The sequence below is a fragment of the Deltaproteobacteria bacterium genome, from assembly GCA_021737785.1.
Taxonomy (GTDB): domain Bacteria; phylum Desulfobacterota; class DSM-4660; order Desulfatiglandales; family Desulfatiglandaceae; genus AUK324.
The window spans coordinates 1-57,671 of record JAIPDI010000013.1 but is presented as its reverse complement, the minus strand read 5'-3'; the positions used below and the strand labels follow the sequence as shown (position 1 = coordinate 57,671).

The 57,671-nt window shown below is 53.6% G+C and carries 51 protein-coding genes (1 of these 51 running past the window's edge); 24 read left to right on the top strand and 27 right to left on the bottom strand.

Features of this window, described 5'->3' with window-relative positions:
• From K9N21_08495 to K9N21_08475, 5 genes are all read right to left on the bottom strand, one after another.
• Positions 1-164 carry the start of a 2-hydroxyacyl-CoA dehydratase family protein gene (locus tag K9N21_08495; GenBank protein ID MCF8143942.1) on the bottom strand. It extends 1,057 nt beyond the left edge of the window, so only the first 164 of its 1,221 coding nucleotides appear in the window; its start codon is at positions 162-164; its stop codon lies beyond the left edge, outside the window.
• A complete protein-coding gene (locus tag K9N21_08490) occupies positions 157-1,959 on the bottom strand; it encodes a thiamine pyrophosphate-binding protein (protein MCF8143941.1) in 1,803 nt (600 codons plus the stop codon). Before K9N21_08490 ends, K9N21_08495 begins: the two co-directional genes overlap by 8 nt.
• A gap of 315 nt (positions 1,960-2,274) precedes the next feature.
• Positions 2,275-3,696, bottom strand: coding sequence for an AMP-binding protein (locus K9N21_08485; protein ID MCF8143940.1), 1,422 nt, complete (start codon positions 3,694-3,696; stop codon positions 2,275-2,277).
• Positions 3,697-3,733: 37 nt separating this feature from the next.
• A complete protein-coding gene (locus tag K9N21_08480; GenBank protein MCF8143939.1) occupies positions 3,734-4,123 on the bottom strand; it encodes a cobalamin B12-binding domain-containing protein in 390 nt (129 codons plus the stop codon).
• A 64-nt stretch (positions 4,124-4,187) separates the two neighbouring features.
• A complete protein-coding gene (locus K9N21_08475) occupies positions 4,188-5,948 on the bottom strand; it encodes an acyl-CoA mutase large subunit family protein (protein MCF8143938.1) in 1,761 nt (586 codons plus the stop codon).
• Between the two features lie 626 nt (positions 5,949-6,574).
• On the opposite strand from K9N21_08475, the gene K9N21_08470 reads away from it, so the two are divergent.
• On the top strand, positions 6,575-7,285 hold the full coding sequence (locus K9N21_08470) for a FadR family transcriptional regulator (protein MCF8143937.1): 711 nt from the start codon (positions 6,575-6,577) through the stop codon (positions 7,283-7,285).
• A 146-nt stretch (positions 7,286-7,431) separates the two neighbouring features.
• Here the strand turns inward: K9N21_08470 and K9N21_08465 are convergent, their stop codons facing one another.
• A complete protein-coding gene (locus K9N21_08465) occupies positions 7,432-8,265 on the bottom strand; it encodes a phosphodiester glycosidase family protein (GenBank protein ID MCF8143936.1) in 834 nt (277 codons plus the stop codon).
• Between the two features lie 307 nt (positions 8,266-8,572).
• Here K9N21_08465 and K9N21_08460 point away from each other — a divergent pair, with 307 nt between their 5' ends.
• From K9N21_08460 to K9N21_08445, 4 genes are all read left to right on the top strand, one after another.
• Positions 8,573-8,812 carry a hypothetical protein gene (locus tag K9N21_08460; protein ID MCF8143935.1) on the top strand — a complete coding sequence of 80 codons (240 nt, stop codon included), beginning with the start codon at positions 8,573-8,575 and terminating at the stop codon, positions 8,810-8,812.
• 75 nt (positions 8,813-8,887) lie between these two features.
• The gene (locus K9N21_08455) at positions 8,888-9,331 is read left to right on the top strand and encodes a hypothetical protein (GenBank protein ID MCF8143934.1); all 444 of its coding nucleotides are present in this window, start codon (positions 8,888-8,890) and stop codon (positions 9,329-9,331) included.
• Positions 9,332-9,533: 202 nt separating this feature from the next.
• Positions 9,534-9,998: a universal stress protein gene (locus K9N21_08450; protein ID MCF8143933.1), complete on the top strand. Its 465-nt coding sequence runs from the start codon at positions 9,534-9,536 to the stop codon at positions 9,996-9,998.
• Positions 9,999-10,111: 113 nt separating this feature from the next.
• On the top strand, positions 10,112-10,672 hold the full coding sequence (locus tag K9N21_08445) for a GAF domain-containing protein (protein MCF8143932.1): 561 nt from the start codon (positions 10,112-10,114) through the stop codon (positions 10,670-10,672).
• Positions 10,673-11,109: 437 nt separating this feature from the next.
• Here K9N21_08445 and K9N21_08440 read toward each other — a convergent pair whose 3' ends face one another.
• Positions 11,110-11,484 (bottom strand): VOC family protein, encoded by a 375-nt coding sequence (locus K9N21_08440; GenBank protein MCF8143931.1) that lies wholly within the window; start codon positions 11,482-11,484, stop codon positions 11,110-11,112.
• A gap of 427 nt (positions 11,485-11,911) precedes the next feature.
• Between K9N21_08440 and asnB (K9N21_08435) the strand changes: the two genes are divergently transcribed.
• Positions 11,912-13,531, top strand: a complete 1,620-nt coding sequence (asnB, locus tag K9N21_08435; GenBank protein ID MCF8143930.1) for an asparagine synthase B — start codon at positions 11,912-11,914, stop codon at positions 13,529-13,531.
• 69 nt (positions 13,532-13,600) lie between these two features.
• On the opposite strand, the gene K9N21_08430 is transcribed toward asnB (K9N21_08435), so the two are convergent.
• The 4 genes from K9N21_08430 to K9N21_08415 all read right to left on the bottom strand — a co-directional run bounded on the left by K9N21_08430 (position 13,601) and on the right by K9N21_08415 (position 19,543).
• The gene (locus K9N21_08430) at positions 13,601-14,899 is read right to left on the bottom strand and encodes a helix-turn-helix domain-containing protein (protein ID MCF8143929.1); all 1,299 of its coding nucleotides are present in this window, start codon (positions 14,897-14,899) and stop codon (positions 13,601-13,603) included.
• Between the two features lie 27 nt (positions 14,900-14,926).
• Positions 14,927-16,948 (bottom strand): PAS domain-containing sensor histidine kinase, encoded by a 2,022-nt coding sequence (locus K9N21_08425; protein ID MCF8143928.1) that lies wholly within the window; start codon positions 16,946-16,948, stop codon positions 14,927-14,929.
• Positions 16,949-17,147: 199 nt separating this feature from the next.
• Positions 17,148-18,785: an ABC transporter permease subunit gene (locus K9N21_08420; GenBank protein MCF8143927.1), complete on the bottom strand. Its 1,638-nt coding sequence runs from the start codon at positions 18,783-18,785 to the stop codon at positions 17,148-17,150.
• The gene (locus K9N21_08415) at positions 18,785-19,543 is read right to left on the bottom strand and encodes an ATP-binding cassette domain-containing protein (protein ID MCF8143926.1); all 759 of its coding nucleotides are present in this window, start codon (positions 19,541-19,543) and stop codon (positions 18,785-18,787) included. The genes K9N21_08420 and K9N21_08415 overlap by 1 nt, the downstream gene beginning before the upstream one ends.
• A 305-nt stretch (positions 19,544-19,848) precedes the next feature.
• Here K9N21_08415 and K9N21_08410 point away from each other — a divergent pair, with 305 nt between their 5' ends.
• Positions 19,849-20,340 carry a MarR family transcriptional regulator gene (locus tag K9N21_08410; protein MCF8143925.1) on the top strand — a complete coding sequence of 164 codons (492 nt, stop codon included), beginning with the start codon at positions 19,849-19,851 and terminating at the stop codon, positions 20,338-20,340.
• Positions 20,341-20,537: 197 nt separating this feature from the next.
• Here the strand turns inward: K9N21_08410 and K9N21_08405 are convergent, their stop codons facing one another.
• Complete coding sequence (locus K9N21_08405; protein ID MCF8143924.1) at positions 20,538-20,747, bottom strand: hypothetical protein; 210 nt, start codon at positions 20,745-20,747, stop codon at positions 20,538-20,540.
• 283 nt (positions 20,748-21,030) lie between these two features.
• Here K9N21_08405 and K9N21_08400 point away from each other — a divergent pair, with 283 nt between their 5' ends.
• The 12 genes from K9N21_08400 to K9N21_08345 all read left to right on the top strand — a co-directional run bounded on the left by K9N21_08400 (position 21,031) and on the right by K9N21_08345 (position 35,466).
• Entirely contained in the window at positions 21,031-22,245 is a 1,215-nt protein-coding gene (locus K9N21_08400; GenBank protein MCF8143923.1) for a trimethylamine methyltransferase family protein, read from the top strand.
• A 102-nt stretch (positions 22,246-22,347) separates the two neighbouring features.
• Positions 22,348-23,832, top strand: a complete 1,485-nt coding sequence (locus K9N21_08395) for a hypothetical protein (protein ID MCF8143922.1) — start codon at positions 22,348-22,350, stop codon at positions 23,830-23,832.
• Between the two features lie 127 nt (positions 23,833-23,959).
• Positions 23,960-25,291 (top strand): FAD-binding oxidoreductase, encoded by a 1,332-nt coding sequence (locus K9N21_08390; GenBank protein MCF8143921.1) that lies wholly within the window; start codon positions 23,960-23,962, stop codon positions 25,289-25,291.
• Between the two features lie 338 nt (positions 25,292-25,629).
• Positions 25,630-26,478 (top strand): hypothetical protein, encoded by an 849-nt coding sequence (locus tag K9N21_08385; GenBank protein ID MCF8143920.1) that lies wholly within the window; start codon positions 25,630-25,632, stop codon positions 26,476-26,478.
• 19 nt (positions 26,479-26,497) lie between these two features.
• A complete protein-coding gene (locus K9N21_08380) occupies positions 26,498-27,676 on the top strand; it encodes a trimethylamine methyltransferase family protein (protein MCF8143919.1) in 1,179 nt (392 codons plus the stop codon).
• 19 nt (positions 27,677-27,695) lie between these two features.
• The gene (locus K9N21_08375) at positions 27,696-28,634 is read left to right on the top strand and encodes a nitrilase (protein MCF8143918.1); all 939 of its coding nucleotides are present in this window, start codon (positions 27,696-27,698) and stop codon (positions 28,632-28,634) included.
• 271 nt (positions 28,635-28,905) lie between these two features.
• On the top strand, positions 28,906-29,250 hold the full coding sequence (locus tag K9N21_08370; protein ID MCF8143917.1) for a hypothetical protein: 345 nt from the start codon (positions 28,906-28,908) through the stop codon (positions 29,248-29,250).
• A gap of 48 nt (positions 29,251-29,298) precedes the next feature.
• Positions 29,299-29,550 carry a hypothetical protein gene (locus K9N21_08365; GenBank protein MCF8143916.1) on the top strand — a complete coding sequence of 84 codons (252 nt, stop codon included), beginning with the start codon at positions 29,299-29,301 and terminating at the stop codon, positions 29,548-29,550.
• 212 nt (positions 29,551-29,762) lie between these two features.
• Entirely contained in the window at positions 29,763-29,984 is a 222-nt protein-coding gene (locus tag K9N21_08360) for a cold shock domain-containing protein (GenBank protein MCF8143915.1), read from the top strand.
• Positions 29,985-30,100: 116 nt separating this feature from the next.
• Positions 30,101-32,167: a LysM peptidoglycan-binding domain-containing protein gene (locus K9N21_08355; GenBank protein MCF8143914.1), complete on the top strand. Its 2,067-nt coding sequence runs from the start codon at positions 30,101-30,103 to the stop codon at positions 32,165-32,167.
• A 644-nt stretch (positions 32,168-32,811) separates the two neighbouring features.
• Positions 32,812-34,482: an asparagine synthase (glutamine-hydrolyzing) gene (gene asnB / locus K9N21_08350; GenBank protein ID MCF8143913.1), complete on the top strand. Its 1,671-nt coding sequence runs from the start codon at positions 32,812-32,814 to the stop codon at positions 34,480-34,482.
• A 150-nt stretch (positions 34,483-34,632) separates the two neighbouring features.
• Positions 34,633-35,466, top strand: a complete 834-nt coding sequence (locus tag K9N21_08345) for a carbon-nitrogen hydrolase family protein (protein MCF8143912.1) — start codon at positions 34,633-34,635, stop codon at positions 35,464-35,466.
• Between the two features lie 65 nt (positions 35,467-35,531).
• Here the strand turns inward: K9N21_08345 and K9N21_08340 are convergent, their stop codons facing one another.
• Positions 35,532-36,989, bottom strand: a complete 1,458-nt coding sequence (locus K9N21_08340; protein MCF8143911.1) for a hypothetical protein — start codon at positions 36,987-36,989, stop codon at positions 35,532-35,534.
• Between the two features lie 197 nt (positions 36,990-37,186).
• Between K9N21_08340 and K9N21_08335 the strand changes: the two genes are divergently transcribed.
• On the top strand, positions 37,187-37,378 hold the full coding sequence (locus K9N21_08335) for an FG-GAP repeat protein (GenBank protein MCF8143910.1): 192 nt from the start codon (positions 37,187-37,189) through the stop codon (positions 37,376-37,378).
• Here the strand turns inward: K9N21_08335 and K9N21_08330 are convergent.
• Entirely contained in the window at positions 37,330-37,743 is a 414-nt protein-coding gene (locus K9N21_08330; GenBank protein MCF8143909.1) for a hypothetical protein, read from the bottom strand. The genes K9N21_08335 and K9N21_08330 overlap by 49 nt on opposite strands.
• A 307-nt stretch (positions 37,744-38,050) precedes the next feature.
• Entirely contained in the window at positions 38,051-38,308 is a 258-nt protein-coding gene (locus K9N21_08325) for a hypothetical protein (protein MCF8143908.1), read from the bottom strand.
• A gap of 655 nt (positions 38,309-38,963) precedes the next feature.
• On the opposite strand from K9N21_08325, the gene K9N21_08320 reads away from it, so the two are divergent.
• The 4 genes from K9N21_08320 (at position 38,964) to K9N21_08305 (ending at position 43,858) form a co-directional block, all read left to right on the top strand.
• The gene (locus K9N21_08320) at positions 38,964-40,490 is read left to right on the top strand and encodes a Fic family protein (protein MCF8143907.1); all 1,527 of its coding nucleotides are present in this window, start codon (positions 38,964-38,966) and stop codon (positions 40,488-40,490) included.
• Positions 40,491-41,003: 513 nt separating this feature from the next.
• Complete coding sequence (locus K9N21_08315) at positions 41,004-43,220, top strand: carbohydrate-binding family V/XII (GenBank protein ID MCF8143906.1); 2,217 nt, start codon at positions 41,004-41,006, stop codon at positions 43,218-43,220.
• A 135-nt stretch (positions 43,221-43,355) separates the two neighbouring features.
• Positions 43,356-43,607 (top strand): type II toxin-antitoxin system prevent-host-death family antitoxin, encoded by a 252-nt coding sequence (locus K9N21_08310; protein ID MCF8143905.1) that lies wholly within the window; start codon positions 43,356-43,358, stop codon positions 43,605-43,607.
• Positions 43,604-43,858 (top strand): Txe/YoeB family addiction module toxin, encoded by a 255-nt coding sequence (locus K9N21_08305; protein ID MCF8143904.1) that lies wholly within the window; start codon positions 43,604-43,606, stop codon positions 43,856-43,858. The genes K9N21_08310 and K9N21_08305 overlap by 4 nt, the downstream gene beginning before the upstream one ends.
• A 96-nt stretch (positions 43,859-43,954) precedes the next feature.
• On the opposite strand, the gene K9N21_08300 is transcribed toward K9N21_08305, so the two are convergent.
• From K9N21_08300 to K9N21_08245, 12 genes are all read right to left on the bottom strand, one after another.
• The gene (locus K9N21_08300) at positions 43,955-45,127 is read right to left on the bottom strand and encodes a Xaa-Pro peptidase family protein (GenBank protein ID MCF8143903.1); all 1,173 of its coding nucleotides are present in this window, start codon (positions 45,125-45,127) and stop codon (positions 43,955-43,957) included.
• Between the two features lie 151 nt (positions 45,128-45,278).
• Positions 45,279-46,088: a hypothetical protein gene (locus tag K9N21_08295; protein ID MCF8143902.1), complete on the bottom strand. Its 810-nt coding sequence runs from the start codon at positions 46,086-46,088 to the stop codon at positions 45,279-45,281.
• Positions 46,089-46,104: 16 nt separating this feature from the next.
• The gene (locus K9N21_08290) at positions 46,105-47,229 is read right to left on the bottom strand and encodes an MBL fold metallo-hydrolase (GenBank protein ID MCF8143901.1); all 1,125 of its coding nucleotides are present in this window, start codon (positions 47,227-47,229) and stop codon (positions 46,105-46,107) included.
• 369 nt (positions 47,230-47,598) lie between these two features.
• Complete coding sequence (locus K9N21_08285; GenBank protein ID MCF8143900.1) at positions 47,599-48,096, bottom strand: tryptophan-rich sensory protein; 498 nt, start codon at positions 48,094-48,096, stop codon at positions 47,599-47,601.
• A gap of 323 nt (positions 48,097-48,419) precedes the next feature.
• Entirely contained in the window at positions 48,420-50,174 is a 1,755-nt protein-coding gene (locus K9N21_08280; GenBank protein MCF8143899.1) for a beta-lactamase family protein, read from the bottom strand.
• Positions 50,175-50,439: 265 nt separating this feature from the next.
• Positions 50,440-50,628, bottom strand: a complete 189-nt coding sequence (locus tag K9N21_08275; GenBank protein MCF8143898.1) for a hypothetical protein — start codon at positions 50,626-50,628, stop codon at positions 50,440-50,442.
• A gap of 78 nt (positions 50,629-50,706) precedes the next feature.
• On the bottom strand, positions 50,707-52,500 hold the full coding sequence (locus tag K9N21_08270; GenBank protein MCF8143897.1) for an ATP-dependent helicase: 1,794 nt from the start codon (positions 52,498-52,500) through the stop codon (positions 50,707-50,709).
• A gap of 5 nt (positions 52,501-52,505) precedes the next feature.
• Positions 52,506-54,614 carry an AAA family ATPase gene (locus K9N21_08265; GenBank protein ID MCF8143896.1) on the bottom strand — a complete coding sequence of 703 codons (2,109 nt, stop codon included), beginning with the start codon at positions 54,612-54,614 and terminating at the stop codon, positions 52,506-52,508.
• A 284-nt stretch (positions 54,615-54,898) separates the two neighbouring features.
• Positions 54,899-55,243 carry a hypothetical protein gene (locus tag K9N21_08260; protein MCF8143895.1) on the bottom strand — a complete coding sequence of 115 codons (345 nt, stop codon included), beginning with the start codon at positions 55,241-55,243 and terminating at the stop codon, positions 54,899-54,901.
• A 636-nt stretch (positions 55,244-55,879) separates the two neighbouring features.
• The gene (locus tag K9N21_08255; GenBank protein ID MCF8143894.1) at positions 55,880-56,938 is read right to left on the bottom strand and encodes an alpha/beta fold hydrolase; all 1,059 of its coding nucleotides are present in this window, start codon (positions 56,936-56,938) and stop codon (positions 55,880-55,882) included.
• A gap of 148 nt (positions 56,939-57,086) precedes the next feature.
• Positions 57,087-57,269, bottom strand: a complete 183-nt coding sequence (locus K9N21_08250; GenBank protein ID MCF8143893.1) for a type II toxin-antitoxin system HicA family toxin — start codon at positions 57,267-57,269, stop codon at positions 57,087-57,089.
• A 15-nt stretch (positions 57,270-57,284) separates the two neighbouring features.
• Positions 57,285-57,476 (bottom strand): type II toxin-antitoxin system HicB family antitoxin, encoded by a 192-nt coding sequence (locus K9N21_08245; protein ID MCF8143892.1) that lies wholly within the window; start codon positions 57,474-57,476, stop codon positions 57,285-57,287.
• Between the last annotated feature and the right edge of the window lie 195 nt (positions 57,477-57,671).

Below are 57,671 nucleotides of genomic sequence, written 5' to 3'. Positions count from 1 at the left end.
TTCTCAGGCATGCAGACCTCGACGCCCATGGCATAGAGGAGCTCGGTAGGCCCCAGAGCGGTGGTGTAGGCCACGGGACGGCCTTCGGCCTTGGCCTTTCGAATCCGTTCATAATAGCCCCTTGTATAGGCCTTCCGGACCTGTGCTATCTCTCGATTATTCATTCGGCAATCGCCCGTTCTCCGTAGCAGTGATCAGATTCCGGTTCGAGGACCTCTCTTCCTCATACCTCACGCCTTGCGCCTTGCGCCTCACGCCTTGCGCCTTGCGCCTCCCTTCCCATTCATCCCAGGTCGAGAGGGCCTGTCGATCCGGAATGCCAGGGAGCCCGGCCAGGGCGTCGGGCGAAACCGCATCCCGGGTGACCATGACGTCCAAAAGCGCCGGGGCCTCATCAAATGACCGCTTCAGCGCATCCGGCAGGTCTTCGGGCCGCTCGATCCGTTCCCCGTAAACGCCCATGGATCGCGCCAGCATGGCATAATCGCACCCCTCCAGTTCCGTGCCCACGATCCTCCCCCCATAGGCCTCTTTCTGATCGTTTCGCTCGATGTTCCATCCGCCGTTGTTGGCCACGATAAAGACGACCCGCGCCTTGTGGCGCCGGCAGGTATCCAGCTCGATGGCATTGAAGCCGAATGACCCGTCCCCGGACACCACCACCACCTGACGATTTGGAAATGCCAGGGCCGAGGCAATGCCGAAGGGCACGCCCACGCCCAGGCACCCGAAGGCCCCGCAATCCAGGTAGGCGGCCCCTGATAGGGCAACGCGGGCAAAGGAGAGAAAGTCCCCGCCGTCGGCCACCACAATGGCGTCCTCCTTCAGGGAGTCCCGCACGTGCCCCAGCAGCCGGTAGGGGTGCATGGCGCCGTCATTTCCCGGAGGGGCGTCTGCCAGTTTCTGCACAAGCCCTTGACGACGCCCCCGGTCTGCGCTCTGCATCTCCTCGATCCAGGACCGATCCGTCGCCGGCCGCGCTCCCTTTGCGGCCTTCATCAGGGCCTCCAGGGTTTCTTGGGCCGAACCGAACAATTCCACATGGGCACGCCGGTTCCCTCGAAGCTCTGACGCACTGATACCGATGCGGACAAAACTGGCATGGGGAAAAACGGCCTCGGATCCGTATCCCAACTGGAAGTCGAGGGTGCGACCCACGGTGAGCACCGCGTCCGCCTCCTGCATGGCGCGCGCCCGCATGGCAGGCATGTAGGCGGGATGATCTTCCGGTACCAGACCGCGGCTTTCGGCCGTGTCCATATAGACGCATCCCAGGCCGTCCAGGATTTTCAGGAGTTCCGGTTCCGCGCCTCGCGCCCCCCGCCCGGAGATCACCAGGGGCCGCTGGGCCTGCCAGAGGATCTTAACCGCCGCGCCAAGGGTCCCGGCCGACGGAATGATGCGGACCGGTTCCCTGGCCCGGAATCTGGAAGGATCGACAAAGGCCTCGGGGATCTCCTCCCGAAGCAGATCGGTGGGAAAGTCGATAAAGGCAGGACCGGGTTCATTGCAATGCCCTTCGGCACAAGAGACGGCCTCGTCCAGTTCTCTCAATACATGTTCGGCCCTCGACACCGTGCGCGCGTAACGGGTGATGGGGCGGACCATCTCCGCCTGGGGCACGGCCTGAAGCGCGCCCATGTTTTCCTGCGGCCTGGGCGGGACCCCGGAGATCACCAGAATGGGGACGCGGGATACATGGGCATTGGCAATGCCCGTGACCGCGTTGGTCAGGCCCGGGCCCGCGGTGACCAGGGCCACGCCGAGACGCCCTGTCAATTCCCGGTGGGCATGGGCCATATGAACCGCGGCCCGCTCGTCGCGCACATCCACAATAGGGATCCCCATGCAATGAACCGGGTCCCATATGGGGAGAATATGTCCCCCGCAAAGGCTGAACACGCGGTCCACCGACCGTTCTTTCAGAAATCGTGCAATCAGGTGCGCAACATCGCCCATGAACCTCTCCTTTTAGTGCCTTATCGCCAGATTTTCTGCCACAAAAAACAAGAAGATGATTGTGAGAGGGTGACGTCTTTAATTTGGAATAATGGAAGTATGGAATGATGGAATAATGGGTTTAAGAAAAAAACCTTTCCTGGGTGATCCAGGTTCCTTTCCCAACCTTCCATTATTCCAGTATTCCACCATTCCAGATGTCTGGCAACATCGAACTCCCTTGATATTAGGCAGCCACTCGATAACGACTTTGGTTGCGGGTATCCGCGTTAGTATCTCCTGCCGGACATACGTGCTCGTGGCCGGAGGGTTAGCTTAGGTCTCCTTGATGATGTGATCGTAGAGGTCCCGCTTGTCGATAATCCGCCTGGCCTTGAACTGGGTCCTCTCGATGGCGTTGGGCGCCTCCATCTGCACAATGGCCCTGAGCCCCCGCGCCTTCAACACCCTCTCCAGTTCGGCCTTTAACCGGGGGACGTCCTCCGGCAGGGCATCAGGGGCATATTCCGCCTGCACAATGAGTTCATCCATGGTCTTTTCCCGGGTGATGACAATCCGGAACTCGTCGCCGAACCCCTTGATCCCCCGGATGGAGTCCTCTATGGCGCTGGGGTAGACATTCTCCCCCCGTATGGTGAACATGTCGTCGGCGCGGCCGTACACCCCCCTGGGCAGCCTCGGATAGGTTCGGCCGCAGGGACAGGGGTCATCCACCCACAGGGAAATATCCCCGGCCCAGAACCGGATCATCGGCTGCGACGTGCGCTCCAGATGGGTGTATACGGTTGCCCCCTCTTTGCCATAGGGGAGCCTTTTTCGGGTATTCACATCCACCAGCTCTGCATACACGATGTCTTGATACAGGTGCATGCCCTGACGGTGATTGCATTCGCAGTTGGTCATCCACGGGGTCATCTCGGCGGTTGAACCCGAGTCAATACATATTCCGCCGTAGGCCTCCTCGATGCGCTTCTTTGTGGAAGGGACCCCGGCCCCCGGCTCGCCTGAAAAGAAGAGGATCTTGAAGTTGAAATCCTTGAGGGGATCGAAGCCCCTTGCCACGGCCTTCTCGGCCAGGTAGAGGCTGTAGGAGGGCGTACCGTAAAAGGCGGTGGGTCTCACCTCTTTCATCCATTCCAGGGCCCGGTCAGACTGGCCCGGGACCCCTGCGCCAAAGGGAAAGGCCGTTGCGCCGAGCCGTTCCGCCCCCAGGAGGGCGCCCCAGCTCCCCATGTAGAGGCTGAAAAACGAACCGATGAACACCGTATCCTTGGGACGAAGCCCGAAATTCCACATGACCCTGGCATGGGCCTCGGCGATCCGCTTAAGATCCCCCTTGCTGATGGCAAAGGCCGTGGGCTTTCCGGTGGTGCCGGAGGTGCCGTGCACCCTCCCGATCTCCACCTCCGGGACACATTGATTGCTGCCGAAGGGAGGATTTTCCATCTGATCCTGCCGGATCTCATCCTTTGTCACAAAGGGGATCTGTTCAAAATCCTCCAGCGAGCGGATATCTTCGGGCCTGACCCCTGCCTTGTCCCACTTCTTTCTGTAAAAAGGGGAGCGTTCATAGGCATATTTCAGTTGCCCCTGAAGCTTTGGAAGGATGACCTCTTCTTCCCGCCGGACCGGGTCCATGGTCTCCAGCTCCCTGTTCCAGTAGGGCGAGTCCTCCGGAGGGACCGACGAACGATCGTATTTGGGAGGCCATTCCGTTATATTTGTCTTGGTTGCCATAACATCTCCTTTTTGCATAGTTGAATGGTTGATCCTTTCACACCAGACCCCTGATGCCGGACACGATCTGCTCGCTGGTGGACCCCGGTAAAAAGACACGGTCAAATCCGATCTCCCTCAGACGTTGGCCGTCGGACGGCCCGAACACGCCCCCCATCAGAAAGGCCACCCTGTCCTTCAATCCCTTGTCTTCCGCCTCCTTCAGGAGGAGCGATCCAAGGCTGAGATGGGCGCCCCCCAGGGAACTGACCCCCACCACATCCACGTCCTCCTGAATGGCAACGCTGACGATCTCCTCGGGAAGCGCATTCCCCAGATAGACCACCTCCATGCCCGCGTTGCTCAACATCTTTGCCACGGTAATAATCCCTCTGTTATGGACATCCAGTCCCAGCTTCGACAACAGCACCTTTATCTTCTTTGTCATTTCTTTCGTATCCCTTCTCTCCCCTTCTTCAACGGGGTGACCCTTGTGAATCATTTGGACGGCATCAAAAGAGCGCGGGCGGCTTCCACAGTCCGAAGGCATCCTTGAACACCTTGAACAGCTCCCCTTCGGTACATCGTACCCGGGCACACGCCACACTGTAGGGAAGGATATTTTCCCCTTTCAGACACGCATCCTTGAGGGCGCTCAGGCTGCTTTGCACCTTGTCACTGTCCCGGTTCAGTCTCAGTTTCTGCAATCGGGCCTTCTGCTCCGCCTCCACGCCCTCCGGGTACCTGAAGACGTTGATGGGCGGGCCCTCCACCTCCGATTTATACACGTTCTGTCCCACCAGGGCGATCTCCCCGTTTTCAATCAGGCGCTGCTGCTCGGCAAAGTAGGACGCCACTTTGCTGTAGATCTGGCCCCCTTCGATGGCCTTCACATAGCCGCCGAGTCTCTCGATTTCTTCCATCTCATCCAGGATTCGGCCTTCAATGTCATGGGTCAGGGCCTCCAGGAAAAACGATCCGCCCAGAGGATCCACCACGTCGGTGACCCCGGTCTCCTTCTGGAGGATCTGCTGGGTCCTGAGGGATAAGAGGGCCGCCTCCTCGGTGGGCACGGAATAGGCCTCGTCATAGGAGTCCACATGGAGGGACTGGGCGCCCCCCAATACGGCCGCCAGGGCATGATAGGCCGCCCGGATAATGTTGTTGCGGGGCTCCTCCTGAATCAGACACACGCCCGAGGTCTGGACATGACACCGCATGAGCATGGCGCGGGGGTTTGCGGCGTTGAACCGGTACTTCACAATCTTATACCAGAGCCTTCGGACCGCCCGGATGCGGGCGATCTCTTCAAAAAAATCGTTGGCTGTGGACCAGAAAAAGGCCAGCCGGTCGGCCGTGGAATCCACATCGTAGCCCCTCCTGACCAGTTCGTCCAGGATCTCAATGCCGTTTGAAAGCGCAACCGCCATCTCGGTAATGGCGGAGGTCCCGAACTCCCGCAGGTTGTATCCGTTGATGGTGATAAAGTTCCACTTGGGTACGTTTTTTCTGATAAATTCAATGTTGTCGCACTGGATTCGAAAGCAATCCCTGGGAGGTATATATTCCGAGCCGCTTCGAATCAATTCCTCCAGGGTGATGTCATTCTGCACGCTTCCCCGGAGGTTTTCCCACGGTATGCCCCGTTCCTCTGCAAGGGCAAGGAACATGGGAAATAAAATGGCCGTATTGGAAGGGTAGTGCGTTACGATGGAAATGGTGACCTCGTCGAGAGGCACGTCTTTGAAGAGGCGTGCCATGTCCTCCACCGAGTCCACGCAAACGCCCGACATGCCCACCTGGGCCACGGCAAAGGGATCGTCCGAATCGTACATCTGGATGGTGGGAAGATCAAAGAGGATGTTGAGGCCGGTGGCCCCGTGATCCAGCATGAACCGGAGGCGCTCATTGGTCTGTTCCGGGGACCCGAACCCGGTCAGCTGGCGCATGGTAAATTCCCTGCCCCGATACATGTTGGCGTGTATGCCGCGGGTAAAGGGCGCCTGACCGGAGTTCCCCAGGTCCTGCTCATAATCCAGATCCGGATGGGACAGGGGGGTATAGAGGAGTTCTCTCGGCGTCTCAGACCCCAACACCGTATGGGGGGTCTTGTGCCAGTGGTTTCGGTCTGTTTCACGAACCGTGGAATTCATCCACTGGCCGACGGTCCGACGGATGGCCTCGAGGGCCTGGGGGCTGTATAGAGGTGACCGCGGTTGCCCTGACAGCTTTTCATGAAGGATCTCTTTTGTCGTTTTCATCTGTTTTTCCATGGGGGTCTACTCCTGCAGGCCGTGTCTTTGATTTCCATACGCGTGCATTGTCGGGCCAACGGCTTGATAAGGCATTTTAGTGCCTTATCGCCAGATTTTCTGTCACAAAAAACAAGAAGATGATTGTGAGAGGGTGACGTCTTTAATTTGGAATAATGGAAGTATGGAATGATGGAATAATGGGTTTAAGGAAAAAAACCTTTCCGGGTGATCCAGGTTCCTTTCCCAACCTTCCATTATTCCAGTATTCCACCATTCCAGACGTCTGGCGAAACAACGAACTCCCTTGATAATAGGCAGTCACTCGATAACGACTTTGGTTGCGGGTATCCGCGTTAGATAACTGATATTATCAGTATATCAGAGAATAAACGTTGTCAAGATTTTTTTGCTCATTATCCATCCCAAAGGAGTCCTGAAATAACCATTTAATAAAATACCATGATATCAATATATTGAATTGGTTGTCCATCAGGAGAGCGTGGCGCAACGACACGTCGAGGACCGATATCCGGCCGGAGAAACAGATGACTATTGGATCAATTGAATTGATATGATCAATTATATTGACAATCTTTGACAGCTGGAATACTATCCTATGTCAAATTCCTCACCGGGGGCGGAACATGCTGAAACGGCTTCAACATAAGAGATTGTCGGATGAAATCGCCGACCAATTCATAGAACTCATCAAGAACGGTACGCTCAAACCGGGCGACGCACTCCCCCCTGAACGGGAGATGGCCGGCAGTCTGGGCGTGAGCGCCCCGCCGTTACGGGAAGGACTCAAGATCCTTGAGACCCTCGGTTTTGTCGACATCCAGCCCCGCAGCAAGATCGTTGTCAAATCGGTTGCCGCCTCGGCCCTTCATGACCCGATCGCAAAGACCATAGAGGGCGACCTGGGGATGGTGATTCAGCTCCTGGAAGTCCGTAAGATACTGGAATCGTGGGCCGTGGCCAAGGCAAGCGAAATGGCCACGGACAGCGATATTGCGTCTTTGGAAAGGGCCTGCCAGGAAATGGAAGCGGACTTTGAAAACAATCGGTTGGGGGTCAATGCGGACGCAAGCTTCCATTTAGGGATATTTCATGCGGCCCAGAACACCATATTGTCCCACATCGGGTTCACCCTGTTCGACCTCCTGTGGCGATCCCAGAAACTCATCAGGGAAACCATGTTTATGGAGGAGGAAAACAAGCGCCGCCTGCTGCAGCAGCATTCCCAAATCCTGCACGCAATCAAGGCGCGGGACCCGCAAAAGGCCCGCGATGCCATTGTGGCCCACCTGGATTTTGCCCAAAAAAAGATCATAGAGCTGACCGCTTCAACGTAAGCCGATACTTCCGATTTAGAACCCCTTTGTGGCTTCGTGGCTTTGTGTGAGTCCCGCCTGGCGGGATTGGGTGCGGCCATTCCGCTCCGCATGAGTTCACCGCGTCCGGTAGGGTCGCTCGGATATCAGGTTATGTATGGTCTCCCCTATTTGCGCTTCACTATGCCGATCACGTTCGGAATCTCAGGACCGCCCCGGCTTGGGGTGTGTTCGGTCACATCGATTTCATAACTCCCCACCCAAGCGCGGGCTTTCCCATCCATGTTCACATAAAGGGCCGCTTCCTTCCCTCCTTCCACATACATGGCATTCTTGATATGGATAGGGAGTCCAAGGAGGATCCGGTTCAGGTCATGGACGGAAAAGGAGGCGCGGGAATGAATAAAGAGGACGTGTCCCTCCTGGTCCATCCCCACGCAGGCGGCGCTGTACATCTCATTGGATGGGTCCCAGACATTGTCTCCCTTGAGGCTGATCATCCGGTAATTCTGAATCACCGTATCATACTGTTGGATGATGTCCTTCCACCCCTGATGGTAGCGATCAATAATTTGCACCGGGGGGATTCCGGGACTACGGGGATGAAAGACCAGGAAGGCGCCGAATTTGGAATTTATCTGCCCGTTATTGATATGGCCGAAATTTTTCATGTACCCGGTACTGGTCTTATGGTCCTCCTGATACATGCTTGCGTTGATCACAGCCGACAGGCCAAAGTCCTCGGCCCACTGCCGGGCTGTCCGGGGCTTGCCGCCCTGTTCCGACGTCGAAAGGAGTTTCAATTCATATTTTTCCGGATCGATTCTCAGGACCACAATGGAATCGCCGGGGACCGGAGATTTTTCTGCGGGGTCAAACTCTCCTATCAAAAGACCCGGTGCCAGGACTTCCCAGGCATGGGGGGTTAACGGGGTAAACAGGAAAACAGCTCCTGTCAGCCAACCAACGGATATATATAAGATCCTTTTGGATTTTCGCATGATGTCGACCTCGCAAAAAAGGCCCCGGGCGCACTTTGAATGTGTACTCGGCACGGAAACAGTCCCTCTCGGGAGCCGTTAACCCCGGTTCTTCGGACCTGAATGGGTGCCAATATACCATGTTGCGTCATTCATGGCCACCCCAATAGACCCATCCCTCACCCCTGAACCCCACAAGGGAACACAAGAAACATTACTCGATTGTAATGTTCGTGAAGGGTTGCCGTAAGGTTCGGCAGGTATCATCGCACCCGTGAGATGAGATATGTGAATGAAAGGATACTGTTAGCCCAAACAGGAGGAGTAAATGCCGACACCGCATCCATCAGAGAGCAGAACCGCCTTGGACCTGGAGCTTATCCGCTGTGCCCGGCAACCGGGGAACCTTCGCCTCACCAGACATGCCTGCGCCCTTCGCTATCTTCGTTCCAGAAAGATGGAACCGGCGGGTCCGAGAACCGGGTTTGACATGACGCGCCAAATGGGTCTTGAGAAATGCCGTTCCTGTCCGATGGGGCGTCTTTATGCGAAAGGTCACGCAGGTTGAAAGCGGGTGCGGAACAAGAAATAATTACAGAGAAATCCCCGGGGTATTCGAGACAACACATTCGGGAGGGATGCCATGAGTTCAGTACTGAAAAAGGACTTTAAGAGACTCATCCTGGATACGGTTAAAGTCCAAAAGTATGTGGAGGACCTCGGGCAGGAGAGGGAGGCCGACGCCGGGGGCCGGCCGAAACAAGATCTGACGCCGCTGGCATCATGGATAGTGCAACTCGATTTTGACCTCAGGACCATGCTTCTGGATTGCGCCATCCTGGGGCGTCAGTACTGGAAGACACACAACTTGCCTTTGATCAAGAGCCTCCATTGCTCCCTCGACATCATGCATCATCTGCTCAACGATCTCAACAGCATCAGGCCGGGCCTGGAAACGGCAAGCCTTGGGCCGCCGAATCTTCGACGTTTCCTCAAGGATTGGATCCGATTCAAAAAATCGGTCATCAACCTGCAGATCTCTTTGCAGCATCTCGGTATGAGAAGAAAAATGATGTGCAACAGCTGATGGCCGAAACGCTTGTCCCCGCCATGAGATAGTTTCATTGCAAAGGCTCGGAGAACGCAAAGGACCTCAGGGTTGACTCATGGCGGTTGGCTGACCTCTGCTTCTTTAGCCGGGAAAGGGTTCTTGCCAAAGTATTCTCTTTGTGATAAGAACGGAGAGTGAAAAAGATCCGTTGAAAACCTTTAGGAGAAGGGAGCGAGAAATGGCCGGTAAATGGATCCTCGTGCCTTATAATTTCACGGACTATGATGAAAGGGCTCTCCACTATGTCATCCGCACATTCGCGGACCAAAAGGCCGTTCACGTCTCCTTGTTTCACGCCTACACCCCTCTTCCTGAATTGGACAGCTATTCCCATCACGGCCTGGGACGCTTAAAGGCTACCATGGCATCCATGTGGACCGAGGTTAGGGAGAAGGAACGGGAACTGAAACGGGTCCGGGAGGATCTGATTTACAACGGCTTTCAGGAAAATCAGGTCGATTGCATGTTTAAACCCAGGGGCAAGAATATCGGCTCGGAACTGGTGGAAATAGCCAGAAAGGGTCCATACAACACGGTGGTGATCTCCCAGAAGCCGAGGAAAGCCACCCGTGCATTTACCAGACGGATCCATGATGTTCTGATCACGGAATTGCGTAATACGGAAATCGTCATCATCACCTGAGACCACGCCATTCTTTTCATCCCGGGCGGTTCCACTTGCTGTGTGTTACGAGCTGAGAAATCGGTGTGAGAACGCAAGGGAGGACCATATTTCTGGATTCAGGAGGAGGAACCATGGTCAGAGAGGATAAAATCACAATCGATATTTTCAAGGTGGTGGCCAAAGCCGTTGCAGAATCCGACAATCTCCCCATCATGCTCAACCATCTGGCGCAACTGCTTGTGGCGGCATTAGAAATCAAAGGGTGTTCCATCTTCGTCCTGGACCTGGAAAAGGAGGAACTGGAGCCTCTTGTGTCTTTCGGCCTCAGCCCTGCCTACCAGCGCAAAGGAATCCTCCGCGCCGATAAGAGTGTGGGCTGCACCCTGCGGGGAGAGCCCGTCATTATTCGGGATGTCCGTGGATCCGACAGTCTCCAGTACCCGGATGCCGCCAGGGAAGAAGGGATCGCCGCCATTGTGTCCATGCCCATCTTTTTTCTTCAAGAGGTAATCGGGGTGCTTCGGCTGTATCACCATGAGGTCTGGGATATCTCCGAGCAGGATGTGGATTCCCTTCTCATCCTGGGCGAGAACATCGGGATGGCCATGATGTTCACCCGTCTTCTGAACAGTCTTCAAGGGATCAAGAGATCTGTGGAAGACCTTCCTCCGGAATTGAATCGCTGGATGTAGGTTCACCGCCTCGTCATTCAGGGGAACGATCTTTATACGTTATTTTTTTGAAGATTCTGAACGCGCGTTACGATCAGCCCACCGCATACCTGACGCCCTTCTTTTGATGTGCGGTTATCTTGATTTCCAAGATTTAAGACTTATATTGTTTTTGATTGAGTAGGAGAGTGAGCACTATTTTAAGCCCCTGGTTTCGCATCAGTTTCCAGGGGTTTATTTTTTTTCATGTCAGGAACTGAGAAAGACTGCCCGCCTGTCTCCCCTGACTCGCCGCGGCGATCCCCTCTCCACATCATAGCGAATGCCCCGGTTCCATATCTTATGGCCGGGATGGGAGATGCGCCGGCCACGTGGCTCGAGGCGGAATCATGCCGAATCAGCAGAGCGAAAAATGCGGCCGGGGCAGGGGTTCAATCAGCGTCTTTTCATTGATCCCGCTATTTGATCTCAAACAGGTTTCCGTCAAAGTCCCGTACAAAGCAGAGTTGCCATTCTCCCCTGGGAATCAGATTGACAGTCGCCCCGGCCGACCGGCACGTTTTTATGAACGCCTCGCGGTCTTCCACCTGCAGGCAGGTGTGGGCGAAAGGCGAGCGGCTCACGGGAATCCGTTCCGTTACAAAGATCTCTATGGCGAACGCCTCATTCCCGTAAAGGATCAGCGGACACTCCACCTCCAATCCGAATATCTTCCTTGCGAGATCGCTGGTCAGCATGGACGTCTTGATCTTGGTCAGTTGCAGTATCCCCTCGTAGAACCGGTCTGCATTTTCCTGTGAACGGGCGACCATTGCCACGTGGTTCAGTTTCATGATCCCTCCTCTCGGTTGATATCCATTCCTGTGCTGAACTGCCGCATCTTTGTTTTGATCCCCATGACATCACGAGCATGCCTGGCTCGACACCACACCATACCACGAAAAATGCGACCTGCAAGACAAAAGACCGCAGGTCGCTTTCAACGGAATCCCCAGCGTCTGTGACGCCGGTCAGGGCCGGGACTGCGCCTCACCCCCACCATGGTCCTGAAAATGCCCAAACAGAAAATTTACAAAAATCCCTTGACAAGAGCCAAAGACTAAAGTAAATTCGATTGAAATGATTTCAGTTGAAATAAATTCAGCACAACTGATAATTGCCAGTGATTTTTAGTACTGCTAAAAATCAGAGCTTGTTCTTTAAGGGACCAAGAAATGGTTCCATCACCTTTAATGGATCAATACTGGAAAGGAGTTTATTATGTGCGGCATTGCCGGTTGTATCGGCGCAAGGGACACAAAAACCATCAATCGCATGTTGGATGCGCTTCCCCATCGAGGGCCCGACGATCGGGGCATACACGAACACGACGGCGGTGTGTTCGGCCATACCCGACTCTCCATTGTGGACGTGGCCATGGGACATCAACCGATTCTGGCCAACGGCGGCAGTCAGGGGATTATCTGTAACGGCGAGATCTATAATTTCCGTAAACTTCGAACGCAGCTGTCTCCTCAGCACCGCTTCAAGACCAAGTCGGATTCAGAGGTGATCCTGCATCTCTACCAGGAGAAGGGCCCGGAATGCGTCAAGGAACTGGACGGCATGTTTGCCTTTGCCATTTTTGACGGCGGCAGTTTAATGATGGCGAGAGACCCGATCGGGATCAAGCCCCTGTACTACGGACATAAAGGCGGAAAACTCTATTTTTCGTCGGAACTGGGGGCCATGAGCCTGGCCGGCCTGGACATGGTGCATGAATTTCCTGCAGGTCACTACTATACGCCTGAGAAAGGATTTGTTCAGTACTACCGGATCCCGGAGATCGAGGACCATCTGCTGACGGATATCGATGAAACCTCTGAAATCATTCGGGAGACCTTTATCAAGGCCGTCAAGAAAAGACTGCTGGCCGATCCCGAGGTGCCGGTGGGATCATTTTGCAGCGGAGGCCTGGACAGCAGTCTGGTGGCGGCTATCGCCGCCGATGAGATTCCGAACCTTCATACCTTTGTGGTGGGAATGGAGGATGATTTCGGCGATGTGAGCGATGATGTGAAGGCGGCCCGAATTGCGGCCAAGCATATCGGATCCACGCACCACGAACTCCTTTTTACTGAAGCGGAGTACTACGAAGCACTCCCCATCGTTATCAAGGAACTCGAGAGTTACGATCCGTCGCTGGTGCGGTGTGCCGTGCCCTGCTATTTCACCTGCAAACTGGCCGCGGATTACGTCACCGTTGTCCTGACCGGCGAGGGCGCGGACGAGATATTTGCGGGTTACCATTACATGAAGCATTTCCCTTTTGACAAACTCAACCTGGAGGGCAGACGGTGCATCGGAAACCTGCACAACATCAACCTTCAGAGGGCCGACCGGATGGGCATGTATTTCAGCCTCGAATTGCGGGTGCCGTTTCTGGATGAAGCCATGGTGGATCTCTCCATGAAGATCCCGCCTGAATTGAAGATACGGGAACACGACGGGGCCAAGATCGAGAAGTGGATTCTGCGCAAGGCCTTTGAAGACACGAATTACCTTCCTGATGACATCCTTTGGCGATATAAGGTGCAGTACACCCAGGGGGCCGGATGCGAGAGCCTTGGGGAACAATTGGCCCACAAGGAGATGAGCCAGGAGGAATTCGAACGCATTAAGGCGGAGAATCCCAAGGCCACCATCAACAGCAGGGAGGCGGCCTATTATTTTAAGATCTTCCGCCGGTTTCATCCTCAGGACTCCATCCTGAGTTCCATCGGAATCTGGACGGGGTTTGATTTTGCCGAAGAAAGAGAACATGTGACGGGCACAATCGACGGTGACCTCAAACACGACCATGCGGAAGAGGAAAAGAGCAAAGAGAGTCGCGCCGCCTAAGGGGAAGGCTGAAAGGTTCGGCAGATCCCCTTTGGAAGAAATCCTTCCAGAGGGGGTCTTGAATGAAGATCACTTGATCTTTACCCAGAACATCTTGGCAACATGGGGGCCTGGATTTTTCCACTGGGACGGCGTGTCCGTGGTGAGAGAGATCACGTCACCGGCACGGGCAGTGTAAACACCCGTGGCCAGTTTCATCTGAAGCTTCCCTGCAAGCACATACCCCAGCTCTTCGCCTTTATGGAGAAAAAAATGGGAGAGGCTTTTTTGGGGGGGAATCTCAACCAGGTACGGCTCGGCCCGGACTTCAAAATCTTCCGGGGTCAGAAGTTTGGCGGTGATACTCCCCGCGGGCAGGTTTGGAAAGTTTACCTCAGTGGCATCGCCGGCCTGGAAGACGGTCCGTTTGGTGACTTCTCTTGATTTCTGGAAGAATGAACTCACGTCCACGGAAAGCACTTCCGCCATTTTCAACAGGGCAGACAAAGATGGGTAGATCAGGTTGCTCTCCACCTGGGATATGGTGCTGGATGTGACGCCCACCAGCTTGGCCAGATCAGTCTGGGAGAGGCCTCTCTTTTTTCGAAGCGTTTTTAAGCGAATTCCGAGATCGATTCGGCCGGTGGTCCGTTTGTCTGTTTCAAACTGCACGTTGAGGTCCTTACTCCAGTAATAGTGCGGCTCGTTGAGGTGATCCGTGTGTCGTTCTTCCGCCTTTAAGATGGTCAGCGATGTGGTCCCCCGCTTTACGGAAAGCGCAATGGCGACCTGGGCGATCTGGTTGATTTTTGCCCTTAGCCGGCGCGAATGGGCCTGCTTTTCCATTACCCAGTAGGCAATGGTGTTCAATTCATACAACCTGGGGCACGAGTGGGAATAGAAGCCCGCAATATGCGCTTCCCCTCCCCACAATTCCTGCATACCGGTGAGGCTCTCAAACACGATACGAATATCGTTTTCCAAGGTGTCAAACAGCCCGTAAAAGGTCTCCCTGAATTTTGCCATATCCTGCGGTTCTTCCATCTGTACAATCCGGCATGGCGGCGCAGGCTCTTTTTCATCATAGAATTTGAGAAAAACATCCGAACCCGCCCCTTTTCCGTAAGTAAAACAATCCAGTATCGTCAGGTTCTTATTGTCCGCCAATGTCCCCAGTTTTTCCAAAAGATTCCTTGGAGACCGGTCGAAACTCACGTAGATGACCGGTTTTTCCTGTGCCTGAGAGGTCTGGATAAAATTGAGGCAAAACAGCGACGCAAGGCTTCCCGCATCGTCATACCACACCACATTGTCTCCGATAAACAGCCCCCCCAGAAGCCGGTCCAACTGGCTCACCCCTGAAGATACCCGGTGCCTTTTTATTTCCATATATGATCTTTGCCCCTGGAATGGTTTTCAGCGTGAATTCGCGCAGTGATTTTCGCCCGATCCCTGCGGGGAAGAACGGACCGGTGGTTTACGGACTTGGGGAGTATCAGGCCGGCCTTGTCCGGTTTCCCCTTTGTCATCTCGATCAGGCGGACACTGCCCATGGCCCGGAGAGAGGTCCTTGGAGATGGAGACATAAAAGGTGCTCCCCCCTTTTGCGCCCGGCTCCACCCAGGCCCGGCCCCCGTGCTGTTCGGCCATTTCCTTTACGATGGCAAGACCCAACCCGGTCCCCTGGACGCCTTTGGAATCCTTTCTGCGCATGAAAACCCCGAAGATCTTTTGTGCGTCGTCTCCTTTTATTCCGGGGCCGTTGTCCTCTACAAAAAGGAGGTGACGGTCTTCCTCTTCGCAATACCCGATGTAAATGTGACTCAGGGCTGTTCCACCGTATTTGAGCGCATTATCCACCAGATTTCGGAGTATTCTGGAGAGGGCAAGTCGGTCCGCGTTAAGGGGAGGTATTCGGTCCGGTTCCTGCCAGTCTATTTGACGGACCTGGAGCTGCGGCGAAAAATCCTCCCGAACCCTGTCGAGGATCTCCTTGACATCTATGGTCTCGATGTTAAGCGGGAGTTCTTTTGATGCGATAAAAAGGTTGATCTGGTCCACCAGCGCCCCGATCTGCTCCGAGGCGGCCGCGATCTGATCGCAATAAAGCCTGCCGGTTTCATCCAGGGAATCCCGGTATCGTTCGGATAACCGTTTTGCAAATCCATAGGCCCCGATGGCCGGACCTTTGAGATCGTGTGAAACAGAGTAGGCAAAGAACTTCAGCCTTTCCGTGCTCTCCTGCAGGTCCTGCTCCATCTTCTTTCGGTCGGTGATATCGAGGATCAGGGCCTGCTTGGACATGGTCCCGTCCGCATGAAAAATAGGCGTATTCACGACATACAGCCACCGGTTGTCCTTGGGACTGAGGACCTCCCACCGGACGGTCTCCCCTTTGAAAATCCGTTCATTAACGCACCATGGGCACACCGTATCCAGGTTGTGAATGGCCTTGTAGCAGAGCTCCCCTGTAGCGTCATAGCCTGTACGATCGATGAACCGCTGGTTCATGAACTCCACCCGGTAATCCCTGGAACAGATATAGATCAGGCCGTCAAATGCCTCGACCATGGCCCTGTAATGGGCCTCCCTGTCCTGCAGGGCCTTTTCCGCCTTCTTCTGTTCGGTCACATCCCGGATGATTCCCTGGTACCCCTGCATGGTCCCATCTTCTGAGCGCCGGACCGAAGAGGTCAGAAGGCAATCGATCTCTGTGCCGTCCTTTCGGCGAAAGGTAACCGGATAGTTCCGGAGAAAGCCCCTTTCTTCGATCTGTTCCTGAAAGGCGTCCCGGCCTCTTGGGTCGCAGTACAGCTGCCGGACATTGAAACCGCCGAGCAGTTCCTCTCTGGTGTACCCAAAAAGGTCCAGCAGGGCAGGGTTGGCATCCAGAAAGGTTCCTTCCCTGCTGGTTATATAAACCGCATCCACGGATTGCTCAAAGAGGGTTCGATATTTTTGTTCGCTCTCCCTCAGTGCCTGTTTTGCCTGCTTTGATAAGGTGATGTTTTTGGCCACACCCTGGATGGCGTAGGGTCTCCCCTCCCGGTAGATGAGAGAAACATCCACCTCGACCCATAGGGTATTTCCATCTTTCGTCCTGAGACTGTATTCCCTTGTCTCCTTTGCCGCCCCTTGGTTCAGGATCTCCGAGATCCTTGAATAGGCGTCCCTGGCCTGGGTCGCACCCAGCACCGACTGCAAATTCAGGGATAGAAATTCCTCTTTTGTGTACCCGAGGAGCCGAAGGGCCGCCTCATTGGCATCCAGGAAATTTCCCTCCGGATCATGGAGATAAATACCGTAAAGGGAGCGTTCGAAGAGCGCCCGGTACCGGGCCTCCATCTCCTGAAACCGTTCCTTCATGGCCGCATGCGCTTGTTGCAGTCTCTCCGTCTGGGATGCCGTAAAGCGAAGATCTTCTTGCTCGCGGATCATTTCGGCTACCTCCTTTCCCTGCGGAAGGGGCTTAGGGTCTCACCGGTCTCAGGAGCGGACCGCCCGGGTCCTATGAAACGATGAAAGGTGAGGTGAATGGGCGTGGTGTGGGGGAATTATAGAAGATACGGACGTTTCGGGCAAGGGAAATGCATGGGTCGTGGGGGATTACGGCGAGGCGCAATGGCCTGACGCCGCTTCAGGGATCCGAATTTGCGCGGGACCGAGGTTGCTCCGGGTCTCCTGTTTTCAACCCGGTCTTCAGAAATTTTTTGGCGACATCCGCCGGTCGCATCTTTTTTCCATCCACCTCGAAGTTAAGACGCTGCATGGCGGCGTTGTCAAGACTGCCTCCAAGGAGGGACAACGCCTCCTCCACTTCAGGATAGGCGGTGAGACATTGCGCCCTTACCACCGGGGCCGCCTGATAAGGAGGAAAAAAGCCCCGGTCGTCCTCCAGCGGCGTCAGGTAATAGGCGGCAATCCGCCCGTCCGTGGCAAAGGCGCAGATCACATCCACCTCCCGGTTGGCCATGGCCTGATACATAATGGCGGGGTCCAGATCCTTTACCTCCAGGAATTGGAGGTCATAGGCCCTCCTCAGGCCGGGATAGCCGTCCGGTCTCTCCATGAATTCGGCAGTGAATCCGGCGCGGAGCTGAGGGGCTGCATTCTCAAGATCAGAAACCGAGCCCCACTTATGGTGAATGGCGTCCTCCTTGCGGACGGTGACGGCATAGGTGTTGTTGAACCCGAAGGGCTGAAGCCAATGGGCATTAAAGCGGTTGCGGTATGCCTTCCGCACATGGGTTAAGGCATCCTCCGGGTCGGATATGCCGGGCGAGTTGAGGATGGCGGCCAGTCCTGTCCCGGTATACTCGGCATACAGGTCGATTTCGCCGTTGACCAGGGCCCCGTGGCAGATCATGGTGCCGCCGAGGTTGAACCGCCGTTCCACTGTCAATCCGGTTTCGGCTTCGATGATCTGGGCCATCAGCTCGCCCAATATCAGCTGTTCCGTAAAATTCTTTGTTCCGATGACGATCTTCCCGGTCTCGGACCGGGAAGATGAGGATGTCAGCCATGTGTGCGCATAGGGCCCTGTGAGATAGACGAATATGCCTGCAAGCACCAGCAGGATGGGAATAATTTTCGCCGTCAATCGGATCACGGCGTAAACTGGTCCTCTGTTGCCGCGTCTTCTTTCAGGCCGCAGCCCCCATTCGAATGCGCCGATGGCAAAGTCTATCAGAAGGGCGAGGAGGGCGGCGGGGATGGCGCCCAAAAGGATGAGACGGGTGTTGGAGAGGGCGAGGCCGCGGTTGATGAACTGACCCAGCCCCCCGGCCCCGATAAATGCGGAAAGGGTGGCGATCCCCACCCCGACAACGGCTGCGGTTCGGATCCCGGCGACGATCACCGGCGCAGCCAGGGGGATACGGACCATGCTCATTTGCTGCCCGTGGGTCATCCCGATCCCTTTGGCTGCCTCCATTACCTGAGGGGATACGCCTTCCAGGCCGGTGAGGGTGTTGCGGACAATGGGAAGGAGGGCATAAAGGGTCAGGGCGATGATGGCGGGGAGGGCTCCGATCCTGTGGAGCAGGGCCAGGAGAAAGGCGAGCATGGCCAGGCTGGGGATGGTCTGAAGGATGCCGATGACTGCCATGGCAGGGTTCCGCAGCCAGGACTTTCGGAATACGAGCATTCCGAGAGGTATTCCGATCAGCATTGCCGCACCGGAAGAACACCCGGTGAGCATGAGATGTTCACCCGTTCGCAGCCAGAGTTCGGGGAGGCGTTCGGAGATGAGCGCGCTCAGGGTCGCCGTATCCATCAGGTCATCCCTTCAAAGTCCGCCAATTGTCTGGCGGGTTTGGCAAAAAGGTCCCGAACAAAGGGGGTGGCCGGCGCAGACAGGATCTCCTGTTTGGTCCCGATCTGTTCCAGTCTCCCCTGATGGAGGATCAATATCCGGTCACCCAACAGGAGGGCCTCGAAGATGTCATGGGTCACAAAGACAATGGTCTTTTTGAGCTCCTTCTTAAGCGTGAGCAATTCCTGCTGCAGTGATTCACGGCTCAGGGCATCGAGGGCCCCGAAGGGCTCATCCATGAGGAGATAGGCAGGGTCGGCGGCCAGGGCCCGGGCCACGCCCACCCGCTGCTGCTGTCCCCCGGAGAGTTCGTCCGGGAACCGGGCGGCGAATTCCGGTGAAGGGAGTCCCACAAGGTGCAGTAGCTGGTCGGCACGCGCTTTCCGCTTTTGGACCGACCAGCCCAAGAGTCGGGGAACGACTTCCACATTCTGGCCCACGGTCATGTGGGGGAAGAGGCCGATCCCTTGAAACACATACCCGATCCGCCGGCGCAATGTGACCGGGTCCTGGGTCATGATATCCTCCCCCCCCACCTCGATGGTTCCTGCGGTCGGTTCGATGAGCCGGTTGATCATCTTGAGGGTGGTGGTCTTTCCGCACCCGGACGATCCCAGAAGGACCAGGGTTTCCCCCGGTTCCACTCTCAGGGAGAGATCCTTTACCGCAAGGGAACGGCCGTTATCAAATGATTTGGAAACGTGCATCAATCGGATCATCGGCGTTTCATCCCGTGCTTCTCTCAATTATTGTGAAGTTCTAAAGCGGATAACCGCAACCAAAAGGCTGTGTGCTGTCCCGTCATTCCGGCATGCCCTTAGCCGGAATCCAGCCCCCCGTATTTCTGGATTCCGGCTGGAATCGTGCCGGAATGACGGAAGGCTAAGCGTGCAGTGGAAGGATGGCCATATTTTTTTTGTTTTTCATGACGGAAGACCAGGGCATAAGGTGCTATTATTCTATTGCCCGGGAATCTCCTTTATGATAACAGACAGAAAAATCTTGTTTTCACAGGTGAACCATCATGTCTCAAAAAAATAATAGTGTTCCCCCTGATCATCCTGAAGATATCCATACCATACGAACCAAGGAGATCATCTATGCGATCCGCAGATTGATGCAGGCAGGGGAGCATTATACAAAGGAACTGAACAAGATATACAATGTGAGCGCGGCTCAGATCAACTGTCTGATCGCCCTTCACGAAAACGGCCCCCTTTCCCCGTCCCAGATTGCGAGACATGTGATGGTCAATTCCAGCACGGTTACGGGTATTATCGATCGGCTGGAGAAAAAGGGGCTTGTTGAACGATCACGGATCTCACATGACCGCCGGGTGATTACGGTGGAGTTGACCCGAAGCGGAAAAATACTCGCTGAAAATGCCCCGCCCCCCATACAGCACAAGATTATTGACGGACTTAACAAGCTTTCTCCCAGCGATATCGACGACATTGCACTGACCCTGAAACGGCTCACCGACATGCTGGATGTGCAGGATCTGGACGTCACGTAGCATGGAGCAGGGAGCATGGGGCATGGAGCATAGGGCTTCCCCGCTGTTTCCCGTCCTCCCTGCCCCGTGAAACAACTCCGAAGGAGTTCCCGAAGGGGTTTCACCGGGGTGTCCTCTCTTCCCGATAACTGATAACCCCTCTCCCCTTTCCCCTTTCCCCTTTCCCCTTTCCCCTTTCACCTTTGAGCTTTCAGCTTTCAAGCTTTCAGCTTCCATTTACCGATAACTGATAACCCCTCTCCCCTTTCCCCTTTCCCCTTTCCCCTTTCCCCTCTCCCCTTTCCCCTCTCCCCTTTCCCCTTTCCCCTTTGAGCTTTGAGCTTTGAGCTTTCAGCTTCCACCTTACTACTTATCCCCAATAATTTAAATACATTAAAACAAAATCCAAGATTTCCTTGACACGCCATATTGTTTGCTGTATGATTATTTCAACTCAAATAACATGATATGATATCATATGTTGTCGCATGGTATCAAATCAAATCAGGAAAAACCCTAAAAATAGTTGTGTTTTTGTAACCCTGTAGGCCTCTGAAAAAATTGGCAAAAGGCCGGCCCCAACATCCGATGACCGCTTTATCTTCGAGCTAAAGTGATACGGATTTTTCTATGTGCCATCCGGCGGCGGGCGGGTTGAGCGGATGTCCCGGCTCAAGATCGGATTCTGATAACCTTTAAGAGGAGAGAATAATGAATACGAAACAGGTGGAAGCATCAAAGGCGGTCTTAGGTAACGACGCCGTCGAAATGCTGCTCAAGTCGCATCAGGATGCGTTGTGGATATTGGAGAATCTGGGCGTCGGCTGCACGCAGCCGGAGATGCAAGAGGTGTTTGAGCCCTTTACGGCCGAGGGTGAGGCCGTGGTCTATGATAATCGGATATATGTGACATCCGGGCTGGTTGAGAGATGCCTTGAAACGGTCCCAGGGGTATCCGACTTTTTTGTCCCCCGCAACAGCTTTTTCATCGGGGGAACGGCCCCCTATGTGTATGACGACGAAAAAGGGACCGGAGGTATATTTCCCACTCCTGAACATGCCAAACGTATTGCACAGATCGCCGATGCCCGTGAGCCTGTAGCCGGGATGGGGAGGGGCATTAAACTGAAAGACGAGGTCATGCAGATGAATATCATGGCCGAGAATTGCAGCAAACCGCTGTATTTTGCGGTGACCTCGGATAAATCGCTGGAGCGGGCCAAGGAGATCTACGCCGAACGAAAGGATATCATGGTCGTCTTCTGCCTCACGCGGCCCCCGCTGGAGGTGAATGAAAACTTTTCCGACCATTTTGTAAAGGTAGTCAAAGCGGGCCTTCCGGTCTTTATCTCGGCGATGCCGATGGCCGGCATCAGTGCACCTTATTGTTATAACGGGGTGCTTTCCATGACCCATGCCGAGGTCCTCTTCGGCATCTGCGCGGCCCAGTTGCTCAACCCCGGCACGACCTGCGTCCATGCAGGCTATCCGACCATTGCGGATCCCAGTATTGAATACAACCCGAATTACGGACTGGTCAGCCATAATCTCTTGAACATCCTTATGGCCCACCTGAACCTTATGCTGGATATCCCGACCTTTCAGAGCGCCGGAACCACCCATGAAGAAGACCCCACGGAAAAGGCCTATGCCGATGCGCGGATGGGCCAGGCACTCTGCAAGAAATATGGGGTCCATATGATCCGCCATCCGTTTGCCTTTCTAAGATACCTGATCGATTTCTCCTTTGAGAAGCTGGAAAAATCCATCCAGATCGCCCGGGAGGTCACCCCTGAGGATGCACCGGAAATAGAGATACCGGTGTACGACGATCGCGGTATGGATTCCATCAGAAATATCGGTCTGGGAATGTATATGGAAGATCCCCTGACCACAGCCAACCTGGGCAGGATTTTCGTCACATAATAGAATAGGTCATTTTAACTGTCTCGTGATTTCCGGCGAATCCACTGGAGTTCTCGAATTCATCGCCTGTTACGGGACCATCATATATGGAGGTTTTTTCAAATGGCAAGTATTTGCGGAATCGTATCGCAGCATGGAAAAATTGAAGAGGACAGCACCAAGCCGCTGGGAAAGATGATCAAGCTGACGCGGCACCGTGGGCCGGATAATGTCCACGTCAGAACGCTGCCTGACAATCGCGGGGCCGTCGGGGCATGCGAGATCAACCTGGGCCCCAGGACCACCCACTGCACGTCGATCAATAACGATCCCCCCTATATCCTGTTTGACGGGGAACTCTTCAATGATCGGCCGGAGGGTCAAAGCGATCTGGATTTGTTCATAGAATACTGGGAAAAGTATGAACGGAATTGCTTTTCACGTTTGGATGGGAGTTTTGTCTGCGCAGTGGTGGAAAAGGACGAAGAGGTCATCCTTGCACGGGACCCGGTGGGTGCCAGACCTCTCTTCTTTGGGGACCACGACAACGTATTTTATTTCTGTTCTGAAATGAAAGGGCTCATCGATCATATTCAGTTCGACGTTCAGGAGCTTGCCCCCGGGCAGATATACAGCACCAAGAAAGGGTTGAAGGAGTATGACCCCTTTGTTCCTGAAACGCCCCAACTCGGCCACCTGCATGAGGCCATAAAGACAGTGAGGGAACTCATGATACAGGCCGTTCGGAAGCGGATGGAAGGGGTGGAGGCCGTATCTTTGAGCGGAGGACTGGACAGTTCTATTATTGCTGCCATTGCAAAGGAGTACAACCCCGACCTGAAGCTTTTTACCGTGGCGGTTCAGAGCGCGCCCGGACCGGACCTGGAAAACGCTAAACTCATGGCGGATTTCTTGGGGCTGAAACACTACATCTATGAAATCACGGAATCCGATATCGTGGATTTCGTCTCCGATTCCATATGGTATCTGGAAAGCTTTGATGAGGACTGCATATCGGGAATCCTTTCAAACTACTATGCCTCCAAGATTGTAAAGTCTCACAGCAATGCCGTGTTGGTGGGGGAAGGCGCCGATGAGTTGTTCGGCGGCTATCGGATGGTCCTGAAAAACCCCAAGGTCAAGAGTTCGGAACAACGGGAGCGTCTGGCCCAGAAACTGCTGGATATTTCCTATAACACGGCCCTGAGAAGACTGGATCGGGGGTGGATGGCCAATTCAGTGGCCTATAAAGCCCCTTTTCTGGATTCAAGCGTGGTGGCCTTCAGCAAGAAGATCCCCATGGACTGGAAGATCTACGGCGAAAATCAGGTGGAAAAATATATCCTGCGGGAGGCCTGCAGGGATATGCTTCCCGAGAAGATCGCCAATCGGGAAAAACTGCGGTTTGCCATGGGGTCGGGCATGGATGATGTGATGGATGAGCTGGTTTCGCGGAAGATCGATCCGGGCGAGATCAAACAGAGACCCAAAGCCGCTTACGGCCTGCCGTTTGCCACATTCAAGGAGTTATACTATTACGACGAGTTCTTGAAGCTTTTTCCGCCTTCATACGAGAAGCAGACCATTCGCTGGGACCCATTCAAGTAAGATGCCCATGTAACGCTTTACATGGATTCAGGAATTGGGGAATTGAGGGATTGAGAAGTTCCAGCGTTCCATTATCCCGATATCCCCATTGGGGCAAACCCCTAAAATTATAGATAAGGAGTTAGTAATGGCATTTCCTACACAATATAAGTACATTATCATCGGCGCCGGGATCCACGGCCTGAGCACGGCCTGGCACCTGGCAAAGGAATTGAAACAGAGAAAGCGGGGATCGGGCAAGGATGTCCTGGTCATTGACAAGGGATCCATCGGCGCCGGGGCATCCGGCATCGCCTGCGGCGTCATCCGCAACAACTATTTTCAGCCCGCCATGCGCGAGCTGATGGCCCACAGCGTTGCCCTGTGGGAGGAGGACGGGGAGGCCTACGGCTATCATCCGGTGGGCTACATGCAGATATCTCCCGAATCCATGCACGCCGATGTCGCCGAGATCTATGCGCAGCAGAAGGATATCGGCTACCAATCCCTATTCATCGAAGGCGAAAAGGACTGCCTCAACTATATGCGGAAAAATGTCTTTGACGACTGGCAGGCCCGGGAGATCACCTCTGTCCTCCACGAGAAGATGGGTGGTTATGCCAATCAGATGCGGTCCCTCTACCGGTTGGCGGACAAGGCCGAGGCCGAAGGGGTCCGCATCCTCACCGGGGTGACGGTCACCGGGTTCAAGACCGATAAAGACTCGGTGACGGCTGTCGAGACCTCTGACGGGGATATTCAATGCGACTGGGTGGTCGTGGGACCCGGTCCCTGGGCCAAGGGCTTTTGGGACATGCTGGACCTTCCCAATGAGATCGATATCAAGGGTCCGGACGGGGTTATCCATTCCGGAAATCAGATGTGGACCTACTGGTGCCTGGTTGAAGGCACCCTCGGCGTGGATCCCGGATATGCCATGAACAACCAGGGAAAGATGCCCCCGGTCATCCACCTGGATTCGGAGGCCCCGCTTCATTCGAGTGAGGACGGGTCTCTGATAACGGATCAGATGTGGGGCATCTATTACAAACCCGACTTCAGCTTCGGAGGCGTTCAGGGGGGAGCGGCGCCCTACATTGTGGAGGGAGAGGTGAATGTGGATCCGTACGGGATCGATTCTCCTGATTTTACGGTGACGCCCGAGTTCGTTCACATGTGGACGTCGGCCCTGGCCCATGCCCAGAAACGGTATGAGAACACCCATCAGAAATACAAGGATGAGCCCTCCGGGGGCGTGGGCTGTTTTACGCCCGACTGCTTCCCCATTTTTGATGCCATGAAGCAGAACTGCTATATGATCCTGGATTCCAATCATGGATACAAGATGATCGGCGTGGGCAAGCTGGTGGCCAAAGAGGTGATGGGGGAAAGGCAGCGCCTTCTCGAGCCGTTTCACTTTGATCGCTACGAAAAAGGGCGGTTGCATCCGGTCTCTCACAGCCCCTTTCCATGGAGCTGATGGAAGATCAGAGATCGGGCTTTTGATTCTTACAAGTTCACGCTGAGAACGCATCTCCCACAATCGCCTGACCCGAAGCGACACCAGAAGAAGGTAAGAAGGTGGTAAGGTGAGAGGGTATCAACTGTCTCGAAATAGTACCGACATCTTCGTCATGCCGGACTCGATCCCCGCAAGTACGGGAACTGGATTCCGGCCTCCGCCGGAATGACCGGTTAAAGACAAACATGAGACGGTTAATGAGCCCATAACCGCAGCGGGCTGCCGGAAACGCGTGGTTTTCATCGGATGGGGATTGAGGGATTTGGGAGCTTGACGGTTCCTGATTGAGTTTTGTGATGGACGTAACCATTCTCGGTTCAGGGGGATGCATGGTGATCCCCAAACCCCTCTGCCAATGCCGGGTGTGCAAAGAGGCGAGGTCGAGGGGCAGGCCCTACGAGAGGACAGGCCCTTCCGCCTTTCTGCACGACGCCCATCTTCTTATTGACACCCCGGCAGAGATCGCCCTTCAGTTGAACAGGGCCGGAATCGATCGCATCGATTATCTCATGTTTACCCATCTCGATCCGGATCATGTGGAGGGGTTCCGGGTGGTGGAACAGATCACCCTCGATTTTCGCACCTGGAAGGCCTATAACGGCAAGAAAATCCGGCTTATCCTGCCCCGGACCTTGATGGACAGAATCAGGGATATCCGTTCCATATACGGCCCTCTCATCGATTTTTACGTGGCGCAGGGGTTTGTGGAATGCAGGGTTTTTGATCGGACCACGCAAATCGGAGACATCCGGGTGACGGCCATTCCGGTGGATCGCGGTTCCCAGACATCATTTATCTATGTCTTTGAAAAACAGGACACAAGGATGATTTACGCACCGTGCGACATCAAACCGTTTCCCGAGGGTCGAAGAGAGGTTGCGGGGGCCGATCTACTGGTAATCCAACCCGGTATGTTTGAAGACCGCCTCAAACACGGCTTCGCATATCCGTGGGATCATATTTCGAGAAAGACCCTTTACACCTTTGAAGAGACAACGGCACTGGCCCGGAGAATCCGGGCGAAAAAGGTCATCTTTGTCCACATGGAGGAATACTGGAACAGGGGCCATGACGACTACCGGGCCCTGGAGAAGGAGTTGGACAACATGGCGTTTGCCTATGACGGCATGCGTGTGAGGGTCTGACGGAAAGGATAGAAAATTCATGAATTTTAATATGAACGGCATTCTTGAAAAAATACATACCGACGCCCTCAGGGTCCTGGAGGAGGTGGGGGTCAAGTGCGTTTCCAAAGAAGTGCGGCAGATCTTTGAGGATACCGGACTTGCGGCATTTGATGAAGACGCGGGGCATATCCATGTCCTGACCCCTTTGATTGAGCAGGCCCTTTCCACGGCGCCCAAGAGAGATCAGTACTGGATCCCGGAGGATTCCTTTGGGGTAGGCGGGACGGCCCCATTCCTGTATGACGATGAGACCGGGGAGCTGGTGGAACCCACCTTCGATCACCTGGCCCGCATCGCGGCCATCGTGGAAGCGGCGGACGTGATCCGGTTCATGGCAAGGGGGGTCTTGATCAAAAAAGAGGAAGTCAAGGTCATGGATACGATTGTGGAGAACTGCACCAAGCCGATCTACGTGGCCGCGGTGACCGATGAAGGGATCGACCGGGCACTGAAGATCCATGAGGGCCGTGGAAACATCACGGTCCAGTTCTCCATTATCAACAGTCCCCTCAATGTCATCGAGAGCATGATCGACCCGTTTCTGTCATGCATCAGGAAAGGGATCCCCATCTATGTCTCCACCATGCCGATGGCGGGGCTGTCCGGCCCCTATTCCATGTCGGGACTCGTGACCCTGACCCATGCCGAGGCCCTGTTCGGCATCACCCTGGCCCAGCTGGTCAATCCCGGGATTGTGGTGGTTCACGCGGGTCTTCCTTCCATCGCCAATATTCAGAAGAATTATGCCGTGGATCTGGGCCTCAAGTCTCATAATATCGCCAACCTGCTTCAGGAAAAGGTGAACCAGCAGCTGGATATCCCTTCGATTCAGACCGCCTGCACCACCAGCCAGGATCGACCGAATGAGGAGGCCGAAAAAGAGGCGGCCTACGGCTTCGGCCTGATGAAAAAATACGGTTTTCACCAGATGCGGCATTCCTTCGGGTTTTTGAGGGAGCTGATCTCATTTTCCATTGCCAAGCTGGAAAGGCATGTGGAACTCTGCCGGGAAACCGGCCCTGAGGATGTCCCGGATCTTGAAGATGTGCCCTATGATCCTGAAGGTTTCGAGGCCATTATGCGCAACGGGAGCCAGGCGAATTACATGAGAGACGATCATACTCTCAAGAATACCGGAAAATACTTTCTGTCATGAGACTGCGGGGGACGGACCAATGAAGGCGGTGATCTATCAGACCTATCCGATTCTGTTCGATCTGAAGGCCAATCTGGATGATGTGATCGGGAAAATCCATCAGGGAAAGGACCAGGGCGCCCAGTTGATTGTTTTTCCCGAACTTGCCCTGACCGGCTATTTCGTGGGACAGCGATATCATGAACTGGCCCTGAAACTGGATTCCACAGAGATTCAGAAAGTGGTGTCGGCCACAAAGGGGACTGCCGCCATAGTGGGCTTTATTGAAGAATCCCCGTCCATGAATTTCTATAACTCCGCCCTGGTGGCGGTGGACGGTGAGATTTCCTATGCCTATCGGAAGCTCAACCTTCCCAATTACGGCGTGTTTGAGGAACGCAAATTCTTTTCTCATGGAAAACAGGTTCCCGTGTTCAAACTCCATGGGTTCACTGTTGCCGTCTTTATCTGCAATGACCTCTGGCACCCGTCCCTCCCCTATCTGGGGGTGGTGCAGAAGGCGGATATTTTTGTCACCATTTTTAATTCTTCACAGGGTTCCATGGGAACCGAATTTTCCAATATCGAGAGCTGGGGCGTGATCAACAAGTTCTATTCCCGTATTTTCGGAATCTATAACATCTGCGCCAATCGTGTAGGCCAAGAGGCGTGGAGGGAAAACGTGTCCATGCTGGCGGTCGAGACGGCCAGCCTCAGCGCCGCTGAGAGGGCCGCCAGGCAACCGCAAAAGGAAACCTTCAGCTTCTGGGGGGGGAGCGAGATGGTCAACCCCTTTGGTCAGCAGATCGCCAAGGCCGCCCTATACGAGCAGGATATGATTTCCGGGGAGATCTCGAGAGACCTCCTGCGACAGAAGCGGATCTTGCTCCCGTATCTGCGGGGGGATGACCCCTACTTTACCCATCGGGAATTGCAGCGAATTCTTTATGGCAAGGGGAACGACGGTCCTGTTTTTTGACATTGAACTTCAGGTCTTCTTTTTGTGATGGGTTGACCTCGGAGACAGTTAATATTATCATAAAACATGCAAAAGGCATTCACCGCCTTTTGAGTGGGAATGGGACAACGATGTGCATACTCATAAATCATAAATCAGGGAGGCGTTGATCGTAAGAGCAGTTTTGATGTTGCCGGCATTCACCTACACACACCTGAAATATGTTCAAGATGGTTTCCTGTTTTTTATCGCACTTGCCACCATAGCCCTGTTTATTTTAACGCATTTTTCCATGGCAGAGGCCGGGACAATGGACGTTGCTTTTGGAAAGGATGATCTTTCTGCAACCATTGAGCAATCGTCTCTCAAGGCGGTCATCGAAAAAATTGCAGAGAAAGAAGACATATGGGTAAAGGGCGCTGAAAACCTGTCAGATGAGCTATATTCTGTTGAATTTGAGGATGTGAGTATCCGCGATGCGATTGAAAGGATGCTTGAACCATTCAATTGTTGTTTTTTCATCGACAGGGAAGGGGGGCTAGTGGGCGTAATTATAGTGAGCAAAAAGGACAAAAGGGGGGTGACCCGGCTGCGGCGTCCTCCCGGAAATGGTTTAAAGGGAAGACGCAGAAGGTAGTTGGCTGATGCGCAATAATGAATCGGCCTGAATGTAAGGAGGTTTTAGTTGAAAATGAGGCTCTCCATATTGGCGATGGCATCGTGTTTTCTGATGCTGATCCCGATGGCGGTGGAAGCAAAAGTGTGGGAGCGTGAGCTTCAGAATATGAAGGCCGCGTTTATGACCGGATATTTTCGAGCGCTTCATCTTGACATGGAAACCATCTCAAGATTAAAAGAAGACGAAGACGCCATGAAAAAATACATTCGGGCAAAGGCCAGGGAATATATGGATGAAATACGAAAGTTGAACCGTTAAGTGGTGTCCCGGTAACGGACACCCTGCCGGGACCGAAGGCCGGTCCGGGATATTCATTCCAAATCCCAAGGCGGCCTGACGGCCGCAACCAGAAAGGTACGGGTGCGAATCCCGGCAGTTTTTGAGCGCTGACTGATAAGGCACCAACTTCTCCGCATGGTGCAGAGAAGTTGCAAACCAAAGATTCCAGATAACAGGAGGTTTATTAACAGATGGAAGGGACTGTAAACAGCTATAGTGAACAGAAAGGTTTTGGATTTATCACTCGAGACGATGGGGAAGAGGTGTCTTTTTATCGATCTTCCATTATGATGGAGGGATACAGGAGACTGAACGGCGGAGATCGGGTGCTTTTTGATATTGCTGAGACCCCCCGGGGCCCTGAGGCCAAAAATATCAGAAAAGTCGGCCATGATAAGTCGACGCTTCACTGATTGAAGAGGTTTTGCAAAAGACCCCCTGCCGGGTCTTTTGCGATGTTTTTGGTGGCCTGGAGTGTTTGCCCTCCTAGGAGTTTAAATCGCTCAATCGGTGGAAAAGGACTGGTTGCATGGGAGTCAATAGAGGGTGTTGTCACACACGGCAAGGGTCTTTCAGACTCTCCGGCCGCCGGTCCTGCCTGCCGGTTTTGGCGCGCCCGCCCCGGGTCTTTTTTCTTTATGCACTGGTGGCGCTGTTTCTATGCGGGTGCCTCACCACCGTCAGCCGCGCAGAGGGAAACGGGGCTGCGGTCACCCATGTTGTAAAGCGGGGGGAGACCCTGAGCGGGATCGCCCTCGCCCATAAGGTGTCGGTCGAGCAATTGCGGGGATGGAACGCGCTTCGTGGGGACAAGATCTTCGTCGGGCAGCGTCTTCAAGTAGGCCCACCTGCACCGCCTGCGTCCTATGTGGTCAGAAGCGGCGATACGCTTTCTGAAATCGCCGCGCAATGCCGGATTCCCCTGTCTACCCTTCGCCTGTTGAACCGGATCAATAACGACCGGATTTATCCGGGGCAGGAACTCAAGCTGATCGCTTCCCCGGAAAAGGGCGCAGCGCCGGAGGAGGCGTTTGAGTATGTGGTCAAAAGGGGAGACAGTTTGTCCGCCATCGCCCGGCGATTCGATATGGGCGTGGGGCTGTTGCGACAGCTCAACCGTCTGACGGGGGATCGTATTTTTCCCGGGCAGCGGTTACAGCTGCGGCCCTCGTCCCTGGATGAGGCCGTTCACATCGTTCGTTCGGGGGATACGCTATCGTCCATTGCACTCAAGTACAAGACGACCGTGTCCGAGCTGGCCACTCTCAATGGTATTGAGGGGAGCCGGATCTTTGTCGGTCAGGAATTACGGCTCAAGAAGACCCCGGCCCGCATTCACATCGTGGAGCGCGGCGATGCGTTGTGGGAGATTGCCGAAGCCTATGGGATGTCGGTTGGGGAACTCAAGAAACTGAACGGGCTCTCCTCGGATCGGATTTATCCCGGACAGGAACTGCAGCTGAGCGCCACACAGGCGGTGCCCTACGCTGTATACACGGTCAAGTCGGGGGATTATCTGGGCAGGATTGCACGCCTGCACCAGATGAGCATTTCCGAATTGAAGAGCCTGAACAACATCCAGGGGTATGTGATCCATCCCGGAGAGAAGCTGAAGGTGAACCCGATCCTGCGCAGTGAAAGAGATGGGCGCATGCTTCGGGAAATCAATTGGGATAATCTGGTTCAGGTCTCCAGTAAATTCAGAAGAATTCCGGATGGGAATGGACCCTATTACGGCCAGTGCCCCAGGGCAAAGCAACAGTTGCATGCGGGTTACTATGAAGGACCCTGCCTCTCCCTCTGGCAAACGTATCTTCAGGCCCGGAGCCTCTTGCGTGCATTCGACCACGAAATCGATCGGCTCGGACGCCTGGGCAGCAGCCTGAAGGGCTGGCATATTGTACTGGATCCGGGTCACGGGGGGCTCGATCCGGGGGCCGTGGTGGTTAACCTGGACGGCAACGGCGAAAAGGTCTATGTGGTAGAGCACGAGTATGTCTACGATGTCGCCCTCCGGGTCTATGTATTGCTGCGGCTTCACGGTGCAACGGTTACCTTGACCGTGCTGAGCCCCAATCACCTGATCCGTCGTTCGGACCCGCCGACCCGGACATTCGTCAATGAGAAAAATGAGGTCTACAACAGCGAAGCATACAACCGGCAGAACCGGACGGCAAACTGGCCAAGGGGAGGCCGCAACGGAAACCTCTCATACCGCGTAAATATTGCGGCCAGGGCCTTCAAAAATGTGCCCAAACATCGCCGCATGTTTCTATCCTTTCATGCGGATATCGATCACCGATCCCCTGAAGCGCCTCTGGTCTTATATTACAGGAGCGGAACCGGCCGGTACGAAGACACTCCTTCCAGGAAATTTGCGCAATCTATTCTTCCATCCTTAGGCGCCGGGGCCTATGCCAGGGGTCAGAATCTCGGGGTGCTCCGGAAAAACCCGGCATATGTCAAAGTGATGTTGGAACTCCGCAATCTTGCCTATACCGACCACGCCTGGGCCCTTCGTTTTGAGGAGTTGCGACAGCGCGATGCGGAAAAGGTCGTCAAAGGCGTACTGAATTATGTCCGCAGGCAGAAGTGAGCAGCATACCGCGCCGGAGGCACATCGACTGAATGCAACGGATCAAACGCGCATCTCATTTCATGATATCTCTTCAGTACCTTATTTCCACTAACCCTGTAACAAAAAACAAGAGAATCTCTTTGTAATTCGGTATGCCCATTTCATTGATTCACACCCCGGTGAAACAAGAGCAAAAAATGGTTTCACAGGGCAGGCGGAGACACCCCGAGTGAAACGACACAGAAAAGGTTTCACCCCGGTTAAATAAAGAAAACAAAAGATTTAACTGGGCAGGCGGGGCAGGCAAAGAACACAGAGAAAAACAAAGATAATTCATTTTAAGGCCCTAAAATAAAAGCCCTTTGTGGCTTCGTGACTTTGTGTGAGTCGCGCCTTTTGGCAGCGCTTGTTCAGAAACAGGGACGGTCGTCGAGCGTCATGGCCCCTTATGGGTGCATTTCTTTTGATGCGCCTCTACCGGGCCTCTTTGCCGGATTTTGAGAAGTAAAATATCGCCTTCTACGGAAGGATACCGGATGCACCCTATTTACTTTCGGTACAATTTTCAGTGTAGTCTTATGGATAGCGGTGTAAGCATATTTTCAGGCGCGTTCAGACTGCCGATTCAACAATAACCCCAAAAAAAAGGAGAACATATTTCTATGTGCACCATATGCGGTCATTTTGTTAAAGACGGCAATATAAAGACAACGGATATCTATGACATGCTGATAAAGATGAGTCATCGGGGACCTGATTCTCACGGTGTTTATTTGGATCAAAGGTTAAGCAGGGCAGAGAATGTTGAGGACCTGAAGGAAGCACTTTTATATAAAAGCCATATCGCTCTGGGGCATTCAAGATTGACGATCGTGGGGCAGGAAAAGGCGACCCAGCCATATACGTCCTGCGATGGGAAGTTGAACTTGATTCACAATGGAGAGATTTACAATTATGAGAAGCTGAAAAGTCTTTTGCTCAGGCAGCACACGTTTAAGACGAGCAGCGATAGCGAGGTGATTGTACACCTTTTGGAGGAGACTTATCAGGGAGATCTCCTGGATGCCATGAAAAAGGTGGTGAACATTCTGGATGGGATGTATGCCCTTGCCGTAACCGACGGCGATTCGGTTGTCCTGGCCAGAGACCCCATCGGCAAAAAGCCCCTTTATCACATTGAAAACGAGGGCGTCACCTATTTTGCTTCAGAAAAAAAGGCCCTGTGGAATGGCAAAGATAGACCCGCGAGATTGAACCCCGGCAATATCCTGCATATCAAAAGCAGTGGTGTAAAAGAGCACGAGGGCTTTGCGCTTCAACTCCCCCAGATTGACATCGTGGATTTTCGGGAGGCCGTAGAGGCTTATAAAGAAGTACTGATCGGGGCCGTCAAAAAGAGGCTTACGGGGCTCAGGGAATCACGGATCGGCGTAATATTCTCAGGCGGTATCGATTCAGTGCTCATCGCGAAACTGCTCCAGCGCGAGGGAAAAAATATTACCTGCTACTGTACCGGTACCGGGGACTCGGGAGATATGGTGGCCGCGCGTGCGGTAGCCGAGGATATGGGACTCGACCTCAAGACGACCATCATTGAAGAAGGGATGGTGGAGGAAATCCTTCCGGAAATTATTCGGTCCGTTGAAGAAAGCGGCCTCCTTCAGGTCGAGGTCGCGATTCCGATGTATCTGGCGGCCCGGTTGGCAGCCGAAGATTCGATCCGGGTGATGTTCACCGGGCAGGCGGCGGATGAACTCTTTGCCGGGTACCCATGGTATAATGACGTGGTCCGCCAGTCAGGGTATCTCCGCCTCCATGAAAAACTCTGGGAGGACCTGACGTTTCTGTATACGGATACCCTCGAAAGGGAGGACAAGCTTACCATGGCGCATTCCATTGAACTGAGGGCGCCCTATCTGGATAGAGATGTCATTCAAACCGCCATGAAGATCTCTCCAAGGTTGAAAATCGAAGGGGAGCACGATACCCTGAGAAAACGGGTCCACAGACAGGCCTCGGTGGAACTGGGCGTCCCGCCCTATCTCGGGTTTCGGGCAAAAGATCCTGCACAATCCGGCTCCGGAATCCACGGGATCATTGAAAAGATCGCCAATAGGCAGGTTCACAGGATCGATGCCGATCTTGTGAACGAAAATCTCAGAAGGGATAAGGGGAGCCTGTATCGGTACGGCGACGATATCTATGGTGAAGATGGACCGCGATCCTATCTGCAGACCATAGAAGCAGAGATCCAGAAAAAATATATCCCCCCATTTCTGGCCAATCAGCATCGGCCGGAATCTGATGGACACCCGGTGTGCGATGCTGCTTAGATGATGCCTCGTGATTCCCATACAGGGGCCAGGTTTCAGGTTTCGAGTGCCCTCTGAGCTGCGAACCCGCGCTTCGAATTCCGCTTTTGGGACGGCATACCCCTGGACCCTCTGAACCCCTTACATCTTATGCAAGGATAGCAATAGAAGATGACCCAGCAAACAACGGCAAAGGTATGTATCGCACAAATAAACTATAATTCGCAACACATTGAGAAACATGTGGAACGGATTAAAAATATTATCAGAGAGTACCAATCATACGATCTGATCGTTTTTCCGGAGCTGATCCTGCATGGTCATCCGTCTTTTGAAAGACCGGAAGGGTTTCTGTACAGAAAAATGAAGATCATGTACAGCGCCATATCCAGGGATTTACATCAGTTTGTGAGGGACCTGGATGCCAGGGTGATTATAGGGGAGCTGAAGAGATGGGGTGAACGATATTTTAATATGGCCACCTACATCGACAAAGACGGGGTGCAGAACTATACGAAAACCCACGTGCACTGGACCGAGCATTTTGTTCCCGGAAACCAATTGAAGGTTTTTGATTCCCCATTTGGAAAGATCGGCATTACCATCTGTTTTGATGCGGCCTTTTCAGAGGTGTGGCGGGTCCTTTCACTCAAAGGCGCTGATCTGATCGTCAATATTTCGGCGGTTCCAGTGACCTTCCCGGTTGATTATATGTGGCGTCGATTTGCCGGAGCAGCCATTAATAATCAGGTCTTTATTGTCTACGCCAACCGACCGGGCACCGCCTTTTCAGGGCACAGCGCCGTATTTAGCCCAAAAGGAGACGTATTAACAAGCGCCGGCCCCGAAGAGGCCGTTATTGAGGCGGAGATCGATCTTATTGAGATGCGGCAGTGGCGGATGGAAGAGGCGATCTATCAAAACAGACGCCCTCTGCTCTATCGTGAGATTGTAAACCGCCATAAGCCCGCGCCTGAGATAAAAACAGCATACGAATCCTGGTGACGTCACATCTTTCCTGCCAGGCTATATTGGTGTGTCCCCCTCATTCCGCGCTTCCTTCATCCCTGTCAATCCTGCCCCTGGATTGAACGGATGAAGCAGGAGGCGTCGTCGGACGAACCGCCCCCCGGGGCCGGGATCCAGATAAAGCCGTCGCCCCCGGTCTCCCATCCGTGACCCCACGAGGATGTATCGGGCGAACCGATGTCCGGGCTGCCCGCTCCGCCGGGCACATGCTCGCCGGTCCCCCATTCGCCCCCCCCGGACCAGCCGGAATCGGATTTAAAGGGCGGCCCCCCGCCGCCTTCCGGCATCCACAGGGTCCATCCGCCCTGGCCCAGCGCGCTTTCTCCCAGGACCCGCCAGTATCCCAGTTTGATCACATATTCGTTCCCCGGCACCAGCCACAAGTCCTGGTCTGACGGATCATCGGCCTCGAGGAACAGGGATCGACTTCCTGCGTCGATCCGCCACCTCCACCTGCTCAGTGAGTCCGGAAGGGTCACGGTGTAATGGGACGCCGTAAGATCGCTAAGCCCGGTGATCTCAACCTGTGCGCACCCATATTTCGTCGCCGGATAGGTGTCGCCCTCGATGGGGATGCTCCTGCCGTTGGGGATCAGGAGATATTCGATGGTGGATCTGTCATCCAGAAGCCGGCTGGTCATGATGCCGCTGCTGCGTCCGTGGGCAATGCAAAAGACCGCCAGCATACTGTCGGGCCCAAGGGATACGGCCGCAGATTTGAGGGCATTCAGGAGGTTTTCCTTTGACCCTGCGCCTGAAAGCGTCCACGAAATGGAACGTTCGGGAGGGACCTTGCCGTCGGAAAAAAGGGTGGTGATGGCGCTGCTCTCCCAGCCGTAGTCGTTAATGAGGAGGTCGCGGCCCCCGGCAATGGTGTAGTCCCAGCTGGTGATATAATACTCGTTTCCGGCCCACATGCCGCTGAAGAGGATGGCCCGATCCCCGGGGCGATAGCTCAAGGTGCTGGTTGCAGCCGTGCCGCTGGCCCCGAACTGGGGAAATTCCACCCCGCCCCAGTACCATATGTACCCATCGGTGGTCCGGATGGTATCCTTTGCCGAGAGGTAGGCCTCGTGAAAGTTTGGAGGCGCGCTGCCGACGTCCCGCCGAAAGGCGTACATATACTCGTCATGGAATCCCCAGGTGTCGGTCTGGCCCGGCAGAAAGTCGTACATGGAAAGGCCGAGGGCGTGCCAGTTATTGGCGGTCACCACTGCGGCATTCGGAAGCTTTGTGAGATCGTCTACAAATCCGCCCGAGAAACAGCTCCCTGTGGAAAACATCAGCGTGCCCCTGAATCCCGAAAGGGCCTCCAGGACCTCGCTGTCCCAGATCATGACCTGCTGATAGTCCCGAAAGGCGCTGGGCTTGCCAGTGCTGTAATCGTAGTATTCCGCGCGGACGGTTAACCCGGACAAAAAGAACAAACCCGCTGTTACGGCCACACAGACAAAAAGGAGTCGTTGTCCGATTTCTTTTGAGCCGTCAAAAAAGCACATATCCGATGCCCTCCTTGATGACGTTTATCCATTTGTAAAACCATACCTTAGACCCGCAGGTTTATCAACCGGTTTGTGCCCCTGTTCCGCTCCCTGTTTCTTATCGGGGTGAAAAGGAAACGCGCTGTAATTTCACCTTGATTTGACCTGGCAAGGAGGGGCGGACAGATTCTTGTTAACCCCCAAGGCCGTTTCACCTGAACTCCATCCCCAAAAAGCGAGTTCACCCAAGGCTCACCGCCTCTGACACCGCTTCAGGCGACGCATGTGGTTGGTCGGTCGCAGTCAGCTGCACTGTGGTCATGGATGGTGCGCCGGGTCACGACATGACAGGGGCGGCCTATATTGAGCGGATCGAGGGAGAGGGTAACAGCCTGAATATACCTTGACAGCAATCATCGCCGGCTGCGAGGGATTTTTGAATTGTGAACTCCAATCTATCCCTCTCCACTCCCAGAAGTGCACAAAAAATTTGCCGGTCCATTTCCATCAGGGCCTCGCAAACGGCTCTGTAGGTATTTTCAATGCCAAAAGGACAGCGATATCCTGTCCAGTAAGCGATGCCATCTCTCATTTCTATACTGGACGGAAGGCCTGCTTTGTTGGTCATATCAACAAATGCCTCCCCGGCCGCAATAAGGTCGGCTGGTTTCCATTTTTTCTTGAGGCCTGTGCCGACCTCAAATCCGTACTTACCATAAATTTCCTTTATCACAGGCAACACCGCATCTCCCAGGTTTTCATAAATGGCCACGCACAACTTTCCATGGAGGGTTTGCATGTTTGTTCGCTCCTTGTTAATCCCCATTTCTCCATTCCCCCCTCAAGGCACAGATGATAGAAAATCGTTTCCGCGCCAAGTTTATCCGATTCGTTGTTTACCGTATCGGCATAATGAAATCCTTTTGCGTTAACATAAAATGTTACGCACAACCTTCAGCATATCAATTAGGAGTCAAAAGGGGCCTGCCCTTGACTCCGAGTACGCCTGGCCAGCCCCTTATTGATGTTTCACAAATATCAACTTGCTCGTGTCAAAACCAAGACATGCGCCATATCCATCATGGCTTTTCACCGCCGTCCTTCTTATTCTCCTCCAAAACGTTATTGAACCTTTCCGCCTGCTGATCACCGATCTTTCCGATATCCCTTTTCAGTTTATGGTACTGCTTGACGGCCTCGTTGCCGATAGCGTGATCCATTGTATTTTCTCCGCTGTCGCACCCGGCAAGCATGAAAATGCCCACCATCATCAGGCAGATGCGCATGAAAATACTATTTCTGTTCAGCCGTTGCATCTTTTGGGCATGTTTGGTCATGACGAATGCCTTGCCTTGTTCCGTGAAAGCCCTCGGGAGCTTACGCGTTTCACCCCAACTTGATGTCCCAAAATGGAACTTCAAGTCCGTATACGCTTCGTTTGTCACACTGCCTACCGTATTTGAATGACTACCTTTCTCTCTCCATCACCCTCATGTCAAAAGGGGGTCTGACTTTTTCTCTTAATGAGTCTGGAATATAGCATATCTATCACGCTTCTTAAACATGAACGTTTCATGATCTTTCGATCCGAAAAAATATCCTCAAACCGCATGCCCTGGTTTATTACATGATACCCTGCATCTGCGTATTGGACCCCAGGAGGTCGGGAAATCTTTTTTCCTTGTAGGATCAGTCAGGCAAGAGTCAACGGCAGACTTGCCCCCGTACAGGCGTAGTAAACTCTTTCAACTGCGGGGTTTACGCACCGTTCACCGATATTCCGAAAACAATGACGATAACTATTTTCTTAGCAAGATGGTGGGTTTTATCCATTTTTCAACACCGAAACACGTTTTTTGAGAACAGCCCCTTTGTCGACCGGGCTCCAGCCAGTCAAACAATTCTCTTGAAAATAATCGCGAATATAACTATATTTTTAGGCAACCAGACCATGGTAATCGTTTTTTTGAGGGTATAACGATTTTTTGAGGCGTGAGGACCTTGGATTCGACACAGAGCCGGTTGGCGGGATATGCGTTTCTGATTGAGCAGCACGGGCTAATTGTTTTGCCGAACTGGCATACGTCCTCGGTCAGCCCAACAGGAACACTGCGCTCTACCATTCAGGACGGGCAGGTCGAAGCCGTCTATCCCCAGTCCTATTGGCCCGGAGGCAGGACGGGGGACCATCTGGAGTTCGCACTCAAGTACGACGGCGTCAACCTGGGTATCCTTTCGGCCCTTTTCGACGCCGTGGCGGCGGACGAGATTGTGGCCTGCATCACCTCGAAACCCACCGGAAAATATGCCCGCAGAGTGTGGTTCCTGTATGAATTCCTGACAGGACGCAAGCTCCCGTTGCCGGATCTCAACAAGGGGAACTACGTCGAGGTTCTGGAGCCGGATCGATACTATACCATAGCTCCCGGCCGTCGCGTGCAGCGTCAGCGGGTCGTCGACAATCTGCTTGGCAAGAGATCATTCTGTCCTATCATCCGGCGTATCGACGAACTCGCCGCCATGGAGGAATTCGACCTTCTGAAACGGTGCGAAGAGGTCATGACCTCTTACCCTCCGGAACTTCTCCGGCGAGCACTTAGCTATCTCTACAACAAGGAAACCAAATCCTCATTCGAGATCGAACACATCAAGCCAAGCGCCTCCCGGACAGAGAAATTTATTGGGCTGCTGGAAATGGCAGAGCACAAGGACTTTTGCGAGAAGCCTCTCCTGTTAGACGTGCAGAATCGCATCGTCGATCCTCGCTTTCGGGAGGCGGACTACCGGCCAAATCAGAATTACGTCGGGCAGACTATTTCCCGCCAGAAACAGCTTGTTCATTATGTCTGCCCGAAACCCGACGATCTTCCCGAACTGATGGAAGGGCTGCTTGCCGCCCACCAGCGCATGAAAGAAGGCGGGGTATCCGCCGTCATTCATGCGGCCGCCATCTCTTATGGCTTTGTCTTCATGCACCCTTTTGAGGATGGCAACGGCCGTATTCATCGCTTTCTCATCCACAACATCCTGTCCCTGCGCGGCGCGATCCCGAAAGGTCTCATGTTTCCGGTCTCCGCCGCTATGCTGAAAAACCCGGCGCTTTACGATCATTCCCTGGAGGCGTTCTCAAATCCACTGATGCGTCTGGTCGAATACGACCTGGACGATCTCGGCCAGATGACCGTGGCGGGCGAGACCGGCCGCCTGTACCGTTATATCGATATGACGGCCCAGGCCGTGGCGTTGTATGATTTCGTCAAACTCACCGTCGAACAGGAGTTGGTAGAAGAACTCAATTTTCTTGAGAATTACGATAAGACCAAACAAGCCATCCAGGAGATCGCGGACATGCCAGACCGCCTGGTCGATCTCTTTATCCGGCTCTGCCTACAAAATAACGGTCGTCTTTCGGCGGGAAAGAGAAAAGCACATTTCGGGTTCCTGACGGATAAGGAACTGGCCGGCATGGAAAATGCTGTCCAGGACGGGTACGCGAGGGACCGATCGTCATGCACCTGAAGGTGTCATTGCGGGATTAGGCCCGATCAGGGTATAATCGGTCGGGAAGGGGAATGCCGATTTTCTCACCTTAACACGGAACCGTTCCATGATCTCCATATCCATCCGGGCAGCAGGCATGAGATTGCCCCTGCTGTTCCACCCATCTGCCTCGGAAAAGTATGGAAGCGATATCGCCGACAGGGGGTGGAATTTGGCCGTTTTATAGGGTGAGGAGATTGGCATGACACGCAGATATGCCAACGCAGCCCTTTGGGGCCTGATTTTTCTTGTTCTTATGGGGGGTACGGGGTGCGGCGCAACCCGGGGCACTCCCATTTTCCTTGACACCCAAGGGGGTTTCCCCTATACGCCACTGCAGAAAAGAAGCGTTTCTGCTATTGCCGACGCTACCCTTCCTTCATCCGGAGGCTTCTTGAGAACATAACCGCACCTGTCCTCTGTTTTGGTAGAAGCGGGATGAAGGGACCTTTTGATCCGCCTGCCTTACCCTAACGAAAAAGGAGAATGTCGATGACTCTGATCAACACAAGCTGGAAGCGAATCATTGCCGCCGCCCTTGCACCCTTGTTTATGTTTATCCTGGCGACCCCGGCCGCCTTTGCCGACACCCCTTCAGGCGCGGGCGGTCTCTCGTGGCCCCGCCAGATCGCCAGCGGCAAAGAGACCCTCATCATGTACTCTCCCCAGATAGAGAAGTGGGATGGCGTTCGGATGGAGGCCCGGGCCGCGGTGGCGGTGGCGCATCAGGCCTCGCCCCAGGAGGATTTCGGGGTCATCTGGCTCACGGCGAAAACGGCTGTGGACCGGGAAAACCGGATTGTTGCACTCAAGGAGATTCAGATCGCCAAGGTCAGCTTCCCCGGTGCACCCGGAAAGGCGGATCTTTACACCCGGATTCTGAAGGGCAGGCTCCCTTCAGAAGGGATGACCGTTTCTCTGGACAGATTTCAGACGAACCTGGCGGTCACCGAGGCCCAGAGCAAGCCCCAGACCCCTCAGGAGGTCAAAAACGATCCTCCCCGCGTCTTCTTCAGCACCAGACCGGCCATGCTCGTGCGGGTGGACGGTACGCCGGTCCTGCGCAAGGTCGAAGGAAGCGATCTTCTAAGGGTAATCAATACTTGGGCGCTCATCCTGTTTGACACGGCCGGAGGGAAGTATTATCTCCGGATACTTGGACACTGGATGGAAGCCGGCGCCATAGAGGGCTCCTGGACGCTCTCGGTTGCACCGCCGGCCTCGCTGGAACCGGTGCGGCAATCCCTGGTTCAAAACCAGCAGGTCAACATGCTCGATGACCCTGGGCAGGCACTCAAGGCTGCTGCGGCCAAGGGGCGGTTCCCGGAGCTGTACGTGAGCACCATGCCGGCTGAATTGATCCAGACCCAAGGAGAGCCGTCCCTTGCCCCGATCGACGGGACAGGACTCCTGGACATCTCAAATACCGACGCAAACGTGGTTCTGGACCCGACACAGGGGGTGTACTATGCCCTCCTTTCCGGCCGATGGTTCCACACCAAGAACCTGGAGAAGGGACCCTGGGAATACATTCCCCACGACCAGTTGCCTCCGGATTTTGCCAAAATTCCCGAGAACCACCCAAAGGGAGCGGTCCTTGCCTCGGTGGCAGGAACGCCTCAGGCCAAGGAGGCGATCATTGACAACAGCATCCCCCAGACCGCCCAGGTGGATCGTAGGACAACGGCTCTGACGGTTAACTATGACGGCCAACCCCAGCTCAAGGGCATTGAGGGAACGCCGCTGAAATACGTGGTGAATGCCCCGTTTCCCGTCATCCGGGTGGACAATACCGCCTGGTATTCCCTGAAGGACGGCGTGTGGTTCGTCTCACAGCCCCCGACCGGACCCTGGGCCGTGGCAGGTGCGGTCCCTGCAGTGATCTACACCATTCCCATCGAGTCCCCGCTCCACTATGTGACCTATGTGTATGTCTATGGCGCTACCGCTGAAACCGTTGTGGTGGGCTACACCCCCGGCTACTATGGAACGGTGGTCGCCCCGGCCGGCGTGGTGGTCTATGGCACGGGGTATGTCTATCCCCCATATGTCGGGGCCGTCTGGTACCCCTATCCGGTGACCTATGGATTCGGGGCCGGCTTTGCCTGGGGGGCTGCCACAGGATTCGCCTTCGGCTTTGCCGCGGGCGCCATCTGGGGAGGGGCCTGGGGTCATTGCAGCTGGGGAGGGGGTGATATCAATATCAACAGGACCATCAACATCAATCACAACAATGCCTATAACCACTGGAACCGCAACCAGGTTGCTTCCAATGCCCACGACCGATGGAATGCCATGTCGCCCCAGGAGCGGCAACAGGCAAGGGAGGGTGTGGCCCAACGACGGCCCGGAGACCAGGGCGCGGGCAAGTTCGCCGCGGATCGGGACTCCCGCGCAGGGGGGAGGGCGCAAGGCCTTTCAAGCAGGGATGAGGCGCTTCCGAAGGGTCAAGGGGAGAAACGGCCCGACGATGTCTTTGCAGGAAAGGATGGAAATGCCTACCGCCGGGGAGGAGATGGCGGCTGGGACAGGAGCGGGAGCCGGGGCTGGAGCAGGGGCGACCTTGGCAACAACGACGTTGCCCGCGATCTCGGACAACACCGGAACGCACGCAGCATGGCCGAGGGCCGTGAGACATCCTTGGGTCGTCAGGGCGGCCTGGGGGGTCGATTTGGAGGGGGCGGATTCCATGGCGGCGGCAGGCGGTGAAGAAGCTGCTGCGGTACGCCGCTCTACACGGGTGTGCTATTTTTCCATGGGAATGAATGCCATCGGGGGTTAATTTCTCCTTGACATCATCATATGGATATGTACAATAACCAGTACATGTACAGGAGGTTTACCATGAAAGCTATTACATACACGGCGGCTCGGCAAAATCTTGCTAAGACCATTGAAAATGTATGCAATGATCATGCACCGGTTATTGTCACGCGAAAAACGACCGATTCCGTGGTCATCATGTCACTTGAGGACTATGAAGCCCTTGAGGAAACAGCTTATCTTTTACGTTCTCCAAAAAATGCAAAAAAACTTATTGAGTCCATTGCCCAACTTGAAAATGGAAAAGGAACAGAAAGAAAGCTTATGGAATGAAGCTCATATTTTCTGACAATGCATGGGAGGATTATCTATATTGGCAGAATACTGATGGGAAAATTCTCCAAAGAATCAATCGCCTCATTAAAGACATTAAACGCAATCCAGTTGAAGGCATTGGAAAGCCGGAAGCACTCAAACACGCCTTATCAGGTTACGGGTCCCGAAGAATCAATGATGAGCATAGAGTAGTCTATAAAGCCTCTTCAGATGCCATCCTAATTGCCCAACTTCATTATCATTATTAATGTCAAACCAACGCGGGCATCACCTGGAGGCGAGCGCCTTTTCTCGCCGATCAGGTGCATGCATTTTGGTTAGGCTATCTTCAATGCGTATTTTGTCTATAGCTCGAAAAGGTTCCTTGGACTTATTGTCAAGATGTCATTTCCTTTATCAGTGACCAGGATCAAGTCTTCCAATTTAACCACACCAACATTCTTATCCATCATGTGCATATCCAACGCAACTACATAACCATCAGAAACCTCAGAATCATCGTACATAGATAGAATGGGCGGCTCATTCAATTCTAATCCAACGCCATGCCCGATCATACGGCTCTTTTGCCCTTTCCCAAAATTTAGGAAAGCATCGGTAACCTTGAGCTCTTTAGATTTTTCTATCGCCATTTGATAGATTTCACGACATTTCAATCCTGGCTTAATAGTTTGAATGAGGTAATCAGCGATCTCTTTTAAATGGCTATACAAGGTTCTAATTTTGTCATCGGCCTTCCCTAAAACATAGCTTCTCGTTTGGTCTGCATGGTATCCGTCTACCAATGTCGGGATGTCAACGATGACTATATCTCCCGTTGAAATTGGTCGCTTAGAAGGTCCGGCCGGGACTGATGGACTCAAACCCACCCCGGTTATCGTATAAACGACTCCGCTAATCTTGAAAAGATTGGGGCCGGAGGAAATAGGACCTCTGCTCATAAAAAAATCAGGTTGTCTAATGAAAAATATTCCTTCATGTCCGGCCAGTCGGTGAGCGTTTTCAACAGCAGCAGCGAGCTCGAGCTCTGTGATTCCTTCCTTCAAGCTTTCCAAAACGGCAAGGTGCCCCATATGAATCGCCTGGCAAGCCTTTTTGATTATCGATATTTCTGAAGCTTCCTTCCTTTTTCTTTGTTCAAATACTACAGGTGATATATTGACAAATTCATAGCCGGGGAAAGCCTGCTTGTATTTGGAAAATTGATCGACTGTCAGGATATCTAATTCGGTTCCTATCCTCTGTTTCGTCCCTGAATTTTGAAATACACTTTTGTAAACATTTCCTAGTTTTCGTTCTTCACTTATTTTGTCCCTTGGAATAAATGCATCGTTTAGCGCGAATTCAAAACCGCTTCTAACAAAAAGGAAGAAGTCTTCCGGCAAAACCACAAGATATGCTGGCTGTGCCGTGCCAGTATAATAAAGTATGTCGCGAGAATAGAACAGGAGAGCTCCGGACAGTTCCTCATTCTGTAGTTCTTTTTGTAAGCAATTGATTCTACTATCGTATCCCATGGTAACTCCTTCGAACATTTAGGCTCCGCATAACCGGATGGCAATGGAGCGTAGCGGAATTACCAGTCCGTGTTGATGCGGTTGTTGCAATATTTTTATGATTTTATGGAGTGTCTCTTTTGCTCTCAGTCAACAGCCAACGACTGACCATCTATTTACTCGAACCGGTTGGAATCGGCATATCTTTTATGGCAGCATTGATAATGACTGGCAGCCCACTTTCGGCCAGCTGTTGTTCTGCGTTGACTTCGACGAAGGTCAACGGGTAGTTAACGGAGTACATCTTCTCCAGGAGTTTCTTGATGCTCCGGCGGACAGGTTGTGGTGTTTGAAACCCTGTCCGCTTGGGGCTATCGCTGAGAACAACCTGCCAATATGAAGCGGGGGCTACGACGGCAAGCGGCAGATCAACAAGGTTATCGATCTTGCCAACGACGCTGGCCCACTGCGAACACAGTGGACATCCATCGACCCCACTCCATGCCTTTCGGATTGCGACTCCGTATGCCAGGACTTCTACGATCGCCCGCAGAAGGTATTCGCTTGGTTTGATCTTCAGCTCGATTGCAACCGGGATTTTCTCTGCCGTGGCACCCAAAAGATCGAGTTCACCCCAGCCACTATTCTCATTCGTATCACGCAACATCACCTGGTAGCTCACGACCTTTCTAAAAGGGATCGCGGGATCAAGGCCATCTTCGACTTTTTCCCACTTTCTGAAAATCGTCTCCTCCCAGTGTTTCTCAGCGGGCGGGACGCTGGGGGTCAGATCGTGACGGTCCCTGCGGACTAGGGTATATTCATTTTTGCGCACCGGCGCGACACAATATGTATTGTCGATCAGCATCTCAAGATTATCGGCGATGAAATCTGCGTGCTGATCTGCGAAGGTCAATTGGATCATGTCTTTGATGTCGTGGAGGCTCATGCTTTTGTCGAGAACGTTTTGCTGTCTGTTCATACCGTTTCTTCTCCCTTCACGATCGGTTGATATCGTAGTATTCTCCGTCGGTCAACACTTTGACATTTTCGAACAGTTGCGGGAACGCCATGGGGTCTGTTGTGTGGACGGGACACACAACGGCGCCCGCGAATGCTGTGCGCAAACGTTGCAGATCCGTGACCGACGCATGTCCCGACGTGTGGCATTTGTGCATGGGGATCCCCCGCCCCTTGAGCCATTTCAAGAACCGTTTCGTTTTCTCCTCCGCAAGATAGCCGTCCCACATCGAATAGACCAGGCACGCTCCGTCAAGGCATCCGGCGCTTTCCACATCAACCTGCATGGTCGGACGAAACAACATCACGGAGTTCTTGGACGCCGCCGCTAAATCTTCCGGGAAGATACGATAGGGCCGGTATTTAATTGCTACCGAGGCCTTGCCCGTGCACACGATCCGTTTCTTTTGGAATTTCGGCAGTAACACGCTTATGCCATCCCAATCCGCCTGCGGTAGTTTGCTGTTTCCAGTAGCCCGGAGGATCTCCGCAGTGTACATGTCGATGATGAACTGACGCCGGCATCGTCTTGCCGCTTTGAAAACAGTCACGAGTCGGTCGATGTTTTGCCCTGAGCACCAGACCAGCGGCATTCCTGTGGTGGCGCGAAAAATGTGCTCGAAATCTTTTTGCAGATTGTTTTCGGTCGGGAACCCCTTTTCGCTATTCTTCCGGCTAACGGTGGTGCCTTCCATCAGGAGAACATCTACGCCCGGCGGGGGGCGGGCGACCAGACGAGTGAACAGGGAACCCTTTCGGCCATGTTCGCGCAGGTCGCCCGTGTAGAAAATCCGTTTACCATCACCTTCGACAAGCACGGCATAGCTGTCGTAGGCCGAATGGTCCATCAGGTACGGCGTGATCTTGAAGGGACCAAGCGGGAGAGGTTTACCGTTTTCAAAATGCGTTACGTTCTCAAACGTCCCCCCGGATGGCGTGAATATCGCGGACGCCTCCAAAATCCGCTCAGTCGCCGTACCCATGAGGAAGCGTGTGGAAGGCGGAACCCGGAACGCCAGTCCATAGTGGTCGATATGCGGGTGTGACAACACCACGCCCAAGAGCGAGCCATCTGAGGTCTTCAGCCCTTTCACCCGGGGCATCTCAACCGATTCGGCATCCGGGCTGTCCAGCGGCTGACCGATATCGAGAACCAGCCGTTTTCCCTGCGACTCGATCTCAATGCAGGTGCCGCCGATCTGTTTAGCGCCACGCCGGATGCATATTTTCATGATCCAAACTCCAGTGCTGTTCCTTTGGGCTTCCATCAGGTGTTGTCGAACAGTCGTTCAAAGCCGGAAGTTTTTACCAAATCTTCTACTTTATTGGAGTCTAAAACGCAGTTGTCATAGTTCCCATCCATCCCGTTCTCATACAGCCCATCGATCCGCCCAACGATTGGACTCACTTGCCGCGCCACGTGTGGTTGCCATCCAAACCGCGGCGGAATCGTGGTCAAGTGCGGTGAAGGGTTAGCCCAGCAACGCGGGATTGCGTTGCCAAATGGCATAGGTAAGCCCAGATGCAAAACTCACCCACGCTATATAAGGAATCAGTAGAGCTCCCGCAATGGGACGCACGCGCCAGAAGGTGACAGCCGTGAAGAGAATGAGCGCCCAGAGGATGAGAATCTCACCGAACGCCAGGGCTCCCCGACGCCAAACAAAGAACAGCCATGTCCAGAGTGAATTTACACCCAACTGCATTAGAAACAATGAAAGAGCGATTCGTGCATGCCGAAAGCCACGCTCTCGCCAGACCAGCCATCCAGCGACGCCCATGAGGAGATAGAGCAAGGTCCAGACTGGAGCGAAAAGCCATGAAGGAGGAGCCCATGTGGGGCGGCTGAGTTGTTGATAGAAGTCTCCTGCGTTTGCGGATGCGTAGCCACCAATCGCAGCGGCCGCAAAGGTAACCGCGAGCCATCCCACCAAACCGAGAAGTTGCTTTTGCATTGAACCGTATGCCATAGGATTGCCTTTATGGCCCGAAGCGGGCCGAAGGAGACGTTATCTCACTGTTGACTTGTTGCGGGATCAATGAAAACAAGTTCCCCCAGAATCGTTCCGGAAAGTGGTATGGGTTTCCGGCAAAAGGACGGATATCCGTTCAAGCAAATCATCCCGTTCCTGGATATCTCTGAAAATCCTTTGACGCTCTATCCCCCGGGTCATATTGTGGTGCAATACGCCGGGTGCGTCTAATCGTCCTGTCCTCGCATGCTCGAAATATTACCGGTCATTGCATGTCTTTAAAGTTATTCAGTTCCTTATGGACGTCCCGAAAGCCATGCCTAAGGGTTTGCCGATTTCCGGTACCGCAGTCCCAGCAGTTGCAGTTCCTCATGCCCATCAGGAGGTACCGAGAGGATCTGGGCCGAACTTCCGCCCTTGCGGCCGAGACCGCATATGTAAGCGAGGGTATCGGAGACGGGAACGAGCACGTTGGTGTCGAAACCGAGCATGCCTTCCGCAACGAAAAGGCTTCCTGTCCCGCACGAGAAGACGCTCTGGCAATTCGTTGCCTCGTATGTACCAAGACGGGTTGTCCAGGCGGCGGGGATCGCCGGGAGGGTGTAGTATTCGGCAGCGAGCAAGCTTTGCCCTTTGCCGTGCCAGATCATCACATTCCTGCCCGAGATCTCGCTGAATTCGTACTCCCTGGCCTGAGATCCCGGGGCCGAGAGCCAACCGTTCGCCTTCGGCACCACATGGATGGTGGTGCCGTCGTCCGGGTTTGTCCACTCGAGTGCGCCGGGTACGCTCCGAACCCTGATGAAGGGAACGGGAGAAGCATACAGCGTTCTGGAAAAGACGTAGACGCCCTGGAGGGCATCCAACCTGGCCTGATCCCATGCCACAGCTGGTGAGTAAGGTGGCTCAGGGAAAGGCGTAGGAGTGAGGCCGGTCTTTTCCTGGAGGGCGAGCTTCAGGGCCTGCTTGGCAATTTCCTCGTAAAGGATCTGCTCGTCATTGGCGAGGACCACAACCCCGAGATTATGATCCCTCAGGATTTCGAGGTGGCTGCGAAAGCCCGGATTCCCGCCATTGTGATGACAGACCCTTCCAGCATAGGCAAGATCGGCGTCATCGAGAAACCAGATCAGACCGATTCTGTTATCGAAATCGAGGGGGATATCGCCGTTTTGAGGGGTGAGCATCCTTTCCAGGGTTTCCGGTTTGAGGACCTGTCCTCGCTCACCCTCGCCCCCAGCGTTGACCATTTTGATGAATTTTGCCATATCCTGGATTGTCGAGATGATGGCTCCGGTTGTGCTCCCATTGTTGTAGAACTGGGGTACTTCCTGGCCTTCCCGGTAGCCTTTTGCCAGATTCGCGGAGACCTTCGGGCTGTCGATGGAGACGGAGGTGTGGTCCATGCCGAGGGTCTGAAATAGTGCGTCCGAGTAGGCCTGGAAGCTCTGGCCCGAGGCATTGGCGATAATGGTGGCAAGAAGGGAGATGGCGCTGTTGGAATATGCCCAGATGAAATTGGTCGGATAGGTCAGGTACTCGCCCTGGAGATAGGTGACGAGCTTGGTATTGAAATCAGGGTCTGGTTCCGCAGTATAAACCCCGTTGTCGATGTCGCCCGGAATGCCGGAATGGTGCGTCAGGATCGAACGGATCGTGATCGGACCCCCTTCAGCAAAGCCGAGAGGCGGCTGGATCGAAAAGGTCGGGATGAATCGCGTCAGGGGGTCGCCGACATCGAGCAGCCCCTGGTCGGATAGCTGCATGATCATCGTGCCGGTGAAGGTCTTCGTAACCGAGCAGATTCGGTACACTGTGTCGGGAGTGGCCAAGGTGCGCGCCTCCGCATCGGCGTAGCCAAAGCTCTTTGCCCAGACCACCGTCTGGTCGTCCACCAGGGCGATCGAGATCCCGCCGGTTGCCCCGCTGTCAGCCAGTTGTTTCTGGATGGAGGCAGTCATCTGGGTGATGGTATTGGCGTAAGGGGTTGGGGTATCGGCGTCCCCGCCGGAACAGGCGGCAAGGAGTGCGACGAGCGGCAGAAGCAGTAACGTACGTGTTGGTCTCATCATCATCTTGTTTTCTCCTTATTGTTAGCAGTTCTCCCCGCTCGACAGCATAACCGATGGCCGGTTGGGCAAGCCCCAGTAATTTTGCCATATCTGTCATGCGCCCCCCAAGCTCTCTGACACACCAGTAACAGAAAAGACGCCTCGCCTCGGATATTCTCTTCTTCCTGCTGCCTGAATACGTCACGCAGTATCCTCTCGTCGCCCTTCACACCATCCTGCCGGTTCAATCTCAGCTTCTTTACCTCTTTCCATCCCCCGAGGCTTCTGATCAAACCGCCGCCACATAGGAGGTATGGGTTTCCGGCAAAATGACGAATATCCGTTCAAGTAAATCATCCCGGTCCTGGATATTTCTGAAAATCTTCTTACGCTCTATCCCCCGGGTCATATTGTGGTGCAATACGCCGGGTGCGTCTAATCGTGCCGTCCTCGACATGCCCGAAATATTACCGGTCATTGCATTTGTGTCACGTTATTTAGGTTCTTATGGACGTCCCGAAAGCCCGCGCCCTCTTCTGCATGGAGTTGTTCGCTATCATAAGAAGCAATTCTCAACTTCGTCACACTCAAAGCGCACCTGCTTAAGCAATTCGGCAGTTTCATAAGGATTGCCCCTTTGGGTGGTTCTGCCCCTTTCAGCGATCAGATGAAGACGACGCTTGGCCCTGGAGCAAATGACATAAAGTAGTTTTGATTCTCGTTCTGATGCCTCTCGTTCGGATCCATTTATTATCACAGACCAGTGCGGCACGTATCCTTTGAGAAGGCCGAAGGCTATCACAGTGTCGTATTCCTCCCCTTTCACTCCGTGGCACGTGCTCACCACGACGCCAGCAGGATGGCTGAATAGTTTTCTGAAGCTAGCAATATCGGTAGGGATTCCGCCCTCCGCATTCGCAATACGGTTCTCAGCTTTTTCGAAGAACGTATTGAATGAGATATGCAGTGCATCGCTTGAGGCAAGATCAAGACCTATCTTCACCAAGAATTGGGAAAAAACATCTCGCAGATAGGGCATACCCTCTGTTTGAGTCGAAGACATTGCATTAATCAACCTGAGCAGTCGCCTTGGAGTCACAATGATTTCAGGAGGCGACATGTTACCGAGCGTGCCTAAATCAGAGAGGACTTCTTTCGCCCAGCGAATCCGGGTCCGCGTTCGAGATGGGGAAGGATTCATGAGAAACAGCCTGCCAATCTTAAACCAGAGATTGTCCCGCGAGCTATGTAGGGGAGATAGCCCGGGTGCATCGAAGTCAACTTGGGGAAGCAGGCCGACCAGCCTCCGAGCAAGTGCCCGAATATGCCACCAATGTGGCGCTAGAACGCAAATGTCCTGCGGTGCCACGCCGTCTTCCAATGCGCTCTTAATAAGAGCAGCAATATTTGTAGGGAGGTCCTCCTTAAAGATTGTTTGATTTTGGAATGTTATGAAACCAGCGGAACCGGCATAGTCTGTGCGAGATTCGATGACTGGGGCAGACGATCTAAGGCGGCGATAAAAGTCAATGATGCGCTGTGTAGATCGATAATTCCCTTTCAACTCCAAATGAACAACATTATCAAGACCAAATTCGGTCGCGATCTCCTCTGGTGACTTTGTGAGAGCTCCCAACGACTCGTAAATCGACTGATCCGCATCACCGACAAAGAAGAGTTTGACCGGTGAGGCAGCGGCCCTAAATATCGTGGACAAGATGCCAAACTGTAGATCCTGGATATCCTGCACCTCATCCACACAGACTATACGAGTGATAGAGGCCAGAGTTGCCGCTACTTCGGGGTGTTTTGTGAGGATGCTGAATGATAGATAGAGCACGTCGTCATAGTCAATGAGCTTCATGTCCCGAAGTCGGGCTTTGTATCGTTCGAATATCATGCGCCTGTTATGGTCTGCGTTGAGATCGCACCCGGATCGCGTCTGTGTTGTATCGATCTCCATATAGAGAGGAAGCTTCGCGTCCCGCTTCAATTCATCCAAGAGCCGTTCAGTACAGAATTCGTCTGCGACGGTGAACCCGAATCTGGTAATCTCAGAGTAAGGAGCGTAAGGCCGTAAAACCCATTCGAGTGCAAATGCATGGATTGTTCCTGCCCAAAGACAGTCCATTGCTACATTTTCTTGATCCAAACGTGCCTGAATTTCGTCTGCCGCTCGGTTTGTAAAGGTGAGGGCAATGACACGTTCTCTGCCGGATTTGAGTTCGTTCAGCCCACGGATTACACGAGCTGTCAATACGCGAGTTTTCCCACTCCCAGGACAAGCGGTAATCGCGACGTTTCCATCACATTCAACCGCGGCTTTCTGCTCTGAATTAAGACGAATCATTGTCCTCAGTATTCTTCAAGATATTGGCAGAAAAGCGATAGTGGGTCAGAGGGTACAGCCTCGCGGAAGGTCGAAAGAAAATCGCTTGGGCTCATACGCTCCAATTCCGTGAGGGACGGCAGAACCTTGCGGAGAGTGTCGTCTTCGTAATTAGCTTCAGCCGTAGCCCTGAATAACCCTATCTGTTTCAACGAGCTCTCATCGATGCTCGCATGACTGGCAAAGGCAACCGCTTGAAGAATATAATCAGGAATGTTGGTTCGTGAAACAAGTTTCTCGGACAACAAAAGAGCGAACCAACCCTTTCCTAGTTTTCCTGAGAGCCGTAGGATCTCCTTGCCGTATGTTGGGGGATCATCCGATTCCAGTCTCTGTTTGCTTCTCTTTTTGAAGCCAGCATTGTTGTAGATATTGTTCAGGGTGCGCACCACTTCCCACGTGTTACCGGCACTAATGAATCCCACTTCAAAAGTATGATCGGTGAAAAAGGCGCGAAGCCATGGATTGCCATCGGCGAGTTCCTGGAGACTCTGGTGCCGAGACTCGCCTGACTTCTCTGCTGCTCTCGCGTGTGCCTGGTCTTTGGTGTCGTCTTCTGGATCGTCAGGGAGGTCGATGAGAGACGTGTCACGGTCTGTAGCAATTGCACAAGGACGCTGAATTCGATCATCGGCGAAGATGACTGCAATGTGAAGGAAAAATGCAGAACTCATTGTTATTACACTGAAACCAAGCTCGTCTGGGCTCACACCAAACACCGCCCGTAACATTGCAGGGATCATGATCTGCTCTGCGGCCCCTTCAACCAATAGAACGCCTTTGGCAAACAGCAATGTTGAACGAACGGCATCCAAGTATCTCTCTACACGTGTCACTATCTCAGGCGAAAGACCGCGCGCGGGTTGGTAAACCTCCGCATGGTCGGCCTTCTTTGCAAGAATGTTGACGCTCGCGATTTGAGCAGCAGACGATATATGCGTAGAGTGGGTGGAGACAATTACTTGGGTCCTTCTTGAAGGAAGTTTGGAAAACAAGGACTTCTGTATGTGTGTATGGATATGGGCTTCTGGTTCTTCGATCAACAGGAAATGAGCTACTCGGTCACTCGAGAGCTTGAACTCATACTCAAGTAGCTTTAGAGCCACGTATATGAGGTTCGCACCCCCTAGGCTCTGCTCGTGCAATTCTCCACGATAGTCTGAAACCGCGCTGTCCCCCACGAGCACACTAAGGCGCTGAAGGAGCTTCTCCATTGAATCTGGGAGAGCGGATTTAATGCTTATCCCAGGCGCATACGTGTGCCCAACTGCATTGTGTAGCGTAGCCTCGATTCCGTTCGCTAATCTTTTAATTTCCTGTAACGAGGAGATATCACTGTTAAGGTCAGCAATTTTCCCGGTAATCCGTTCAGAATCCGCGATCATGATAGATGATTCCATACCCCGCAGTAGAGTCAGAAGCGGATTGCTGCGATAGCCACGCATATCGGCAATAACATCACGGAGTGCCGGCACAAAGGTGCAGGCGACTTCCTGATAGATTGGTTGCACTTTGACACCTATGACATCTTGGTCGTCGTCCTCGGGATTAGGAAACTCACCCGTATCGAAATCGCCGACATATGCTTTGTATATCTGATCGTCCAGAAAGTTTCCACGTGCTCGACCCGTCCACACAGGCTCGTAATCGTCAACTGTCAGGCTGGATAGATACTCGTCCGGATCCTCGCCTTCGCTTGACAACTCGTACAATTTCTTTCGAATCTCGCCTTTTGGTCGAAAGAAGAACGAATAGGTGGCGGTGTTCGTTCCATCCATGTGCGCTGTGTTATGTCTAAGAAGCTGGCACCCTTCCGATGAATCCAGATTCGAGAAGTCTGCAGATACCACGATCCAATGTCCACGCCACTGCCCGAGATTGCGGCAGAATTCTGACTCACGAAGGTACACGGCATTTCGCGTGAGAGACTCATCAAGGAGAATGCGCAAAGCATGCAGAGCATTCGTCTTGCCGGAGCCATTCTCTCCGATTAGCGTGTTGACCCCCTGTCGGAAGGAAAACTTGGCCTTTGCAAAACTCCTGAAGTGGCGGATTCTCAATTCCGTAATATGCATACAATCACATCCTCCAAATGCAAACTCCACAAATCAGCGAACGCTTGGGCTCAGGGACGGCGGTGCGATAGCGCCGATGTCCCTTGGAGCCCTTTGTTGGGCAATTTACTCTTTGTTTGTAGGAAATGGTCCTTCATGTCCTTTACTCCAGCCCAACGCAACGATTCCTATAACCAAAACCTCCAGACTGACCCAGACGACGCCAAAAGGGAACGCGATTGGGAGCGCGACAATCGCAAACAATATTGCTGACCAATCTTATTTTTAATTTTTATCTACCATGATTATCTGCGCTCAAGTTTATCTATGAGAGTTTCGACCCGAGAAATACTTTCTGCCGAACCACCGAGCAGCTCGTGAAGCCAACTTTCACACACAGCAGCGGCGGCCCATTCAGAGTGTCCATGAGAATTTGCGCCAATCTGGAGGGCTCGGTGTCGTGAAGTAGTTGCTTCGTTAAGAAGACGTTTCAGCTCATCCTGCCTCTGCCCTTCTGGCATTGTTTTTGCTCTCTCAATTCTTGGTCGCCATGAGCGTATGGATTGGGTGACTTTGGCTCGGGCTTTCTTCTTCAGCCAACCCGATGTTGCGCTCTCGATTTTTCGTAGTTCATCTTCGTTGAAGCTCATGGGCCATTTCTCCTGCCAACAAGTTATTGAACAGTTTCCGTTCAATATCGTCGAGTTTCGAGCGTGCGGATACCAAGACCACGTTGTATTAATAAAACCAGTTGATATGGTTAGAGCTTCTGTTTAATCCCGATGCTGTGCGTTCCGATCCCCATTCTGGGGAGAGTCGTCCGGAGTCTACTGCATTGGCTTGGAAACGTCATTCATTTCTACCCTTGCCGCATGTTCATCCGGTCAGCCTGTGAGATCTGCAGGGCACCGTGGAGGTTCAGGTTCCGTTCTTGAAAATTCCGGATAGTTTGTGTTGATGGTTTTCGCTCCCAACAGCCCGGAGAAACGCTGTTAGGAGGTGGGTAGGGGATATTTGAGAGGATAATTCATAAGAAGAAAGCTCAAAGGTCAAAGCTGAAAGCTGAAAGCTGAAAGCTCAAACCCGAAAGCCCAAAGTTTAAGGTTCAAGGGTACTGGGAATTCGGTAGTTGTGGGGAATCATATTGAAAATAATATGAAAGTCAAGGGAAATCGCGGCGGCGTCGTTGATTAGGACGGCGCCTCTGGTTATCACGGTCCTCCTCTTTCAACACTGGATTGTCGCCGGCTTGTAGGCGGGGGCGGTCAATGAGTCGTCGTATCGTCTCACCGGAGCCCGGGGTTTACATGGCCCGCTGATTCCTGGGCAGCTTCATCATCTTCCACAGAGCCGGGGTGTTTATGGAAAAAATCCCAGATGATGTCCGTTGCATTGATCCTGTCAGAAGTCATTCCAACCATGCTTTCCGGCAAGAGGCTTTTGCCGCCAGCCCAAGTGTGGCCGAGGCCATCGACAGCGATGTAAACCACCTCTGCATCATTGCTGCAAGAACCATAGGTTTCGGTGCGGACGCCGTTGAAGTGGGAAATGCTCACTGGTGTCATTGCGCAGCCAAGCGCTTTGGCCCACTTCAGTATCGACTCGCGCACGGGCGGTTTTGGTTTGGCGCGAACTCTGTCGCTGGCGCCGGTTGCGAGTTTCGGCACGCCGCCCTCGATCAGGTTCAGTGGATCGGCCGTACCCGTGATGTAGCACATGGAGACCGGATGCCGGAACTTGGGGGGATCAAACCACAGCGCGCCCGCGACGGGCGCAATGGCGGCGATACGATTCGGCAATTCCGCGCCGACGCGAAAGCTCATTGAGGCACCGTTGGAGAAGCCAGTGAGGAAAACCCGCCGCTCGTCCAGTGTGAACCGAGCGGCAAGATCGTCGAGCATAGCAGCGATGAAGCCGACATCGTCTGCAACTTTCTGGCCGGGATAAAACCGGTCGGAGCCGTCGTTCCATAGCTGAGGGTTGCTTGCAAAGCTGCTTCGCCGTGCAGGGTCGCGCGCCATGGCGTTGGGAAAGACGACCAAGAATCCCTCCTTGTCGGCCTTCACCGCCCACCCTGTCTCCCACATTGCGGCTTTGGCGGTACCCCCGCCACCATGCAGTATGATCACCATTGGCGAGGGCGTTTGCGGTCTGTAGGTGGCGGGAACATGGACAATGTAGGTCCGCTGCAAGTTGTTTACGGTGATTGCAAGTGTGTGGCTGCCCGGTTGCGCGTGCTTGTTCTGAGAGTAAACATTCTGATGATTGAACTCCAAGACAGAGAAGCAAACAAGGAAGATCGCCAACGAGGCGGACATCTTGTCCCTGATCTTGCTATATCTCATTCCCGAATCACCTCCGCTGTCTCTTGCTGCTGCACCAGTGAATGGTTCGGCCGATTTGGCATCGGAATGCTGGCTGAGTACGTGCATTTCAGAGGTTGGTATCATGGTCGGTGTGTACCGGATTGAGCCCATGGTTCGGTACATCATCTTATAAACGGAATGCGTAGTCTTTGCATATTTTGCGTACAAGGTTGTCCCTGATTTCGTTATGACGCGGCACGGAGGACCTACCATTTCCTGCTGTGTTCTCCCACCAGGAATGACTGCCACCCTCACGCACAAACGCACAGCCATGCCTGCGCATATGTTTGATGAGTTCCTCACGCTTCATACCGTCACCAGTTCCTCAATAGTTGGGTTCGGCTGCTGCAATTGCCTCCAGCCTGTTGAACTCAAGGGCCTCCTTCAGAGTGACCTTTAGACTATTGAGCAGTTCATCACGAGTACGTTCTTGGCAGTTCACACCGGGAACCTCTTCAATCCAACCAATCCACCATTCGCCATCCTTCTTTGTGACAGCCCTATAAGTGTTGGCCATAATGTCCGACCTTTCGTTTGAAAATTGTTGTCGTTTACACTGTTTTGCCACCCATCTATTGCAGGACAACGAAAAAACGTCTATCTTGCCACGGATACCTTGAATTTAGGTAACATCTCAATAACTGGCGGTAACCCGTCTGGATTCCGGCCTTCGCCCGAAAGGAGGAAAAAACCCACCCCCCGCCATTCCCGC

What these genes read in the sequence shown, in the direction of transcription:
- K9N21_08275 (MCF8143898.1), bottom strand. Translation starts at nt 50,628, where the DNA reads ATGACCGGTAATATTTCGGGCATGTCGAGGACGGCACGATTAGACGCA.
- K9N21_08245 (MCF8143892.1), bottom strand. Translation starts at nt 57,476, where the DNA reads ATGGCCAACACTTATAGGGCTGTCACAAAGAAGGATGGCGAATGGTGG.
- asnB (MCF8143913.1), top strand. Translation starts at nt 32,812, where the DNA reads ATGTGCACCATATGCGGTCATTTTGTTAAAGACGGCAATATAAAGACA.
- K9N21_08430 (MCF8143929.1), bottom strand. Translation starts at nt 14,899, where the DNA reads ATGGAAATAAAAAGGCACCGGGTATCTTCAGGGGTGAGCCAGTTGGAC.
- K9N21_08490 (MCF8143941.1), bottom strand. Translation starts at nt 1,959, where the DNA reads ATGGGCGATGTTGCGCACCTGATTGCACGATTTCTGAAAGAACGGTCG.
- K9N21_08380 (MCF8143919.1), top strand. Translation starts at nt 26,498, where the DNA reads ATGAATTTTAATATGAACGGCATTCTTGAAAAAATACATACCGACGCC.
- K9N21_08290 (MCF8143901.1), bottom strand. Translation starts at nt 47,229, where the DNA reads ATGCCCCGGGTGAAAGGGCTGAAGACCTCAGATGGCTCGCTCTTGGGC.
- K9N21_08270 (MCF8143897.1), bottom strand. Translation starts at nt 52,500, where the DNA reads ATGATTCGTCTTAATTCAGAGCAGAAAGCCGCGGTTGAATGTGATGGA.
- K9N21_08465 (MCF8143936.1), bottom strand. Translation starts at nt 8,265, where the DNA reads ATGCGAAAATCCAAAAGGATCTTATATATATCCGTTGGTTGGCTGACA.
- K9N21_08440 (MCF8143931.1), bottom strand. Translation starts at nt 11,484, where the DNA reads ATGAAACTGAACCACGTGGCAATGGTCGCCCGTTCACAGGAAAATGCA.
- K9N21_08445 (MCF8143932.1), top strand. Translation starts at nt 10,112, where the DNA reads ATGGTCAGAGAGGATAAAATCACAATCGATATTTTCAAGGTGGTGGCC.
- K9N21_08360 (MCF8143915.1), top strand. Translation starts at nt 29,763, where the DNA reads ATGGAAGGGACTGTAAACAGCTATAGTGAACAGAAAGGTTTTGGATTT.
- K9N21_08300 (MCF8143903.1), bottom strand. Translation starts at nt 45,127, where the DNA reads ATGGGATACGATAGTAGAATCAATTGCTTACAAAAAGAACTACAGAAT.
- K9N21_08315 (MCF8143906.1), top strand. Translation starts at nt 41,004, where the DNA reads ATGACTCTGATCAACACAAGCTGGAAGCGAATCATTGCCGCCGCCCTT.
- K9N21_08285 (MCF8143900.1), bottom strand. Translation starts at nt 48,096, where the DNA reads ATGGCATACGGTTCAATGCAAAAGCAACTTCTCGGTTTGGTGGGATGG.
- K9N21_08265 (MCF8143896.1), bottom strand. Translation starts at nt 54,614, where the DNA reads ATGCATATTACGGAATTGAGAATCCGCCACTTCAGGAGTTTTGCAAAG.
- K9N21_08485 (MCF8143940.1), bottom strand. Translation starts at nt 3,696, where the DNA reads ATGGCAACCAAGACAAATATAACGGAATGGCCTCCCAAATACGATCGT.
- K9N21_08395 (MCF8143922.1), top strand. Translation starts at nt 22,348, where the DNA reads ATGGCAAGTATTTGCGGAATCGTATCGCAGCATGGAAAAATTGAAGAG.
- K9N21_08355 (MCF8143914.1), top strand. Translation starts at nt 30,101, where the DNA reads ATGGGAGTCAATAGAGGGTGTTGTCACACACGGCAAGGGTCTTTCAGA.
- K9N21_08400 (MCF8143923.1), top strand. Translation starts at nt 21,031, where the DNA reads ATGAATACGAAACAGGTGGAAGCATCAAAGGCGGTCTTAGGTAACGAC.
- K9N21_08405 (MCF8143924.1), bottom strand. Translation starts at nt 20,747, where the DNA reads ATGGCGTGTCAAGGAAATCTTGGATTTTGTTTTAATGTATTTAAATTA.
- K9N21_08295 (MCF8143902.1), bottom strand. Translation starts at nt 46,088, where the DNA reads ATGAACAGACAGCAAAACGTTCTCGACAAAAGCATGAGCCTCCACGAC.
- K9N21_08385 (MCF8143920.1), top strand. Translation starts at nt 25,630, where the DNA reads ATGGACGTAACCATTCTCGGTTCAGGGGGATGCATGGTGATCCCCAAA.
- K9N21_08255 (MCF8143894.1), bottom strand. Translation starts at nt 56,938, where the DNA reads ATGAGATATAGCAAGATCAGGGACAAGATGTCCGCCTCGTTGGCGATC.
- K9N21_08310 (MCF8143905.1), top strand. Translation starts at nt 43,356, where the DNA reads ATGAAAGCTATTACATACACGGCGGCTCGGCAAAATCTTGCTAAGACC.
- K9N21_08390 (MCF8143921.1), top strand. Translation starts at nt 23,960, where the DNA reads ATGGCATTTCCTACACAATATAAGTACATTATCATCGGCGCCGGGATC.
- K9N21_08345 (MCF8143912.1), top strand. Translation starts at nt 34,633, where the DNA reads ATGACCCAGCAAACAACGGCAAAGGTATGTATCGCACAAATAAACTAT.
- K9N21_08305 (MCF8143904.1), top strand. Translation starts at nt 43,604, where the DNA reads ATGAAGCTCATATTTTCTGACAATGCATGGGAGGATTATCTATATTGG.
- K9N21_08425 (MCF8143928.1), bottom strand. Translation starts at nt 16,948, where the DNA reads ATGATCCGCGAGCAAGAAGATCTTCGCTTTACGGCATCCCAGACGGAG.
- K9N21_08260 (MCF8143895.1), bottom strand. Translation starts at nt 55,243, where the DNA reads ATGAGCTTCAACGAAGATGAACTACGAAAAATCGAGAGCGCAACATCG.
- asnB (MCF8143930.1), top strand. Translation starts at nt 11,912, where the DNA reads ATGTGCGGCATTGCCGGTTGTATCGGCGCAAGGGACACAAAAACCATC.
- K9N21_08370 (MCF8143917.1), top strand. Translation starts at nt 28,906, where the DNA reads ATGGCAGAGGCCGGGACAATGGACGTTGCTTTTGGAAAGGATGATCTT.
- K9N21_08460 (MCF8143935.1), top strand. Translation starts at nt 8,573, where the DNA reads ATGCCGACACCGCATCCATCAGAGAGCAGAACCGCCTTGGACCTGGAG.
- K9N21_08325 (MCF8143908.1), bottom strand. Translation starts at nt 38,308, where the DNA reads ATGACCAAACATGCCCAAAAGATGCAACGGCTGAACAGAAATAGTATT.
- K9N21_08280 (MCF8143899.1), bottom strand. Translation starts at nt 50,174, where the DNA reads ATGATGATGAGACCAACACGTACGTTACTGCTTCTGCCGCTCGTCGCA.
- K9N21_08480 (MCF8143939.1), bottom strand. Translation starts at nt 4,123, where the DNA reads ATGACAAAGAAGATAAAGGTGCTGTTGTCGAAGCTGGGACTGGATGTC.
- K9N21_08455 (MCF8143934.1), top strand. Translation starts at nt 8,888, where the DNA reads ATGAGTTCAGTACTGAAAAAGGACTTTAAGAGACTCATCCTGGATACG.
- K9N21_08415 (MCF8143926.1), bottom strand. Translation starts at nt 19,543, where the DNA reads ATGATCCGATTGATGCACGTTTCCAAATCATTTGATAACGGCCGTTCC.
- K9N21_08410 (MCF8143925.1), top strand. Translation starts at nt 19,849, where the DNA reads ATGTCTCAAAAAAATAATAGTGTTCCCCCTGATCATCCTGAAGATATC.
- K9N21_08375 (MCF8143918.1), top strand. Translation starts at nt 27,696, where the DNA reads ATGAAGGCGGTGATCTATCAGACCTATCCGATTCTGTTCGATCTGAAG.
- K9N21_08250 (MCF8143893.1), bottom strand. Translation starts at nt 57,269, where the DNA reads ATGAAGCGTGAGGAACTCATCAAACATATGCGCAGGCATGGCTGTGCG.
- K9N21_08470 (MCF8143937.1), top strand. Translation starts at nt 6,575, where the DNA reads ATGCTGAAACGGCTTCAACATAAGAGATTGTCGGATGAAATCGCCGAC.
- K9N21_08420 (MCF8143927.1), bottom strand. Translation starts at nt 18,785, where the DNA reads ATGGATACGGCGACCCTGAGCGCGCTCATCTCCGAACGCCTCCCCGAA.
- K9N21_08340 (MCF8143911.1), bottom strand. Translation starts at nt 36,989, where the DNA reads ATGTGCTTTTTTGACGGCTCAAAAGAAATCGGACAACGACTCCTTTTT.
- K9N21_08450 (MCF8143933.1), top strand. Translation starts at nt 9,534, where the DNA reads ATGGCCGGTAAATGGATCCTCGTGCCTTATAATTTCACGGACTATGAT.
- K9N21_08475 (MCF8143938.1), bottom strand. Translation starts at nt 5,948, where the DNA reads ATGGAAAAACAGATGAAAACGACAAAAGAGATCCTTCATGAAAAGCTG.